This is a genomic window from Mesorhizobium sp. M0048 (assembly GCF_040323405.1).
In the GTDB taxonomy this organism is placed as follows: Bacteria; Pseudomonadota; Alphaproteobacteria; order Rhizobiales; family Rhizobiaceae; genus Mesorhizobium.
This window is the reverse complement of sequence record NZ_JAMYUV010000052.1, coordinates 1-41,207: the sequence shown is the minus strand read 5'-3', so window position 1 is coordinate 41,207 and position 41,207 is coordinate 1. Positions and strand designations below refer to the sequence as shown.

Sequence of the window (41,207 nt, the reverse complement as noted above, 5' to 3'; positions counted from 1 at the left end):
CGGGCCAGATGGTCGTCGAGGTCAGCGTCCACCGGCGATCTCGTGTTCGCGGCGGGTTTCGTTCGAGGCAAAGGCGGCCTCGATGATGGCGATCATCTTGCGCCCATAGGCACCGTCGACCGGCACCGGCGTGTCGTCGGCAATGGCATTGCGCATCGCGCGCCATTCGCGCACCAGCGCGTTATGCATCCAGTTCGGCTCAAAGGAACCGGGCAGCTCGGTCCAGACCGTCTCGCGGCCAAGCATGGTGCCGCGGTCCATGTCGATGCGCAGCGTTCCCCGCTCGCAGACCAGATCCATGGCATAGGTGGTGGCGCCGGTGCGATAGCCGACGCTCTGCACCTGGCCGATGCCGCCGCCGGCGAAGCGCAATCCGAGCAGAGCGCTATCGTCTGCTTCCTGGTCATGGAACTTGGCGCCGAGCATGCCGCTCACCGACACGACATCGTCATCCATCAGCCAGACCAGGCGATCGACCGCGTGGATGCCGGCCGTCAACAGCATGCCGCCGCCGGTCGCCTTGCGCAGATGCCAGTCGCGGCGATTGTGCTCCATCCACAGCTTGATGATCCAGCTCGATCCGGCGAGCGGCCGGCCGAGCTCGCCTTCCTCCAGAATTTGCCTGGCCGCCATGCAGGGCAGGGCGAAATGCATGAGGTGGGCGACCATCAGCTTGACGCCACCCTTGGCCACGGCGGCGTTGATCGCATCGCAGGCAGCCACCGTCGGCGCCATCGGTTTTTCGAGCAGGATATGCTTGCCGGCCTTTGCCGCGCCGATGGCCATTTCGGCATGGAGATGGTGCGGGCTGGCAATGAGGACCGCATCGACCTCCTTGTCGTCCAGCAGCCTTCGCCAGTCCGCGTAGCCGCGGCCGCCATGTTCAGCGGTGAATTGCTGCAGTGCGTCGACATTTCCTCGAGAGGCGGCGACGAGACGAATGCCGCCAACCTCACGGATTGCCCGCGCATGGCCTGCGCCGAAATCGCCGGCGCCGATAATTCCTATTCCAATCATGGTCCTGCCTTTTGATAAGCGGCGTCGATCAGCGACATCGCCGCAACATAATCTTCGATGGACACCGGCGGAGGCGCCTTTCTGGCCAGCCGGTCAAGCGTATCGCGCATGAACAGACGATAGCGCGTTGCCGGCAGTTCGACCGGCAGATCGACGATTGCCGCGTCGTCGAGCGTTGCGCAGATAACATGGTCGCCACGATCGATGAGGGTGGCATTGGCACTGACGATGCGCCACTCGAAGTCACCGCCGGGGCGCATCGAAGCAAAGGTGTAACCGGCCTCGACGATGAACAGCGCGCCGGCCTCGTCTTCCAGCACCAGAAGTGCGTGATCCTCGACCGGGCCGGGATGGATGCGGTTCGCGATCGAAACGGTCTTCAGGCCGAGCTTGCCGGTTGCGAGGCTGAGTGCCGCGTCGACGCCGTGTATGCCGAGATTCCTCAATGCACCCCCGCCACCAACCGCCGGGTCGAGCACCCAGGCGACACCGTCGGCGATGTAGCGTTGCGGCGGGCCGTTGACCAGCCGGAACTGGCAATGCGCCACGGGGCCGGCGCGACCTTGCCGGCGCAGCCGTTCAAGGCCGGCAACGGCCGGCCCGAAACGGTTGGGCAGGGGAACAGCGACGAAAGCCTGGTACTGCCTGGCAAGGTCGCGCAGCGCCATCAGTTCCCTCGTATCGCTGGCCGCCGGCTTCTCCAGGATCAGCGGTATCCTTGCCGCGATGATCGCACGTGCCCGCGCCGGCACCATCGAAGGGTGCCCCATCAACAGGATCGCATCCGGCGGGCTGGAGAGTATCTCCTTGAAATCTTCGATAAACGGCAGGTCGTGGTGCGCGGCGAACGCTTGCGCTTGGCCAGGATCCTCGTCCCAGATACCGGCGATCTCCGTGCCGTAAAAGCGTGCGGCGTCGAGGTGTATTTCGGCGTGCCAGTGGCTCGAGCCGGCGAGGGTAATCTTCATTCGGAGGCAGCAGGTTTGTTATGGGCTTGCAGGATATCCTACAAGTGGCTATACGACAAGCGGCGGGCAAGCTTCAGCGGATGATGAAGGCAGTGGGATGGCGGAACTGAAGTCGATCGAACCGTTGAGCAGACCGCCGCTGCTTCACGTCACCGTACAGGAAAGCCTCAGGGCCTATATCGAAAGCAACCAGCTCAAGGCAGGCGATCCCCTGCCGCCGGAGACGTTCCTGGCGCAGCGGCTCGGCGTCGGCCGCAACTCCGTGCGGGAAGCCATCAAGGCGCTGGAATCGATCGGCATCCTGGAGACGCGACGCGGCATCGGCGTGTTCGTCAAGGAGTTCTCGTTCAAGCCGCTGCTGGATAACCTGGCCTACGGTTTGCAGGATTCGCTGCGCGATGTCGAAGAGCTGCGCGAAATCCGTCGCGTGCTGGAAACCGGCCTCATCGCCAAGACGATCGAGATGATCAGTGCCGAGGACATCGAGGCGCTGCGCCAGTTGACCGAGCGCATGCGGCAACGTGCCGAGCGCCATGAGAGCTTCGCCGAAGAGGACCAGCAATTCCATCAGCTGCTGTTCCGCTGCCAGAACAATCACATGCTGAGCGCGCTGATCGACATCTTCTGGACGGCGTTCAACAAGGCCTCGAATTTCACCAATCTCGATAATCCGACGCCGCTGGCGACATGGCGCGACCATCACGAGATCGTCGAGGCTGTCGCCGCCAAGGACGTCGACCAGGCGCGTCGGCGGCTCGACGACCATTACCGAGGAATCCAGCAGGTTATCGCCAAGAACCGAACACCCTGAACATGCCAAGGGAGGAAACCATGCGCATCAGGACCACCGCATTCTCTATCGCAGGGCTGCTGCTCGCCAGCATTGCCCCAGTGACCAGCGTCCAGGCACAAAACGCCAAAACCATCGCCGGCGGCTTCGACGTCGGTCCCGGCGGCTTTCCCAAGAACTTCAACCCGCTGGTCGCGACCGGCGGCTACACCTGGCTCAGCACCTATTTTGAACCGCTGGTCATCTACAATGCCGGGCTGACCGAGATCGAAGGCGACCTCGCGAAGGACTACAAGATCAGCGACGACCAGCTGAGCTATACGTTCAACCTGGTCAACGAGACTTGGCACGACGGCAAGCCGTTCACCTCGAAGGACGTCAAGTTCACGCTCGAGCTTGCCACGAACAAGGCCTCCGGCAGCCTGTTTGCAGCCCGTCTCGCCGATATCGCCTCGGTCGATGCGCCGGATGACCACACCGCAGTGGTGAAGCTATCGAAACCGAACGGATCGTTTCTATCGATCCTCTCGCAGCTGATGATCCTGCCGGAGCATGCCCTGGCCACCCTGTCCCCGGAAGCGCTGGCGACCAGCACCTGGTGGTCGACCACTCCGGTCGGCACCGGCCCGTTCAAGTTCAAACGCTACGTGAGCGACCAATATGTCGAGCTGGCAGCCGATGACGATTATCGCGGCGGCAAGCCGAAGGTAGACGTGCTCATCAACCGCTATTTCGAGTCACCGGCGGCGGCCGTCGCCGCGCTCCGTGCCGGTGAAATCCAGTTCACCTATGTCGAGCCCGACGATGCGGCCTCGTTCAAAAGCGACAGCAATTTCAAGGTGATCGAAGGTGCCTCCTACGTGGTCAACTATATCGGCCTGAATCAGAAGGTCGACCTGTTCAGGGATATCCGTGTCCGCCAGGCGATCATGTACGCGATCGACCGCAACGCCATTATAGACAGCCTCTATGGCGGTGCCGCCAAGCCGGCCAATTGCGGCTATGTCGCGCCGCATCTCGTTCCCCAGGGTCTCGAACCATATGCCTACGATCCGGCCAAGGCCAAGGCGCTGCTGACCGAGGCGGGCTGGGACAAGATCAACGGCGACAAACCGATCACCCTGCTGACCTATTACGGCTCGCCGCAAGCGGCCAACGTGATGGCCGCCATCCAGTCGATGCTGGCCGAAGTCGGCATTAACGTGGTGCCGCGCGTCGTCGATACGCCGACCTATAACGGCATCGTCTACAAACAAGGCACGCCGGACTGGAATGCCTTTCCGATGGTCTATGCCGGCCTGCAGAACGGCCCCAATCCGGCCAGCCTCAACCCCGGCCTCAACAAGTCGCAGATCCCGCCGGCAGGCTTCAACACCATGCGCATCGATTTCGACGATCTGAGCGCTGCATTGGACGCCGCCCTCGGCCAGACCGATCCGGCCAAGATCGACCAATCCTGGCAGGAGGTCTGCAAGGTGATGAACAAGGACCTGCCCTGGGCAACGCTGTGGGTGGCCAACCGCTATGGCGTGGCCTCCAACAAGCTGCGTGACTTCGTCTGGACGCCGGCGCCGGGCGGCGGCCCCTACGCAGCTCACCCGGAGCGCTGGGATATTCAGTAAGAACCCCGCAACGAAGCGAGCAGGCGGACCACTTTGGCGCCGCCTGCCACCGCCACGGATAGCCCATGTTGAGCTTCATTGCCCGCCGCAGCGCTACAGGATTGCTGATGCTGGTCGCGCTCAGCGTCCTCATCTTCATCCTGTTGCGGCTGGCGCCGGGCGATCCGATCGACGCCTATATCAACCCGTCGGTGCCGATGTCCGCCTCCGATCTCGAGGGGCTGCGCGAACGGCTTGGGCTCGACCGGCCGCTTCCCGTGCAATATCTGGCCTGGCTGCGCGCGGCGCTGGGCGGCGACTTCGGCTTTTCGATCCAGCGCAGCGGCGTCGCCGTGCTGCCGCTGGTCATGGAGCGCATCGGCCCGACGGCGCTGCTGATGGGCACGGGCCTGGCGATCGCCATCGTGCTCGGCATTTCCGCCGGCATTTTCGCGGTGCGCCGTAACGAACCGTCCGACATCGCGCTGTCGGTGCTGTCGTTTATCGGGATCTCCAGCCCGGCTTTTCTGACGGCGCTGCTTGGCCTCTATTTCTTCTCGGTGCTGCTGCGCTGGGCGCCGTCCGGCGGCATGCAGACCGCGGGTGCGCCGTTCTCGATGACCGACGTGCTTGCGCACCTCATCCTGCCCGCTTGCCTGCTGTCCATCGGCCATGCCGCGCTGATCATGCGCTACATGCGCGCTTCGCTGCTGGAAGTGCTCAACCAGGATTACGTGCGGACGGCGCGTGCCAAGGGCGTGCGCGAGTTCTGGGTTATCATCAAGCATGCAACCCGCAACGCGCTCTTGCCGGTCATCACGCTGATCGGCTCGACCGTCGGCATCGCCATTGGCGGCGCCATCTTCCTGGAAAGCGTGTTCAATTGGCCGGGCATGGGACTGCTTCTGGTCAATGCCGTTGGCACCCGCGATTACCCGGTGATCATGGGCGCCACGCTGGTGATCGGCGTTTGCGTCATCCTGGTCAACCTGTTGACCGACGTCGTCTATGCCGTCGTCGACCCGCGCATTCAGGTGGCGTGATGGCAATCACTGCGCCGGACCCAATGGTCGACCCGACAGCCTTACCGCAGACCAAGGGGCCGCTTCGCCGCGCGTTCGACCGCTTTTTCGAAAACCGCGCGGCGCGTGCCGGGCTTTTGATCGTCATCCCGATCCTGCTGGCGGTTTCGACCTATTCTTTGTGGTGGCCGTTCGGCCCGAACGCCATCGACCTCAGGGCGATGAACAAGGCGCCGTCGGCCATTCATTGGCTGGGTAGCGACGGCGTCGGGCGCGACGTCATGGCCCGGTTGCTGCAAGGTGGGCGAATCTCATTGCTGGTCGCCGTCTGCTCGGTCGCCATATCGACCGTCATAGGCTTCCTGGTCGGCGCCGGCGCCAGCTTTGGCGGGCGCCTCGTCGACGGCACGGTGATGCGCTTGGTCGATCTGGCGATGACGCTGCCGCCGGTGATCTTCCTGCTGGTGCTGGCTTCGATTGCCGGCACCGGCATCGCGCCGACCATACTGGTGATCTCGCTGCTCTCCTGGCCGGTGCTGTCGCGCATGGTGCGCGCCCGGCTGCTCGAACTGCGCGAGCGCGATTTCGTCGTTGCCGCCCGCGGCATGGGCGCGGGGCTGCCGCATCTGCTGTTCCGGCACGGCCTGCCCAATTGCATCGATATCCTGGTCGTCTATGCCACCTTGCAGATCGCCAACGCCATCCTGCTCGAGGCCGGCCTGTCCTTCCTCGGCCTCGGCATCGCGCCGCCCGAAGCCAGCTGGGGCAACATGCTCAATCTCGCCCGCTCCACCGTCGTGCTTGAAAATTATCCGTGGCAATGGATGTTCCCAGGCGCCGCACTGGTGCTCACCGTGCTCGCCATCAACTTCATCGGCGACGGCCTGCGCGACGCATTCGATCCCCGCTCCGATCTCAACTGACCTCGAAGGTTCATCAAAATGCCTCTGTTTACCGGCGTCGTGCCACCTGTCGTCACCCCGCTCAATGCCGATTTCAGCGTCGATTTTCCGTCGTTCACGCGCACCATCGAGAACCTGCTCGACGGCGGCGTCCACGGGCTGTTCGTGCTGGGCTCGACCAGCGAGGTGGTCTTCCACGACGAGGCGGGCCGCAGGGCCGTCCTCGAGCACGCGGTCAAGGTCAATAACGGCCGGCTTCCGATCTTCGCCGGTGTTATCGACCCGACGACCGACCGCGTCATCAACCACGCCCGCATCGCCAGATCGGCCGGTGCCGACGCCATCGTCGTCACCGCGCCGTTTTATACCCGCACCAGCCAGCCCGAGATCGGCGATCACTTCCGCTACATCAAAGATGCGATCGACATTCCGGTCATCGCCTACGACATCCCGGTCTGCGTGCACGTCAAGCTGGAGCGCAAGACCACGGTCGGTCTCGCCAGGGAAGGAGCCATTGCGGGTATCAAGGATTCCAGCGGCGATGACGGCAATCTGCGTTACGTGCTCAAGGACATGGCCGACGATCCCAGTTTTTTCGGCATGACCGGTTCCGAGATCCTGGTCGACAGCGTGCTGGCGATGGGTGCGCATGGCGTCGTGCCGGGCCTCGCCAATGTCGACCCGCATGGTTATGTCAGGCTGTGGAAGCTGACGCAGGCGGGCCAGCTTGCCGAAGCCCGCCTGGAGCAGGAGCGGTTGTTGAAACTGTTCGAGATCGTCTGGATCTCGCTCGGCAGGACCAGCGCCGGCTCGGCCGGCGTCGGCGCCTTCAAGGCGGCGATGAAGAGCCTCGGCATCATCGCCTCGAACACCATGGCGCGGCCGCAGCGCAGCCTGAACGACGAGGAAACCGCAAAGATCGACATGATCCTTCGCGATGTGGGGCTGCTCCGCTGAGCGCCACGCCGATCCTGTCGATTTCCGGCCTGCGCGCGGTGTTCCGCATTGCGGGGCGCGACATCGCGGCGGTAAGGGATGTCAACCTGACGATCGGCTCCGGCGAGACCGTGGCGCTCGTTGGCGAATCCGGATCGGGCAAGTCCGTCACCAGCCTGTCGATCATGGGATTGCTGCCGAAAGGGGTCGGACATATCGCCGAGGGGTCGATCGCGCTGCGGCGCAAGAACGGCACGCTCACCGAACTGACCAGCCTCGATGCCGAGTCGCTGCGCAAGATACGCGGCAACGAGATCGGCATGGTGTTCCAGGAGCCGATGACCAGCCTCAACCCGGTCTACACGATCGGCGAGCAGATCGCCGAACCGATCCGCATTCATCTCGGCAAATCGCACCGCGAGGCAGAAGCAGACGCGGTGCGGCTGCTGGAACAGGTCGGCATTCCCGATCCGAAGCGGCGGGCGCGGCAGTATCCGCACGAACTTTCGGGCGGGATGCGCCAGCGCGCTACCATCGCCATGGCCCTGTCCTGCGATCCGGGCTTGCTGATCGCCGACGAGCCGACCACCGCGCTGGACGTCACCATCCAGGCCCAGATCCTCGATCTTTTGGCCGAGCTGCAGGCGCAGCGCGGCATGGGCATCCTGTTCGTCACCCACAATCTCAGCGTCGTCGCCGAAATCGCCGACCGGGTAGCGGTGATGTATGCCGGGCGTATCGTCGAAACAGGTCCGGTGAGCGAAGTGTTCACCCGTCCGCGTCATCCCTATACCGCCGGGTTGATGCGTTCGGTGCCGCGGCTCGGCCAGGCCACGGCACTGAAGCTGGCGGGCACGCCGCTGCCGACCATTGCCGGGAATGTTCCGTCGCTCACGTTGCTGCCCAAAGGCTGTTCCTTCGCGCCGCGCTGCCCGATGGCTATCGCTGCCTGCCGTGCCGCGGTCCCGCCCTTGTTTGCGGCGACGCCGACCCGGCAAAGCCGCTGCCTGCGTTGGGAGGAGCTCTGATGGCCGACGTTCCCTTCCTTTCGGTCAAAAACCTGACCAAGCATTTTGCGCCGACAGCGTTCTCGCGTGGCCCGCTGGTCAGGGCGCTGGAGGACATTTCCTTCGATGTCAGGCGTGGCGAGGTGGTTGGCCTGGTCGGCGAGTCCGGCTCCGGCAAGACCACGATCGGCCGCTCGGTGCTGCGTCTGATCGAGCCGACATCCGGCCAAATCACCTATGACGGCACCGATATCACCAGGCTGGGTGCCGCCCAGCTGCGCCGCCAGCGTCGCAAGATGCAGTATATTTTCCAGGATCCCTTCGCCAGCCTGTCGCCGCGCATGACGATAGGGCAGATCCTCACCGAAGGCCTTGACATTCAAGCCATTGGCAAGAGGTCCGAGCGGCGGGCGAAGGCCGCGAAGGCACTTGCCGCGGTTGAGTTGCCGTTCGACGCCTATGACCGCTACGCCCATGAATTCTCGGGCGGCCAGCGCCAGCGCATCGGCATCGCCCGGGCGCTGACGCTCGAGCCGGAATTCATCGTCGCCGACGAGCCGGTCTCGGCACTCGACGTCTCGATCCAGGCGCAAATCATCAATTTGTTGCGCGACCTGCAGCTCCGGCTCGGCCTGACCATGCTGTTCATTTCGCACGATCTGGCCGTCGTCGAGTACATCTGCGACACGGTCATCGTGCTCTATCTCGGGCGCATCATGGAGGTTGCGCCGGCGGCCGAGCTTTATGCCCGACCGCAGCATCCCTACACGCGTGCGCTGCTGTCAGCCATTCCATCGCTCGATCCGCTGGCGAGGCAAGGCCGGCAGGTGCTCAAAGGCGATATTCCCAGTCCGGCGAACCCGCCGTCGGGCTGTGTTTTCCGAACCCGTTGCCCGTTCGCGTTGGAGGCTTGCGCCGCGGCCGTGCCGCCACTGAGGGCGACAGCCGACGGCCATCTGAAGGCCTGCATTCGCGACGACATCGCTTAGGAATAATTGCCCAGACAACGGTCAAACAGGTCCCCAATCCCAGGCGTTCATCGACATCCACCGCCCGGTTTCACGAAGCTGTTATTGTCGTTCCCGTCATTGAAACGTCAGCGATGCCGACCCATATGCACGCTGCGCCGGATGTTTCCTCCCATTCGTCCGGCGCGTTCCCCTCTGAAGGTTTTCGACCTTCACATCTGGCCGGGCTTTGCAGCCCGGCCTTTTTTCTACGGGGTTGGTGAGCGAGCCGAGATCATGGCGCAGGCGTGCCCAGCGTATCGATGCGTTTCGCCAGCGCCGCGGGATCGCCAAGCACACGGACCGTCTTCAGCCGAGCGGTGCCGCCGGCGACGATCGAGACGGCCGAAGCGGCCACGCCAAGCGCCTTGGCGACCAGCCTTTCCAGCGCTCGATTGGCGGCCCCGTTTTCCGGCACGGCGCGAACGCGAGCCTTCAGATGGCTTCGCCCATCCGCGGTCGTTTCGGCCCCCTCGAGCCTGTCCATCGCTGATTTCGGCGTCAGCCGGACGAACAGGTCGATACCGTCGGCGCGCGTCCGGAACGGCGCGCGCATGGGACGCCTGCACTCAGACGACCAGCGAAAGCACGGTGGTGAGCAGGAACTGCCGGATGAAGAACAGGATCAGCAGCAGGATGATCGGCGAGATGTCGATGCCGCCGAGATCGGGCATGAAGCGGCGGATCGGCCGCAGCGCCGGTTCGGTCAGCCGATAGAGCATGTTGCTGATGGTATCGACGAACTGGTTGCGGGAGTTGACGACGTTGAAGGCGTAGAGCCAGGAAAATATCGCCGAGGCGATGATGATCCACCAGTAAAGGTCAAGCGCCATGACAATGGTCTGAATGAGGGCGATCATGCCGGTCTCCGATTGTTGCCGACATGTAGCCACTGTAGCTGAAAGCGGCAAGAGCCGCGTTCCGACGCGTGGGCGAGGCGCACGAACGGCCGAACGGCATTTCGGCAGCAAGGGCAGCCTTGACAGGAAACCGCAGCGGCCGATAAAAGCCCAATCCGCTGGACGGGGCTGTAGCTCAGCTGGGAGAGCGCGTCGTTCGCAATGACGAGGTCAGGAGTTCGATCCTCCTCAGCTCCACCAGCGGATTTTTCGAACCCCCCGTGAATGCTGAGGAACCTTTCTTGGATTCCATGGGTCCTCAGATCAAGCAACCGAATGCATCGCGAGCCTCTGCCGGCTTGGCACTGTCGTCGCCGGGTGGATTCACATCGGCGACGTAAAGGCCCTCTACACCAATAGCGTATGCGGCCTATTGCCACTGCGCCTCCTCCTTGCCAGACTTGGCCCGTCTTCAAAACCGAGGGGAATTCACCATGACCGGCACGACAAGACGTGATTTTGTAGGTCTTACAGGAGTGGCAGCGACTGCCCTGGCCGGTGCTGTTGCAACACGAGCTACCGCTGCCGAAAGTGACGTATCGCCATCGTTCGATGAGGTTCTTCAAGAGTACAATCTAAACAACACAGAAAGGACTAGATCAAAGCTGGCGATCTATGTCGTCCTTTCTCATCTGCACGCCAGCCTCGAGAAGGAATTTAGTGACCTTGGGCTAGAGCTGCCTCTAGGAAAAAAGGCGGTGCCATCGAATCTGCCGGCCAATTTCGAAGACGCGCAGGTTGCACCCCTTCCGTGGCTCTTCAAGCCCTCGGAAGTTACCGACCACGAACGAAACGGCTATGCGACGATTGCAATGCGAATGAACGCAGTGATGGCAAGACACACCGCTGACGTGAGTGTCGGGGTTTCGCATATCATGTCGCACAAGGGATAACCGCGACCTTGCCGGCGAGCACGGCACGTCAGGCGAGCACAACGCCGGCCGGCGATTTGTTGTTGCGGGCGAACCGATTACCTGTTTTCGCGAGGCGACTGCGCTGCGAGAGTCCTCACAATGGATAAATCCTTCCGGGACGCGCCGCGCGAGATAGCAAAGCTCTCGGCACCCCGGCCAGTGGGAATTGTCAGCCGTCCGCGCGTAGTGGCGCTGCTTTCGCAGGCCCTCGACAGCGGTGCATGCTGGCTGGCTGCGCCTGGTGGATACGGCAAGACCACCGCGGTGATCGACTTTCTGGAACACGGCGGGCTGGAACAAGGCGGGCCGGAGCAAAGCGAATCGGCATACAACTGGTATCGGGTCGACACCGAGGACCAGGACGTTGCGCGGCTTTTCCATTATCTGACGCTGTCGCTCGACGGCAGGCATGCCGGCATGCCGGTCTTTGGTCCGGAATATGCCGACAATTCCGACGATTTCGCGCGGCTGTTCTTCCGCACCTATTTCTCGCGGCTTGATCCGGGCACGATCCTAGTCCTCGACGATCTGCATCGTGCCGATGCACCAGGCTTTCGCCGGACGCTGGCGATCCTGTTGCGCGAACGCCCCAATACCGTCCGCTGCATCTGCACATCGCGGATGCTGCCCGAGGGCGATGTCGCCGACCTCGTGCTGTCGGGACAGTTGCCGGTCCTCAACCAAACGCTGCTGGAGTTTTCGCCTGCGGAGGCTCGCAACCTCGTCACCGCCCGCTCGCAATCGCCGTCCGAGGTCGGCGACATTTCGGAGGCGCGCGGCTGGGCGGTGGGCCTTCTCCTGCTGGCCAATGCTGGAATGTACTACCCGCTTTCGCAGACCGGCCTTGCCGGAGGCGCCGGCCTTCGGGAGATTGTCGGACGTTATTTCCTGCGCGACATCGCGCCGGAGGACCAGGATCTGCTGATCAGGCTCAACCTTCTGCCGGAGATCAGCACGGACCTTGCCGATGCGTTCCTGGGTTCGCCGCAGGCTGCCCGCCTGCTGGTGCGGCTGCAGCATCGCCAGCTGCTGATCACGCGCGACGGTCCGGGCGGCGCCGCCTTCCAGCTGCATGACTTGTTGCGCGAATACCTTGCCGGCCTACTGGACCGGCGCGTGACGGAAGCGGACCGTTCCAGGCTGCGCGAGCAGGCAGCAAAGGTCCTGCACGAGGCCGGCAAAACCGACGCGGCAATCGTGCTGGCGTTGCAGGCGGGCGCCTGGCCGCTGGCACGCCAGCTCATTCTGGAGTGCGCTAACGGCGTTCTCTCGCAAGGGCGCAGGGCCAGCTTCGTCGAATGGTGCAACAGGCTGCCCCCCGACGAGATGGACGGGTGGGTCCATTATTGGCTGGGCGTCGCCTTCGCGTCGGACGATGCGAAGGCCGAGCCGCACTTCTCCAAGGCATGGCAAGCATTCGAGAACACCGACATGCGCGGCCAATGCCTGACGGTCGCGCGGGCGGTCGTAGTCAAGACCGCCAGCTGGCGTACGCATGAGGGGCTGGCGGATTGGACGCGCCGAGCCTCACAGGTTCTTGCCAAGGGGTTGCCGGAATTGGATCCGGAGGAACTCATGATGGTCAGGCTCGGCATCCTGCGGGCCGTCGATTTCGCCGAACCTGGCGAATTCGACGCCCATGACGCGAAGCGCCTCGTGAATGATATCCAGCAGCGCCTGACACATCTGCCGATCGAGGATTCGGTCGAGTTGCGCCTGCTGGCAAGCGAAGCGCTCATCGACTACGCGACCTCGTCGGGGCAGCGCGACATTTTTGCCAATGCCGTGGACAGCGTTGCCGCCGATCTCGAACATCCGGATATCCCACCGCTTGTGCTCGGCATGTGGCTGGTGTCCTTTGGCTCGGCCAGCGGCCGTTACTTCCCCTATTCGCGGCGCGGTTTTGTCTATGCCTCGGCCGAGGATGCGTTGCGACGCGCAACGGCGATAGGCGAGCAGCACGCCTTACGGGGCGTCGAGTTCAGCGCCCTCTACCAGCTCCAATTGCTGATGAAGCTTCACAACAGGTTCTCGGAGTTCAATGCGCTGGTCTCCCGACTGGGCGAGATCGCGGACAGCAGGTTCACCACCCAGGTCGCGGTCGTCGCCGACTGCCATGCGGCGATGCACACGCGCAACGGCGACTTCGCCAAGGCCTATCTCGACTGCGATGTCTTCATGGATGCGATCGAGCGGGCGAACGAGCCGATGATCGAGCGCTGGCCGCATTACGTCACCAAATACCAGGTCCTGCTGGCCGACCGGCGTCCGGCGGAGGCGATTGCGCTACTTCAGGGGATCGCCGAAAGGCTGAGCGGCGGCCCTCGCCAGCGTGTCGAACTCAGCATTCTAGCCGCACGGGCCCTGGAGCAGAAGTGGAACGGCGGCGCGTCCTATGGCACTCGTCTGGCTGAATTCATGGCGGCATTGCGCGAGGTCAATCCCTCGGCGATCTTGCTCAACCTGCCGGACTTGCTAGCCGAGCTGATCGCCGATGCGCTGGAGCGAAAGATCGATGTCGATCTCTGCCGCCGCGTCGTTCGGGCGCGATATCTGGTCCCGCCCGCTGGTCGCCCCGCCCAGTGGCCTTGGCCGCTCAGGATACACTTGATGGGAGGCTTCCGCCTCGAGATCGATGGCGCCGAGGTCGCGCCCGGTGCCAAACCTACCCGCGCTCTCGACATATTGCGCATTATCTGCCTGTCGAGGGATCAGGTCTGTTCGGTGGAAACCCTGCAGGATTGGCTCTGGCCCGACCTCGACGGCGACCAGGCCAAAGCGGCCTTGGAGCAGGCGCTGCATCGTCTGCGCAAATTGCTCGGGCAAGGCGAACTCGTAACGCTGAGAGAAGGCCGTTTGCGGCTCGCTGCCGACAAGGTCTGGATCGATCTGCAGGATTGGGAAGACCGGCTGAAACCCGTTCTGTCGGGCCAAAGAGACAGCGCAATCGAGGAGCAGGAGATGCTGCTGGAAGGCTTTGTCGGCCCGCTTTTCTCGAATGGCCCGACGCCCGCCTGGTCGAACGCCGCGGCCGACCGGGTGCGGGACGGGTTGGTGGAGCTTGCCGTGCGGATCGCCAAACACTGGCAGAGCCGAGGCAACGCAGATCGGGCACGCCAAGCGTGCCGGCGTGCGCTCGATTTCTACCCGGAATCGGCCAAACTCCATGGCACGCTCATCCAGGAGAGCCTCTCCAGAAACGACCACGCCGGCGCCATCGAGGATTACCGGCGCTATGAACGCGCGCTCGCTTCGACCGGCGATGACGAGCCCTCGCCTTTGCTGCGTTCGCTCGTGCGCCCGTTTCTCTAGACCGGTTCATCGTTTCACGGAAACGCCGAACCGCTCTATCTCTTTATTTTTTCGCAGTTCCGGACGGAAAACCGTTCCACACTTTTCCTGGAATTGCTCTGGCGCAGCTCAGAACTCTGTAAGCCGTCCGTAAGTCGCGGTCTGGGAACCTCGGCCCGTCGATCAAAACCGATCGCCGGAGGCCTGAAGCCCCCGATACCAACACTCACAGGAAGGAAAAGGTCATGCCGTATACTGCCAGAGCAACTTCGAGAGTGCGTGCCGGCACCATCCGCGCTGGAGCCACAAGACTTTCCGACCAGCTCAGGATCGGGCCTTGGTCGCTCCTCTCGCCCGAAGCTGTCATACAGCAAAAGTACAACTCCCTTGGAGGCGCCGGCTTCGCCGAGATCGACAGGAAGGAGACTGGAAAAGCCTGGTATCTCAAGAACGGCTCATGCATTTGTTACAACGATGCCATGCACGACGCCTTTGAGATCCACGGCGACATCTACAGGAAATGGATTGCGCTTGGCGGTCTCGCGTGGGGCATTCCCTGCACCGACGAAACCGGAACTCCCGACGGCGTCGGGCGATACAATCACTTCAACAACAATATCGCTTCGATCTACTGGACACCGAATACCGGTGCTCAAGCGATTTGGGGGGCAATTCGCAGCAAATGGGCAGCAATGGGCTGGGAGCGCTCGGTTCTCGGCTATCCGGTCACCGACGAAACCGGAACTCCCGACGGCGTCGGGCGCTACAACCATTTTGCCAATGCCGGCTCGATCTACTGGACACCGAACACCGGAGCCAACGTGGTGTACGGTGACATCCGCAAGAAGTGGGAAAGCCTGGGCTGGGAACAGTCATATCTGGGGTACCCAACCACCGACGAGACCGAATTTGCCGACGGTGGCCGTGCCAATCTGTTTGAAAACGGCGGCATATACTGGTGGCCCGACACCGGCGCGATCGACCTTCGAGATGTCGTCGTCCACTATACCGGCCTCCATTGCTTCGGCGAGACCGACTGGGATCAGGGGTCGAGTGCGGACGAGCCCTATGTCATCGTCAGCGTGACAACGCCGCAGATCGCCGACACCAAGCGCAGCCAGGTCTATGGCGACGTCGATGCGGGAGATACGAGACCCGACCTGATGGAGGTCTATCGAGGCAAGCCCTACGGCATCAATATCGGTACGGTGCTGATGGAAAACGATTTCGGCGATCCAAACAAGTACAAGGACGAAGTGCAGAAGGTCGTGATGGGCGTCCATACGGCGGGTACGCTGGCTTTGGGCCTCATTCCGGTGGCAGGACCTATCATTGCCGCAATAGCCGGCCCGGCCCTGGGATCCTTGATGCCATCGATCGGCGGCGCCATCAGCGATCTCTTCGATTGGGGCGATGACAGGATCGGGAGCGCGACAGTGACCATCTCCGCAAAGCAGATGGTGTTGCTCGCGGCACGTACGAACAATACCACCTTCAGCGGGATTGGGTTCAAAGTGGAAACGCCCCTGATTTCCGGCGAAGGGGCGTCCTACAAAGCCTATTTCGGCTTTGTGCCTGCCTAGTCTAGGCCAATCGCCCCGGCAAAAAAGCTTGCCGGGACAATCAACTTACCAGCCCCGCCTTCCGTTGGCGGGGCTGACGTTCGCGACTGAGAGATTTATTTCCGTAGCGGTCGTCACAAGGCGGTCCGGATTCGCCAGCGGCCGATCAGCATAGCGGGCAGTCACCTCAACGACACTGCCGCAGCCAGCGAGGCCGAGCCGGGACCGACAGAACCGGATCAGGCGGCGCGCAACCCGACGCCATGACGGCCGACATCAATCAGGATAGAAGAGAACCGTGACAAGAGCGGGCACGCATCACACCAGTCCGCGCTTGGCCATCATTGCTTCCGGTGAAGGCATCTTGCCGCGGAAGGCGGTGTAGAGTTCTTCGGGATCCTTCGAGCCGCCGGCGGCGTAGATGTTCTTGCGCAGCCGCTCGGCCAGCGCCGGATTGAACGGATCGCCCGTCTCCTCGAAGGCGGCGAAGGCGTCGGCATCGAGCACTTCCGACCACATGTAGGAATAATAGCCGGCCGAATAGCCGTCGCCGGCAAAGATGTGGCCGAAATGCGGGGTGCGGTGACGCATGGCGATGGTATCGGGCATGTTAAGCCCTTCCAGCGTTTCGGCTTCGAAACGAAGCGGCTGGTCCGGTGCATCCGGCCGGGCGTGGTAAGCCATGTCGACCAACGCCGAGGCAGTGAACTCGACCGTGGCGAAGCCCGCGCCGAAGGTGCGCGCCGCCAGCATCTTGTCGACCAGCGCCTTTGGCATCGGCTTGCCGGTCTTGACATGCAGCGCATGTTTTTCCAGCACCGCCGGTACCGTCAGCCAGTGTTCGTAAAGCTGCGAAGGCAGTTCGACGAAATCGCGGCTGACCGAGGTGCCAGCGACCGACGGCCAAGTGACGTCGGTCAGCATGCCGTGCAGAGCATGACCGAATTCGTGGAACAGCGTCTTGGCTTCGTCGACCGACAGCAAGGCGGCCTCGCCGGCCGGCGGCTTGGCAAAATTCATGATGTTGTAGATGACCGGCTTGGAGCCATCGCCAAGCCTGTAACCGGATTTCAGCGCGCTCATCCAGGCGCCGGAGCGCTTCGAGAGTCGCGCGAAATAGTCGGCGAGGAACAGGCCGCGCTCGCTGCCGTCGACATTCTTCACCACGAAAACACGTGCGTCGGGATGCCAGGTGGCAATGCCCTTCTTTTCTTCGAAAGAAATGCCGAACAATCGTGTTGCCACATCGAAACAGGCGTCGATGATGCGGTCTAGCTGCAGGTACGGCTTCAGCTCGGCCTCGTCGAAGGCGAATTTCTCTGCGCGCAGCTTCTCCTGATAGAAGCGCCAGTCCCAGGCAGCGAATTTTTCGTTGCTGCCGGCCTCGGCCGCCAGCCGCTGCAATTCGGCTTGGTCGCTTGCGGCCTTTTCCACCGCCTTTTCCCAGACCGGATCGAGCAGCGCGTGCACCGCCTCCGGCGTCTTGGCCATGGTATCGTCGAGCTTCAATGCGGCGTAGGAAGCATAGCCGAGCAGCTTCGCCTTCTCGGCGCGCAGGCGCAGCATGTCGCGCACCACTTCCGTGTTGTCGGTAGCGCCGCCATTCTGACCACGCATGATGAAGGCGCGGAACGCTGTCTCGCGCAGATCGCGGCGTTCTGAGAAGGTCGAGAACGGCTCGTAGATCGAACGCGACAGAGTGACGGCGTAGCGGCCCTTCTGGCCGCGCATCTCGGCGGCTTCCGCCATCGAGCTTTTCAGGAATTCCGGCAGGCCGGCAAGGTCGGCCTCGTCGAGGAACAACGCCCAGTCGCGCTCGTCGGCAAGCACGTTCTGGCCGAAATTGGTGCCGAGCGACGACAATTCCTCGTTGATCGAGGCCAGCCGCTTCTTGCCTTCGGCGTCGAGCCTGGCGCCGGAGCGAACGAAGTTTTTCCAGGTCTTTTCCAAGACCCGCATCGTTTCGGCATCGAGCTTCAAAGCATCGCGGCGCTGATAGAGATGGTCGATGCGGGCGAACAGGCGTTCGTTCATCGAGATTGCCGAGAAATGCCGCGACATCTTTGGCGAGATGTCGCGCTCCAGTGCCTGGATCGTCTCATTGGTGTGGGCGCCGGCTCGGCACCAGAAGATCGACGAGACATGGTCGAGCGCCTCGCCGGCAAGCTCGAGCGCGGCAAGCGTGTTTTCGATGGTCGGCGTCCCGGCGTTGCCGGCAATCGCCTCGATCTCGGCCTCATGCGCCTTCAGGGCCGCGTCGAAGACCGGAGAAAAATCGCCATCGCCGATGCGCGTGAAATCGGGCAGGCCGAGCGGCCCTTGCCATGCGGTCAGCGGATGGGCAGCGAGGTCGACGGTGGACGGCATGGGCAAACTTTCGCTGAGTGGCGGGAGAAAATGAATCGTCACCGATGTAAGGCGCCGGCCGGTTGCGCGCAACAGCGGGTCCCGTTCATGGTTCCGTCAGTAACCGTCGCAATTTTCGGCGATCGCGGCTTGCGAACTGGCGCTGATCTGGTCGTTGGCGACCGCGAAAGTCTCCTGCATCAGCATGTCGTTGCTGGGAAAATCATAGCAGGCGATCACAGTGGTGACGCCGCCCTCCGTCTTCTCGATCCGGTGGCGGATTTCGGCCCCGGCGACGGCGCCCTGCCACTCGGCGATCGAGGCGATGAATTCCTGCTTGCTTTGCACGACGCCGAGGTCGTCGAGCTTGATGCGGACGTTGTCGGCGAGCAGGTCCGACAATTCGGTGCGGTCGGCGACCAGCAGTGCCGAATACCAGCGGTCTATGATCGCGCTATCGTCGGCGCTGGCAACATTTGCTGAGCACAGTAGTGCCGCCGCCGCGAACGCGAACCGAGCTCGCATCATGCCCCTCGTCTCCTACTCCGTCTCCGGCCGCTCGAAATCGCCTGTGTCCTTGTTCATCACCCAAAGCTCGCCGGTCGAAATATCGAACCAGGCACCGTGCAGCGACAGCCGCCCCTTGCCTTCGAGGATCGAAACACAAGGGAAGGTGCGCAGATTGGCTATGGAATAGCGGATCGAGATGCGCTCCAGCGCCGTCTGGCGCTCGGTCGCGGTCATGAAGGTGCTGGACGATACGGTCTCGGCCGCAGGCGCGATCAGGCTCATCCACTTGCCGATGAAATCGCCCGGCGACAAGGGTGCGGCCGCGGTGTCGAGTGCCGCGCGGATGCCGCCGCAGCGGCCGTGGCCCATCACCACGATGTTCTTGACCTTGAGGCTCTGCACGGCAAATTCGAGCGCTGCCGATGTCGAGTGGAACTGATCGTCGGGCGCATAGGGCGGCACCAGATTGCCGACATTGCGCAGCACGAACAGCTCGCCGGGCCCGGCGTCGAAGATCGCTTCGGGCGCGGCCCGCGAATCGCAGCAGGCGACGATCATCGTTTCGGGTGCCTGGCCCTCCCGCGCCAGCGAGCGATAACGGCCGCTTTCGGTGAGATAGCGGCCGCTCATGAAACTGCGGTAGCCGGTGAGAAGATGCTCGGGAAGATGGGGCATGGGCAGCGGTGGGAGCCTTTCCGGGTTGAAGGCAGCTCGGGTCAATCCCGAAAGGCTCTAGCGCATCGGCCCGAAAATCGGAACCGATTTTCGGAAAGCGTGGAGCGTAGGTCCAAAGCGTGGAGCTCACTCTGCCCCAAGTGGACGGCACCTCGCTCCAGCCACATCCCGACAGTCGAGGCAACTGAACCCGGCCGGCGTATTCCTAGACTATTCCGCGATCTCCAGCAGGGTCGATATCAGCAGCCGGCGCTCGTCGGCGGAAAGAATATCCGAACCGAACAGATTCATGCTGCGAAGTCCCTCGATGGCGAGATAGCAGACCAGCAGCGCCTTGAGGTTCGGCGTCTCCGCCTTCAGCCGTTCGAACACCTGCCGCCTGAACGATTTTATCGGCGTCAGGAAGTCGGGATCCTCGGCGATTGCCGAAAATATCCAGGATGCCGATGGCTTCGACTCCTCGGCATGCTCGGCCGAAAGCCTGATATAGGCGGCGAGCGGGCTCTCGCCGCTGCCGCTGTTCTTGCGGGCGGCCTCCAGCGCCTGTTGGAATGCGCTGAGATAATCCTCCACCAGCGCCTGCATCAATTTCGCCTTGGTCGGGAAATTGTAGAGAAGACCACCCTTCGACACGCCGGCACGGCTGGCAACAGCGTCCAGCGACAGGCTGCCAGGACCCGTCTCGCGCGCCACCGCGGCGGCGGCAGCGAGAATTTTTTCGCGCGAATTTGCTCTGCGGACCTTCATCAATCGTTCCCCATTCATTAGCTTAGGCGGAATTGACAAGACCGTCCAGACGGTACAGTAAGATCGCCGTCATTTGAAATTGGGACCAGTCACAGGTATGTGTTCCGGTCGTCCGACCGTTATGCTGGGCCATGGCCGAGGGGACTGTTCGTGATCAAGCGCTTCATCATCGCCTTCATTCTGCTCGTGCTGGTGTGCGGCGGCATCGTCGGCTTCAACCTGTTTCGCGACAATGCGATCAAACAGTTCTTCGCCACCATGAAGCCGCCGGCCACGACCGTGTCGACAGTCATTGTCAAACCGATGTCCTGGACGCCCGGCATCGAGGCGATCGGCACTGTCAGTGCCGTACGCGGCGTCGACCTGACGGTCGAAACTGCTGGCATCGTCAAGGACATCCTGTTCCATGCCAATCAGAAGGTCGCCGCCAACGCCGTCCTGCTGCAGCTTGACGATGCCGTCGAGCGAGCCGACCTCGTCGCGTCGAAGGCGCAAGCCACCTCCGACCAGACGACGCTGATGCGCGCTCTCGAGCTGCAGAAGCGCGGGGTCGGCACCGATGCTACGCTCGACACGGCGCAGGCAGCAGCATCGGTCTCCGCCGCGCAGGTAAACAAGCTGCAAGCGGTGCTCGACCAAAAGCAGTTGACCGCCCCCTTCAAGGGTACTGTCGGTATTCCGAAAATCGACCTTGGCCAGTATCTCACACCCGGCACCGCCGTAGTGACCTTGCAGGACATGGATACGATGCGTGTCGATTTCACCGTGCCGGAGCAGCAGCTTCCGCAGCTGAAGATCGGACAGAGGGTGCGGTTGGGCGTCGGCGGCGGCGACATGCCGTTCACCGGCAGCATCCGCGGCATCGATCCGAAGATCGACCCGACCAGCCGGCTGGTGACGGTAAGGGCGGAGGTCGGCAATCCCGAAGGCAAGCTGACGCCGGGCCAGTTCGTCCAGGTGCGCGTCGAACTGCCCGAGGAGAACGACGTGCTGGCGCTGCCGCAGACGGCGCTGACCTCCAGCCTGTACGGCGACTTCGTCTTCGTGGTGCGCCCGGCCAAATCCGCCGAAGCCAACGGCGCGGCTCCCGAGGCAAAGCCGGAAGAGAAGCCGGCTGCAGATGCTGCCAAGCCGGCGGCCGAAGCACCCGTGGCAAAACCCGACGAAAAGCCGGCTGCTACCCCAGCCAAACCGGCAGCGGAAGCCAAGCCGGCAGCGGAAGAACAGAAACCGCAGCTCGTGCTCGCCCAGGTGTTCGTCAAGCCAGGCCGCCACAACGCCGGCCTGGTCGAGATCCTGGAAGGCATCCAGCCCGGCGACGAAGTCGTTACGGCCGGCCAGAACCGGCTCTCCAACGGCATGTCCGTTGCCGTCGACAACACGATCGATCCGAGCAAGCCGGGGAACCAGCAGGCAGCCCAGCAATGAGCTTTTCCGATCTCTTCATCCGCCGCCCGGTTCTCTCGACCGTGCTTGCCTGCATGATCCTGCTTCTGGGTTTTCAGGGCATCTTCAACCTTTCGATTCGGCAGTATCCAGAGGTTGAAGAAACGGCCATCACCATCACCACGGCCTATCCCGGCGCCAGCGCCGACCTGATCCAGGGGTTCATTTCCGCGCCGATCGCGCGTGCCGTCGCTTCGACCGAAAACATCGATTATGTCACGTCGTCGAGCCGGCCGTCCTCCAGCACCGTGACGGTGCAGATGAAGCTCGGCTCCGACCCCGACGTCGCGCTGAACGAAGTCTTGTCGAAGGTTCAGAGTGTTCGCGGCGATCTGCCGGACGAAACCAAAGACCCGGTGATCGTCAAGGGCACCGGCCAGCAGTTCGCGATGATGTACATCTCGATGCAGAATCCGAACATGACACCGGAACAGCTCACCGAATATATCGAGCGTGTCGTGCGGCCGCGTATCTCGACGGTCGAAGGTGTCGCCGACGTGCAGATTTTCGGCGCCGCCGAATATTCGATGCGTGTCTGGATCGACCCGATCAAACTGGCGGCGCGCGGCGTGACGGCGGCGGAAGTGCTGACCGCCATCAACGAATCGAATTTCCTCTCGGCGCCCGGCGATACCGAAAACGAATATGTGGCTTCCTCGATCACGGTTCGCTCGACCCTGCAGACGCCGGAGGCTTTCGCTGCCCTTCCGCTCCGCTCGAAAGACGGCAATGTGGTGAGGCTGCGCGATGTGGCCCGCGTCGAGCTCGCCGCGGCGAGCACCGACACCAGGGTCACGTTCAACGGCAAGCCCGGCATCTTTCTCGCCATCTTTCCGACGCCGGCCGCCAATCCACTGACCACCGCGGCGGCGATCCACAAGATTGTGCCGACGATCCAGGAGACGCTGCCGCTCGGCATGACGATCGAGATCGTCTACGACTCGACCGAGCAGATCAGCGCGTCGATCGAGGAGGTGTTCAAGACCATCGGCGAGGCGGTCGCCATCGTCATCGTCGTCATCCTGCTCTTCCTCGGCTCGTTCCGCTCGGTGCTGATGCCGATCGTGACCATTCCGCTGTCGCTGATCGGCGTCTGTTTCCTGCTGTTTTCTTTGGGTTATTCGATCAACCTTTTATCGTTGCTGGCCATGGTGCTGGCGATCGGACTGGTTGTTGACGATGCCATCGTGGTGGTGGAAAACATCCACCGCCACATGGAGGAAGACGGCTTGTCGCCGATGCAGGCGGCCTTCAACGGCATGCGGGAGATCTCGTCCGCCGTCGTCGCCATGACGATAACGCTGGCCGCGGTGTTCGCGCCGCTGGCCTTCACCGGCGGCCTGACAGGCGCACTGTTTCGCGAATTCGCGGTGACGCTTGCCGGCTCGGTGGTGCTTTCGGGTGTCGTCGCCCTAACCGTCACGCCGATGATGTCGGCACGCATCCTGAGGGCCGGGTCGCACAGCCGCTTCCAGCGCATTGTCGACAACACGTTCGGGCGCGTCGAACACGTCTACGAGCGGCTGGTCAGCGGCTCGCTGAAATATCGCCCGGTGACGCTGATGATCGTCATCGCACTGGTCGCCACGACCGGCTTCATGTTCACAAAGACCGCGAGCGAACTGGCGCCGGAAGAAGACCAGGGCTTCTTGCTGTCTATTGTGAACGCGCCGCGTTACGCGACGTCGGACTACACCGAGACCTATGTGAACCAGATTCTCGGGCTGGTGAATGATATCCCCGAAACCAGGGCACGGTTCTCCGCCGTCGCGTTCCAAGGCCCGACCAACAGCGCTTTCGTCGGCTTTGCGTTCAAGGACTGGGCCGAGCGCGCGCGCAGCTCGAAGGAACTTCAGGAAGACATCACTGCCCGCCTTGCCAAGGTGGCAGGCGTCGAGGCTTTCGTCTTCGCACCACCGACGCTGCCCGGCTCCGGCGGCGGCCTGCCAATCACGATGGTGGTGCGCTCGACCGGGGAGGCCTCCCAGGTGTACGAGGCCGCCGAGAATATCAAGAACAAGGCGCAGGCCTCCGGCCGCTTCCTCGCCGTGCAGAATTCCATGTCCTACGATGCGCCGCAAGTGACAGTGACGATCGACCGCGACCGCGCCGCGGCACTCAACCTGCCGATCGCCGAAATCGGCCGGACGCTGACCCTCTTGGTCGGTGGCGCCGAGGTGGCGCAATTCGACCGCGAATCCAACAGCTACGACATCATCCCGCAGGTGCCGCAGCAATTCCGCGACAATCCCGAAAAACTTGGGGAGTATTTCGTGCGCAGCGTCTCGGGTGAGATGGTGCCGCTCTCTGCGGTGGTGAAGATCTCGACCAACGCGTCGCCGGCGGCGATCGAGCAATTCAACCAGTTGAATTCCGCAACGATTTCCGCCTTGCCGCTGCCTGGCGTCACCACCGGCGACGGTTTGAAAGCTATCGAGGATATCGCCAAGGAGAGCCTGCCGGACACTTTCTTCATCGACTATACCGGTCAATCGCGGCAGGAGAAGGAACAGGGCTACACGATCATCATCGCCTTCGCGGCGGCAGTGCTCGTCATCTACCTGGTGCTGGCGGCGCAGTTCGAAAGCTTCCGCGATCCGTTGATCATCATGATGGCGGTGCCACTCTCGATCTTCGGCGCGATCGTGCCGCTTAATATCGGGCTCGGCACGCTCAATATCTACACCCAGGTTGGCCTCATCACGCTGATCGGCCTCATCACCAAGCACGGCATCCTCCTGGTCGAGTTCGCCAACCAGCAGCGTGAAATGCACGGCATGCGGCGGCGCGATGCGATCATCGCGTCGGCCAGGGTGCGGCTGCGGCCGATCCTGATGACGACGGCGGCGATGGCGCTCGGCGTGGTGCCGCTGATCATCTCCAGCGGCGCGGGTGCCGCGGCACGCTATTCGATGGGCTTGGTGATCTTCACCGGCATCCTGGTCGGAACCATGTTCACGCTGTTTGTGGTGCCGATGTTCTACACCTTTATCGCCAGCAAGGACCTGCCGCATCACGCTGAAAAGCCGGATCCGAAGCTGATGCCGGTGATGCCGGATTAGATTGTACTAACCCAGATTAGATTGTACTAACATTGTACAATAAAAAGGCCGGATTTCCGACCTTTTTGAGCGACACAAGAGCAGCATCGCTCACTTGACGATGACGATGCTGGTGTTGGCCGGGCCGAAGACCTCGACGAGCTGGTAGAAATCGGCGGCGTTGTCCGGATGCAGACGCACGCAGCCATGCGAGGCCGGCTGGCCGAGGCGCTTGATGGCGCTTGTCGCATGTACGGCGTAGCCGCCGTTGAAGAACACCGAATGCGGCATCGGGGCGTTGTCGTATTTCTTCGAATACCAAATTTCATGCATGCGGGTCGGCTTGAACGAACCGGTCGGTGTGACGTGCGTCCTGTCGCCCGTCGAAACCTTCCAGGCGAATGTCGGCCGGCCGTCGACCAGAATTTCCATGGTCTGCTGAGATAGCGACACACGCGCGACGATCTTGTTGGCGGCGGCGTGGGCTGCGCCGTTGCCGGCACTGACAAGCAAGGCAGTACCGGTGATGACGGCGGCGGCGATGTTGATGAGCTTGGCGGAAATGGCAGTGTACATGATGTCTCCCCTATTCTGCCGGTCGGGACCGGCCCAATTGATGACCGGCTTATCGGGGCGTCATGTTTCAAGCCGATTTCGCAAGATGCTCGTTTGTGTTTCGATTCTGTTTCCCCTGGTTAACAGAAAAGGTCCGTGCAAAGCAGCTTGCAGTTGCATGACGTCGTCATGACGGGTGGCGTGTTTGCCTAGGCGGATCGGCCAAACCGCGGCGCCAATACGCGATTGCCTTTCGTTTGATGGGAATTCACCTGACTCCGAAACCGAGCTGCAACAAAGCGCAGCGTCGGCGGCATGATCCGGATACAGCGAACAGGCAAAGTTGACCTAACGAAAACAGCGGGCAACGAACGATCGGAAGCCAACACTGTTTTCGCTACGGCCTGGATTGATCTGGACACTTTCCAGCCTGCGCGTCGACCGGCTCAAGCCCCTCTGGCGGGGGCGGCTTAGGGCCGTTGAGGATGCGCGGCGCCTCCGGCAACTTGCAGCCGAGAGGACCGAAGGCCCGCGCCGCAACGGGGGGCTCCGCTGGCGGCGCGGGCGCTTCGGGGTTCCCCTGAAGTGCCCGTAAATTCCAATTTTGAGGAACGAACAGGATGAAAACGAAATTCGCCGCTTCCGTGCTTTCCGCCCTGCTTTACGTCCAGGGCCTGCTCGGCATTGCCGGCCTCGCCACCGTGCTGCTGAAGGAACGTGCCCATGCCGGCGAGGTCAGTACGACCGGTGACATGCCGTCCGGCCCGTCGCTTCTCGTGGTGCGCTGAAGAGCATCGGACCCTAAAGTGGAAACCGGTTTTGGGAAAACCCGATGCTCAAGACAAAGGGTGGCTGTCCTGCCTTCAATCGGCGAATTGCGTCGGCGGATCGAACCGGTAACCGGCACCCCGTATGGTGGTGATGGTTTCGGTATCGAGCTTGCGGCGCAGCCGCACGATGCGCGAATCGATCGACCGATCGAACGCTTCGGCATTTTCGGCGGGCGCGGCGGCGATGATGTCGTCCCGCGTCAGCACCTTGCGCGGGCTGGCCAGGAACAGCCTGAGCAGCGCCACCTGCCCGGGGGACAGCTGTTCTTCGGTTCCCGAGCGGTGCATGACAATGGCCGATCGGAGATCGACGGTCGCGTTCTCCAGCACGATCAGTTCCCCGGCGCTCCTGCCGCGCCGAGCCAGAAGGCCGCCGACGCGAGCCGCAAGCTCCCTGACATTGAGCGGGGTTTCGACGACGTCGGCGGCGCCGAGTTCGAGCGCCAGAACCTTGTCGACCAGATCGGCCGGGCGGCAGATCAGGATGAAATCCGGGCCACCTTCGCCGCCATGTCGCCTGAGCAGGTCTCGCCCCTCCGCCTGGCTGACGCTGTCGCCGACAACCACGACATCGATACCCTTTTCCGAAAGCAGCGATTCGGCTTCCCACGGCTGTCGCGCCGCACGGACGTCATGACCGCGCCGCTCGAGATGATCGGCGAGATCGGTGGCAATTACTTCAGCGACGGAAACAAGCGCGATAACGGATCGTGCAGCCATGTTTTTCTACCCCGCATACGGCAACCCAAGAAGAGTGCTGGACATCATGTTTATACCCAATCTACTTTCCACTGAAAGCGGGAGCGAAAGCATCGTGCGTGCACGAATTGTCATTGTCGAGGACGAGCCCGACCTGAGGGACGCGGTCGCCGAGTATCTGGGCGCCAGCGGCTATGATGTGGCCACGGCCGAAAGTGCGGCGGCGGCGCGCGACCTCTTGGAAGTGCAGTCCTTCCATCTGGCCATTCTCGACATCGCCATGCCGGGCGAGGACGGCCTGTCGCTCGGGCGCTGGATGCGGTCGAAAATGCCGATCGGCATCATCTATGCGACGGCCGCCGGCACTGCGCTCGACCGCATCGTCGGACTGGAGCTCGGCGCTGACGACTACATCGTAAAGCCTTACGAATTGCGCGAAGTGCTGGCCAGGGTGCGCAGCGTGCTGCGTCGCGTTCCGGAGCCGACCGAGCCACAAAAGGCCAAGGCTGAAACATCCGGCGGCCGCCGGTCCGTGAGCTTCGGACCCTTTCACGCCGATCTCGACGGCAGGCTCGTCACCGGCGCCAACGGCGCGGTCATTGACATGGCCAAGAGCGAGTTCGACGTGCTGGAGGTGTTCCTGACGCGCGCCAACCGGCTGTTGACGCGGGCGGCGATCTCCGAGGCGATCGGTTTCGTCGAGGATCCGGAATCGTCCCGCGCCGTCGACATCCGCATCATGCGGCTGAGAAAGAAGATCGAGGCGGATCCGGCCAATCCGAAATTCCTGCGCACGGTGCGCGGCGAAGGCTATATCTTCTCGCTGCCAGTCGGTGAAAATAACTAAGGCGGCGGCTTGAGGAAGCCGCGGCCAGGAAATGACGGCTGATCATGACGGCTGATACAACACGCGTGGACGTGCAGGGCGCCAGGCAGGGCGCGGCGATGGTGGCCGTGCATGTGGTTCGCCGGCTGCGCGAAGCCGGTGACTGGCAGCGCGAGATGGAGGGTATCCTCCAAACGCTTTGCGAAGCCATGGATTGTCACCGCGGCATCCTGTTTCGCCTGCGCGAACTGCCCGGCCAGGGCTTCGCCCAGTCGGTCGCCGCTTATTGGATCGCCCCCCGGTTTGGCGGCGAGCTGGCGTCACCGACCGTCATCATGCAGTCGGTCGTCGATTCGGACCCATTGCTGGAACGGCTGGCGGAGGACGAGCGTCAAGGCAAGATTTTCGCCGGGCACACACGCGATCTCGAAGGCTTTCTGCGGACCGATTTCGAAAAGCAGAACATCAAGTCGTTCCTGTCGGTGTCGGTCTTTTCGCACGGCAATTTGTGGGGCACGCTGGCGGTCAACGACTGCATCCACGAACGCGAATGGACCGACCAGGAAGAGGCGGCGCTGCACATGGTGGCACTCGCCATCGGCGATGCCATCGAACGGTCGCCCTCCGACGCGCATGCCAGCGACGTCATTCGCCGCACCATGCTGCAGGCCTCGCTCGACGCTATCATCGTCATCGACGAGACCGGCTCGATCATCGAATTCAATCCGGCCGCCGAGAAGATGTTCGGCTATCGGCGCAGCGATATCCTCGGCAAGGACCTGCTCGACACGGTCGTGCCGGAATATTATCGCAAGGGCTATGCGTCGGGCGCCGAATACATGTCGGGCCGCGGCGCGCCCATGGTCGGCCAACGGCTCGAAACGGTCACCCAGAATGCCGCCGGCGAGGTTTTTCCGATCGAGCTGACGGCAACCGAGATGCGGGTCGCCGATCGCCAGCTGATCTTCGGCTCGATCCGCGACCTGCGCGACAAGTTGCGGGCTGAGGAGGAAATCAACCGCCAGCGCGAAAAACTGCACCAGAACGAGAAGATGGCGGCAATGGGGTCGCTGCTCGCCGGCGTTTCGCACGAGCTCAACAATCCGCTGGCCGTGGTTGTCGCCCAGTCGACGCTGCTGCACGAATTCGCCGCCGATCCGCAGACCAAGGTGCGCGCCGAAAAGGTGCGCGCCGCTGCCGAGCGCTGCGGCCGTATCGTCAAGAGCTTCCTGTCGATGGTCCGCCTGCACCCGGCTGCACAGGCAGAAACCGACCTCAACCAGGTGATCCGCGCCGCACTCGAAGTGACCGCCTATGGCGCACGGTCGAGCGGCATCATCATCGACACCGATTTCGCCAGCGGCCCGCTGCTGGCCATGGCAGATGCCGACCACGTGACGCAGGTAGCCGCCAACTTCCTCATCAACAGCCAGCATGCCTTGGCCGGCGTTGCCGGCGACCGCCGGATCAAGGTCCGGACGTTTCGCAGCGACCGCGGCAATCCCGGATTCTCGGTCGAGGACAACGGACCAGGCGTGCCGGAAGCGATACGTTCACGCATATTCGAATCCTATTTCACCACCAAGCCGGTCGGTGTCGGTACCGGCATCGGTCTGTCAATCTCGAAATCGATCATCGAGCGGCACAATGGCAATATCTGGTTCGAGGAGGTTTCGCCGAGAGGTGTGCGTTTTGTCGTGCAGCTGCCGGCGATCGCGGCCGGCGCGGCCGCCGCCGGCGAAGCTCCGTCGCGGTCGAGCGGCTTGCGTCACGCGCTGATCATAGACGATGAGCCGGATGTCGCCGCGTCGCTGTCCGACATTCTGGAGTTGATGGGTATCAAGTCGCGGATCGTGCCGGCCTGGGTCTCGGCCGCCGCGACGCTGAGTGGCCATGTCCCGCCGGACATCGTGTTTTCCGATTTGCGCATGCCCGGCACCAGCGGCATAGCCGCCTATCGCGAGCTACTCGGCGAATTGCCGGGTCTGGCGCGGCGCTTCGTGCTTGTCACCGGCGATCTGATCGGCGCGAAAGGCGAGATCGAGGCGCTGCCGGCGCCGCAACGGCCGCCAATCCTCGAAAAACCGTTCAGCACGCTGGATGTGCGCGGCGTGCTCTCGGCCATTGCCGAGCAGGCCGCTCTGGGCGGCTAGACTCCGCCATCTCTCCCGGAAGAAAAAGGCTCCCGGCCGACATTGCGGCGGGAGCCTGACTGGAGTGCTGGAGGGCGCTCGCAAAAATCAAAAAACGTTCGGCGTATCGGCCAGCGGGGCGGCGTTGGCGATCATGCGGACCGGCCGTGCCTTGCCCGACTGGGCGGCGATGACGCGCAGGCAGTCCAGGCTCTCGGCGCCCCAGGCCTGCCCCTTGCAGGCGAAATCGATCTCCGAAATCGGCAGGCGCGCCGTCTTGGTGGTGGTCGTCGCGCCATCGATGAGGTTGGCCGGCGGGTTCAGTGAGGCGAAGGCCGGACCGACGGTCGGCGTCAACGCCATGCCGGCAAATGCGGCGGACGCCAGCAGCATGAACATCGCCATTGGATGATCACTGGCGCGCTGGCGCAGCGCCAGCTTCGGGCGCCGGTCGTTACGTTGGGGACCCTGCTGGCGAAGGTCGGTATTGGTGACCTGGATTTTCGTACGCATCGTCGTTTCCTTCGGTCTTCTTCTTTTCTCTGTTGAAACGAACCTAATCGCACCTTGTAACCGGCCAACGATGATGGATTAACGATTGTGTAACCGGCATGAAACCAAGCCCGCGGCCATTCCTGGGCAAACCGATCAGGCGTAGCTGGCAGCACCGGTGGCATTCTCGTTTTCAGCTACCCACGGCACCAGATCCACGTCGCCTTTCCAGGCTCACGGAGCGTCGGGGTTCAACAAGTGTAAGGGGATTAACGTCCGGAATTCCCGGGATTTTCCTGGCTTCGATCGTTCGGACTCGGCTCTCAAATCCCGCTCGATTTCCCGTCAAAAATTCGCCCCATTTTCGCAAGCCATTGCATTTCAACGGGAAATATGCTTTTATTGAACGAGCATTCAATAAATAAAGAGCCTTTATGAACCCCCATCTGCGTGACGTGGCAATTCCCAACGATTGGGATCGGCGGGGGCTGCCGGGCTGGAGCTATCATTCCGACGCCTTGCTCGAACTCGAGAAAGAGCACGTCTTCCGCAATCATTGGCAGATCGCCGGCCATGTCTGCGACGTGCCGAACGCCGGCGACTATATGACGATGGATGTGGTCGGCGAGCGGGCGCTGATCGTGCGCGGCAAGGATGGCGTTGTACGCGCCTTCAACAATATGTGCCGCCACCGCGGCAGTCGCGTTGTCGCCGACAGCCAGGGCACTTGCAAGAACGCGCTGGTCTGCCCTTTCCATGGCTGGGTCTACAATCTCGACGGCACACTGCGCGGTGCTGCCCGCCCGCGTTCCTTCCCCGACCTCAACAAGACCGAATTCGGCCTGATGCCGCTCGAGCTCGAAATCTGGATGGGCTTCATCTTCATCCGCTTCCGCAAGGGTGGGCCGCAGCCATCCGTGGCCGAGCTGTTGAAGCCGATCGAAGCCGAGATTGCTCATTACGGCGTGGTCGAGATGGTGCCGTCCCGGGGCATCTGGACCCAAAACACGCCGGTCAACTGGAAGTCGGTGCGCGACGTCGACAATGAAGGCTACCACGTCGCCATGGCACATCCGGCGCTGCAGGATCTTTACGGTGCAACCTATTTCGACGAGCCGTTCGTCAACGGCGTGTCGCGCTCGTTCGCCACTTACAATCCGCATGCCGGACGGCGCTGGAGCGTCGCGCAATATATCAAGCTCGCACCCGAGGCGAAGCACCTGCCGGAGCACCTGCGCAAGGCCTGGATCTACTACGGCATCTTCCCGAACAACGTGCTGTCGATCATGCCGGAATCGGTGCAGTTCTATCAGGAATTCCCGCTGTCGACGGGTGAGACGCTGCTGCGCGGCGCCATCTACCGCTATCGCGACGAGACCAGGCAACAGGCGGCTGCGCGCTACCTATCCCACCGCATCGATCGCGACACGCTGGCCGAGGACGTGCAGCTTTCGATATGGTCCAACGAATCCATGCTGTCCGAAGCCTTCGGAGGTTTTTACCTCTCCGATCTCGAATATGGCGTGCGCACCCACCACGACCATTTGCGTAAGCAAATTCCCGTGCTCGGATTGGAGACCGCGCCCGAGGAGAAGGATATGTGGGCACTCAACGAGGCGCTCAGATCACGCTCCTGACGCCCTGGTCCTCAGGCCCAAATGGCGACCGGAATGCCTAAACGATCGGCGAGCGGCGGATCCGGAAACGGCATTGCCTCGCCTCTGACGATGCGTCCGGCAACCACCATCATTGCCGCGGCGTCGAGGAAATCGTCGGCAGCCGCGCCGCGCGGCGGCGTCTGGTCGAGAAAATCCTGGCTATAACCATGCTGGGCAAGCAGCGCCTGGCGTTCGGCCATGCCGGCCGGATTGATGTTGCCCCTGATTTTCTTGGGCAGGCGCATAGCGCGGTCGCCGTTCAGTTTGCAGAACGCCACTTCCGGATGCGATTCGAAGACGCGGCTGCGCAGTTCGGGCCGCGCGATCAGCAGCGAATCGATCTCGCGGATCTTGGCGAAGATGCCGAAGGCCTGGATCGAGACGCCGCGCGGCGGATCGGATGTCGTCCTGGCCACCTCGCTTGCCTTGCGATGTGCGGCGTACCAGGCATCGACCGTGGTGAAGGCTTCGATCTCGGCGTAGAGCGCGGCGCGGGAGGGGATGGCAAAGACACTGGACTGCCGGGCCCCGAGCAGCGGCCGCACCAGCGCCTCCGGGCCGCGACCGCCTCTTTGCGAGAAATCGGGCAGGCCGATCGGCATGTCGACCGCCACGATCGCCTTGACGGGCAGTCGGTCGAGCAACGCCGCGAAGCTTGAGAAAACGGCTGTAGACGGTGCCGCACCGGGATCGCGGCGGACGGCTATCCAACCAGCCTTGCAACCGTCGACGCCGACAAGCACAACGTCCTCGGGCACAACGTCCTCGGGCACAACGTCCTCGGGCGCAACGTTCTCGGGCGCAACATGGTCGGGCGCAACATCCTCGAGCGCATCGTCCTGCGGCACGGCGTTTTCGGCCTGCGTCACGCCCGGCGGTCCCGTTCCGGATGCAGGAGATGGCGAAGCTGCACCATCGCCATTGGGTGCGACAGGGTCTGGGCATCGGTCTCGAGCTGCAACTCGTCGCCGCCGCGCTTGGCGGTGCGCGCCAGGATCTCGTAGACCGCCGCGGTGGTCGATTGCAGAGCCTTGGCGGCCGGCTGGCCGGACAGGATCCGCGCCAGGTAGACGGCAGCCGTCAGGTCGCCGAGCCCATTCGGCGGCTTTTCGATGAGCCGGTGTTCGGCAAGCAGCGCCTCCCTGCCTGTGAGCAGCAAATTGCCGGTGCCGCCGGCCATCATCGCCGGCGCCGATGTGACCAGCATGGCCGGTGGGCCGGCTTGCAGGGCCGCAGCCATTGCCGATTTCAGGTCTGGCAGCGGCGCTCCGGCCATCCATTCCAGCTCATAGCGGTTGGGCGTGGCGATATCGGCGATCGGCATCAGCCGGTCGCGCATGGCGATAGCGGTCGGCTCAGGTACGTAGAGGCCGCCCGAATCGCCCATCACCGGGTCGCAGATATAGAGGGCTTCCGGTGTCTTCGCCTTGACCGCGCCGACCAGCGAAGCAACGGCGTCGGCCTGGCCAGCCTCGCCGAGATAGCCGGACAGCACGGCGCCGACCTCGCCCAGCCACGGCGCGCGCTCGAGGTCGGTCATCAGCGCCTTGAACTGGTCCATCGGCGGCACGATGCGGGTGGCCCGGCCATGGCCCGGATGCCAGGGCAGGATGACGGTCGGCACCGCCCAAACCGGAAAGCCGAGCGTCTCCAGCGCAAAGACGGCGGCACGGTTGCCGACCGAGCCACGTGCGACATGGCTGGAGACGACGATGACCGCGCGCGGCGCGTCGGTTTTTTCGGCACTCATTGATTTTTCCTAACTGCCCCTGGTGACGAAAAGCACGAGCCAGATCAACAGGCCGATGGCAATAAGCAAGCCCGCTGCCCGACCGATGCGGGTGCCCCAATATTCGATCGGATCCGACCGGTCGGCATCGGCCGCGGTGACGCGGTCGCGCGCACCTCTGGCTGTTCGCGCGAGGAACGAGGTGCCGCCCGGGTCGGTCTCGCGCGCCACCCGCTCCATGATGCGGCGCGATTCCGCGTCGCTGCCGTGGCGTTTCGCCATGGTGATACCCCGTTTCATGCCGAGCTTAACCCGTTCGCCTTGTCTGTCACAGGGCCTGACGGTGAATGGCAGAAACCAGTAACACTTCTCGGCCGAAGTCATTTTCTTACGCAAGGATTGTGCTAATGCTTCGCCTGCCAATGCTATCGAGGGGACCTTATCATGCTTGCCCAGCGCCTTTGTTCACCGCCAATCTTCCGTAATTTAGCTGCGTTCCTGGTCATGGCCGTCATGCTGCCGCTGCTTGCGGGCTGCGGCTACAACACCATCCCGACAGCTGAGGAAAACGCCAAGGCAGCATGGAGCGAGGTGTTAAATCAATACCAGCGCCGCGCCGATCTCATCCCCAATCTTGTCAACACGGTCAAGGGATACGCCGCGCACGAGAAGGATACGCTCGACGCCGTGGTCGAAGCGCGCGCCAAGGCGACGCAGGTGACCGTGACGCCGGAAACGCTGAACAATCCGGAAGCCTTCAAGAAATTCCAGGACAGCCAGGCCGGCTTGACCAGCGCGCTGTCGCGCCTGCTGGCGGTGGTGGAGAACTACCCCGATCTCAAGGCCAACCAGAACTTTCTGGCGCTGCAAGCACAACTCGAAGGCACCGAGAACCGCATCACGGTCGCTCGCCGCGACTATATCCAGGCAGTGAGAGAGTACAATCTGACGCTGAGGACCTTCCCGTCGGTGATCTGGGCGACCTTGTGGTTTCGCGGCAACCAGCCGTTTGCGAATTTCACCATCGAGGAGGATAAGATGCAGCCGCCGAAGGTCGATTTCGGCACCAACACCACGCAAGGCGGGTGAACGGCGCCTGTTGAGCCTGGGCCTGTTGGCCTTGTATTCCTTCGCGCCCCCCTCTGTCCTGCCGGACATCTCCCCACAGCGGGGGGTGGGAAGAAACGCCGCCCTGATTTTTCTTGGCTTCGTTCTAACCTTTCTCCTGCTCCCTCTCATCGTTCTCGCCGCCGAATTGCCGGCGCTGACCGGACGGGTCGTCGACAATGCCGGCATCATCGATGCCGCAACCGAGGCGGCGCTGACGCAGAAGCTTGCCGATTTCGAGACCAAGGGTTCGGACCAGATCGTGGTCGCGACCATCCCCAGCCTCGACGGTGAGGAGATCGAGCCTTACGCCAACCGGCTGTTCCGCGCCTGGAAACTCGGCCAGGCGAAGGAGAACAACGGCGTCCTGCTTCTGGTGGCGCCGAACGACCGCAAGATGCGCATCGAGGTCGGCTATGGGCTGGAAGGCACGCTGACCGACCTGCACACCAAGCTGATCATCGAAAACGACATGGTGCCGGCCTTCCGTGCCGGCGATTTCTCTGGCGGCATCAGCAAGGCCGTCGACGACATGATCATGGTGCTGGAGGGCAATCCCGAAGAGCTGGAAGCGCGCGGTAAACGCAACCAGCAGGCGCCGTTCAACAGCGACGATCTGTTCTTCACGATCTTCATAGCCATCTGGGCAATCATCTTTTTCGGTGGCCTCGCAGCCTCCATCCTGCCGCCGATCTTCGGCCAGAAGATCGGTCCCGGCCGCTATCGCTGGCTGGGCATGACCTTCGAGCCAAACCGGCGGTCATCCGGCGGCTGGTCGGGAGGTTCCGGCGGGGGATGGTCGTCGGGTTCAAGCGGTGGCGGGTTTTCCGGCGGCGGCGGTTCGTCCGGTGGCGGCGGCTCCTCGGGAAGTTGGTGACGAGATGACAAGACACGCCATCAGCCCGGTGGAATTCGGCCGTTTCATCAAAACGATCGGCACCGCGCTTATGGGCATGGCGGTGCTGCTGGTCGGCTTCGCGGCCATTGCCGCCGAATTGCCGGCGCTGACCGGACGAGTCGTCGACAATGCCGGCATCATCGATGCCGCAACCGAGGCGGCGCTGACGCAGAAGCTTGCCGATTTCGAGACCAAAGGTTCGGACCAGATCGTCGTCGCGACCATCCCCAGCCTCGACGGCGAGGAGATCGAGCCTTACGCCAACCGGCTGTTCCGCGCCTGGAAACTGGGCCAGGCGAAGGAGAACAACGGCGTCCTGCTTCTGGTGGCGCCGAACGACCGCAAGATGCGCATCGAGGTCGGCTATGGGCTGGAAGGCACGCTGACCGACCTGCACACCAAGCTGATCATCGAAAACGACATGGTGCCGGCCTTCCGTGCCGGCGATTTCTCTGGCGGCATCAGCAAGGCCGTCAATGACATGATCATGGTGCTGGAAGGCAATCCCGAAGAGCTGGAAGCGCGCGGCAAGCGCAATCCGGCGAATGACAATCCTGTCGATCCCATCTTCGTTCTGTTCATCGTCCTGTGGGCGACGATGTTCTTCGGCGGCCTGGCAATGGCATTCCTGCCGCCGATCTTCGGCACGAAGCTGTCGCCGGGCGTGTACAAGTGGCTGGGCATGACGTTCCGCTACGGCCGTGGGCCAGCTTCGTCATCCTCCGGTGGCGCTGGCTGGACGTCGGGGACCTCGTCCGGCAGTGGCTGGTCGTCTGGAAGTTCCGGCAGCGGTTGGTCGTCCGGAAGTTCGGGTGGTGGGTTTTCAGGTGGCGGCGGTTCGTCCGGCGGCGGCGGTTCTTCAGGAAGCTGGTGAGACATCAATCATGGCAACACGACCGATCAGCCCCGAAGATCATGAGCGGATCGCCGATGCGATCCGCGCTGCCGAAGCAAAGACCGACGGCGAGATCTACTGCGTCGTGGCGCATGCCAGCGACGGCTATTTTTTCCCGGCCGCTTTCATGGCGATGCTAGGCATGCTCATCGTCAGCCTCGCCGTCGGTTACGGGCTGGAAGCCTGGTGGCTGTCGATCCGCTTGCCGCATTTCGTCATCGCCGAGCTGCTGGCGCTTGCCAGTGTGCTCATTCTGTTGTGGGCATTGCCCGCATTGCGCATCCATTTGGTGCCGAGGCGTCTGCGCTACCAAGCCGCCCACGCCAATGCGATGAAGCAGTTTCTCGCCCGCAACGTCCACCGCACCACGGCGCGCACGGGCGTGCTGGTGTTCGTCTCGATCGCCGAGCGCTATGCCGAGGTGGTCGCCGACAGCGGCATCGATTCTCGTGTCGGCCAGCATGTCTGGGACGGTGTCGTCCGCGACCTTACGGCGCATGCCGGCGACGATCGGCTTGCCGACGGGTTCGTCAAGGCGATCGAAGCGGTCGGTGCGGTACTGGCCGAGCATTTTCCGGTCTCGACCGGCGACAGCAACGAACTGGACGACCATCTGGTCGAGATTTGATCTCGCTAAAAGCGGTTTTCCAGCGTCTCAAGGACGCACTGTTCGGCTGTGTGAAAGCATCGCGGCGGCCGACCGGACTCTTGCAATCGGGCGCGGCGGGTTTATGGTTAACCAATCATGAATACGCTGAGCATCGACATCAGGAAAGCCGAACCACGCGATGCAGCCGCCATTGCCGACGTGCATCTCGAGGCCTGGCGCGGCGCCTATTCGGGCATCATCCCGCACCGTACACTGACATCGATGATCAACCGCCGCGGTGCCGATTGGTGGGCAAATGCCATTCGCCGGGCCGCCACCGTCTTGGTCGTCGAAATCGGCGGCAAAATTGCCGGATACGCGACGATCGGCAAGAACCGAGCACGTGAGCTCAGGCAGCAGGGCGAGATCTACGAGCTTTACTTGCGGCCGGAGTATCAAGGCATCGGGCTCGGCAGCCGGCTGTTCGCAGCCGCACGGGCACGGCTGGCCGACCATGGCCTGAAAGGCATGGTGGTTTGGGCGCTGGAAGACAATCAGAACGCACTTGCCTTCTATGCCGGCGCCGGCGGCCGCGATGTGGCCGAGGGCGTCGAGATCTTCGAGCAGAAGGCGCTGAAGAAGGTCGCTTTCGTCTGGGAATGACGGCCAGCGCATGATCCGGCCGGTTTCGGTTCGGACGATCCCCCCCAGTACCATTCGCCGCATTGCACCATTCGCCATCGGCCGCTATCGATCTTCAATCGAGAGAGGGATAAAGCGATGCGGATCGAAGCGATTGCCAGCGGAAAGAACCCGCCCGAGGACGTCAACGTCATTATCGAGGTGCCGATCGGCGGCGAGCCGATCAAATACGAGATGGACAAAGAGGCCGGCACGCTGTTCGTCGACCGCTTCCTTCACACTTCGATGCGCTATCCCGGCAATTACGGTTTCGTACCACACACGCTATCGGGCGACGGCGACCCGATCGACGTGCTGGTCTGCAACACGCGCGCGCTGGTGCCAGGCTGCGTCATCAATGTGCGGCCGATCGGCGTGCTGGTGATGGAGGACAATGCCGGCCAGGACGAGAAGGTCATCGCGGTGCCTTCGCCCAAGCTGACCTTACGCTACGAGGACGTCCACGAATACACGCAATTGCCTGACATTACCCGCCAGCAAGTGCAGCATTTCTTCGAGCACTACAAGGATCTCGAACCCGGCAAATGGGTTAAGATCGAAGGCTGGTACGATGCGGCCTATGCCAAGAAGATGATCGTCGAGGCAATCGAGCGGGCCAAGCGCAAATAATTATCGGGCGCAAATAATCAGTTGTCGACGCGGCCGAAAGCGGGCGCGTCGCCGATCACTACGCGCTTGTCCTTGCCGCAGGCGAAGGTGCGTGCCTTCTCGTCGGCAAGCTTGCGCGCCTGATCGTTGGCGGCGGGATTGCCGGTGGCGAGCACAAGGCCGATCGTGCAGCCTTCGTGGGCGTCAGGCTGGGCAACCTTGGCGACGATCAACACTTCCGTCGACTTGTTCTCGCCCTCGGTATCGCTGATCGAGCGACGATGAATGACGGCGAACGGAATGGTAGTTTTGCCGTTGGTTTCGATCCGCCACTCGACTTTAGGTCCAGCCGAGTTGAGGCCGGAAAAGCTTTCCCAGACCGTGGTCATATCGCCGGGTGGAAAGCCGTAGAACAGCGATTCCCGCGCGTCGTCGTAGGAAACCATCACCGGGTAGCCGCCATAACCCGAACAGGCGAGGTCGGCCCAGTCGCCGTCGCCTTCCTCCGCCTGGGCATAAGTCACGCAGTCCTTCTCCCAGACGAGATCGGTATAGACGCTGGATATGTCGCCAGCCCGGGCGGCGTTGCAGAAGCCGGCGAAGGCAAGCGGGATCAAAAGAGCGCGCATGGCGGACAACTCCGTTCGGGCTGCCGCAGCGTACCGTCAAATCTAGCAGCAGCCTAGACGAACTCAGGCTGCTCACAGTGATCTGGTAAACGGAACGCTATTTCTTCAAGCTTGCCTCGATCAGAAGGTCGGCGTTGCGGGCGACCGACTGCGCCGGCCCGCCGACACCGAACAGCTGGCCGCTGATATAGGCGCCCTCGATCAGGAGCAGCAGCCCGTCGCCTAGCGTGTCGGCGTCGCCGGCGCCCATCTCTGCCGCCATGGCACGCAGGCGCCGGCGCAATTCCCGCTTGTTGGCTTCGCTCACGACGCGGGCTGGATGGCCATGTTCGGGATATTCGACCGCGGCATTGGTCATGCCGCAGCCGCGATAATCGGGCCTTTGCGTACGCTTGCCGACACGCGTCAGGAAGGCGAGGATCTGCGCGCGCGGATCGCCGGGATGGGCATTCACCGCCTCGTCGAAGCGCTCCCAAAATTCGAGGTCATAGTGCCGGAGATAGGATGCGGCCAACTCATCCTTGGACGGAAAGCTGCGGTAGAGGCTGGGCTTGGTGACGCCGGCACGCCGCACGATCTCGTCGACGCCGATCGCCCTGATGCCTTGCCGGTAAAACAGGTCGCGCGCCACCTGGAGAATCCGTTCGGCGGCGCGAGGCGGCGGTGCGTCATTCGCCTTGATCGTTGGTTCAATGCTTTTCATGTCTGGTGTACCGATTAGCTGGTTGACAATGTTACCGGTCGGTACGTATGTTTCGCGCTCCTGCAACGTACCGGTCAGTAACATGATAGCTCAATCCCGCCCGTTTGGCCAGCGCTACGCTTTCGTCGTGGTCGCCGTCATCTTCCTTTGCCTGCTGATCGCAGCGGGCCTGCGTTCGGCGCCGGCAGTCATGATGCTGCCGCTGGAGAACAGTTTCGGCTGGCGGCGCGACGTCGTCTCACTGGCCGCTGCCACTGGCATCTTCCTCTATGGCCTGACCGGGCCGTTTGCCGCGGCGCTGATGGAGCGGATCGGGCTGCGCCGCACCTTGCTTGCCGCGCTGCTTTTGATGTCGGGATCGACCGCGCTCAGCCTGTTGATGACCAAGCCGTGGCATCTGCTCCTCACCTGGGGCGTGTTTTCCGGCGTCAGCTCGGGCGCCGTCGCCACCGTGCTCGGCGCAACCATCGTCAACCGCTGGTTCAAGACCAATCGCGGCCTGGTGATGGGACTGATGTCGGCGTCCAGCGCCACCGGGCTGCTGGTCTTCCTGCCGTTGCTCGCCTCGCTCGCCCAGTCAGGCGGCTGGAAGCCGGTCGCCATCGCCATTGCCGTGGCCACCGCCTGCCTGGTGCCGCTGGTCTATATGCTGGTGCCGGAGCGCCCGGCCTCGATCGGCATGGTCCGCTATGGCGCCGATGCCAACGACGTGCCGCCGGCGCCGCCGGCCGCGCAAGGCAATTTCCTTTCGCATACGCTGAGCACGCTGCGCCGCGCCGCCGGTACACGTGTGTTCTGGTACCTGTTCGCCACTTTCTTCGTCTGCGGCTTCACCACCAACGGGCTGGTCGGCACGCACCTGATCGCCTTTTGCGGCGACATGGGCATAGGCGAAGTGCAAGCCGCCGGCCTGCTGTCGATGATGGGCATTTTCGACCTGATCGGCACGACGCTATCGGGCTGGCTCACCGACCGTTTCGATCCGCGCAAGCTGCTCGGCGTCTATTACGGCATCCGCGGCCTGTCGTTGATCTATCTGCCCTATTCCGGCTTTTCGGCAACCAGCCTGATCATCTTCGCCGTGTTTTACGGACTGGACTGGATCGCCACGGTGCCGCCGACGCTGAGGCTTTCCAACGAGGCGTTCGGCGACCGCAGCGGACCGATCGTCTTCGGTTGGATCGTCGCCGGCCATCAGGTTGGCGCCGCGACAGCGGCCTTCTTCGGCGGCACCATGCGCGAGCTGCAAGGCAATTACGAGCTTGCCTTCCTGATCGCCGGTATGACGGCAATAGCCGCCGCCTGCATCTCGCTGCTGATCAACACCAGCCGCCCGGCCTTCGAGCCGGAACCGCAGGCGGCTTGAGTTGCAACGGCTGAGCGCTAATCTTCCCCCTGTTTGGACCGGGGACATCGCGAACAGGTGTGCGAGGACATCGCGAACAGTTTGGCGCGCTTTGCGCTGGGGGGTTCGGGATGCCATTCGAGGACACG

39 protein-coding genes and 1 tRNA gene are annotated in these 41,207 nt (G+C 62.8%); 24 read left to right on the top strand and 16 right to left on the bottom strand.

The window, feature by feature from the left end:
• Positions 1-21 precede the first annotated feature (21 nt).
• Positions 22-1,017 carry a Gfo/Idh/MocA family protein gene (locus NKJ84_RS27900; protein ID WP_352509092.1) on the bottom strand — a complete coding sequence of 332 codons (996 nt, stop codon included), beginning with the start codon at positions 1,015-1,017 and terminating at the stop codon, positions 22-24.
• A complete protein-coding gene (locus NKJ84_RS27895) occupies positions 1,014-1,985 on the bottom strand; it encodes a Gfo/Idh/MocA family protein (protein ID WP_352509091.1) in 972 nt (323 codons plus the stop codon). Before NKJ84_RS27895 ends, NKJ84_RS27900 begins: the two co-directional genes overlap by 4 nt.
• Before the next feature lie 97 nt (positions 1,986-2,082).
• Between NKJ84_RS27895 and NKJ84_RS27890 the strand changes: the two genes are divergently transcribed.
• The 7 genes from NKJ84_RS27890 to NKJ84_RS27860 all read left to right on the top strand — a co-directional run bounded on the left by NKJ84_RS27890 (position 2,083) and on the right by NKJ84_RS27860 (position 9,232).
• A complete protein-coding gene (locus tag NKJ84_RS27890) occupies positions 2,083-2,796 on the top strand; it encodes a FadR/GntR family transcriptional regulator (protein WP_352509090.1) in 714 nt (237 codons plus the stop codon).
• Between the two features lie 20 nt (positions 2,797-2,816).
• Complete coding sequence (locus NKJ84_RS27885) at positions 2,817-4,397, top strand: ABC transporter substrate-binding protein (RefSeq protein WP_352509089.1); 1,581 nt, start codon at positions 2,817-2,819, stop codon at positions 4,395-4,397.
• A 65-nt stretch (positions 4,398-4,462) separates the two neighbouring features.
• Positions 4,463-5,419, top strand: coding sequence for an ABC transporter permease (locus NKJ84_RS27880; RefSeq protein ID WP_352509088.1), 957 nt, complete (start codon positions 4,463-4,465; stop codon positions 5,417-5,419).
• Positions 5,420-5,442: 23 nt separating this feature from the next.
• Positions 5,443-6,321 (top strand): ABC transporter permease, encoded by an 879-nt coding sequence (locus tag NKJ84_RS27875; protein ID WP_352509098.1) that lies wholly within the window; start codon positions 5,443-5,445, stop codon positions 6,319-6,321.
• A gap of 18 nt (positions 6,322-6,339) precedes the next feature.
• A complete protein-coding gene (locus NKJ84_RS27870) occupies positions 6,340-7,257 on the top strand; it encodes a dihydrodipicolinate synthase family protein (protein ID WP_352509087.1) in 918 nt (305 codons plus the stop codon).
• A complete protein-coding gene (locus tag NKJ84_RS27865) occupies positions 7,254-8,264 on the top strand; it encodes an ABC transporter ATP-binding protein (protein WP_352509097.1) in 1,011 nt (336 codons plus the stop codon). The genes NKJ84_RS27870 and NKJ84_RS27865 overlap by 4 nt, the downstream gene beginning before the upstream one ends.
• A complete protein-coding gene (locus NKJ84_RS27860) occupies positions 8,264-9,232 on the top strand; it encodes an ABC transporter ATP-binding protein (RefSeq protein WP_352509086.1) in 969 nt (322 codons plus the stop codon). The genes NKJ84_RS27865 and NKJ84_RS27860 overlap by 1 nt, the downstream gene beginning before the upstream one ends.
• Before the next feature lie 253 nt (positions 9,233-9,485).
• Here NKJ84_RS27860 and NKJ84_RS27855 read toward each other — a convergent pair whose 3' ends face one another.
• On the bottom strand, positions 9,486-9,806 hold the full coding sequence (locus NKJ84_RS27855) for a DUF167 family protein (RefSeq protein ID WP_352509085.1): 321 nt from the start codon (positions 9,804-9,806) through the stop codon (positions 9,486-9,488).
• A 13-nt stretch (positions 9,807-9,819) separates the two neighbouring features.
• Positions 9,820-10,110 carry a YggT family protein gene (locus NKJ84_RS27850; RefSeq protein WP_023678162.1) on the bottom strand — a complete coding sequence of 97 codons (291 nt, stop codon included), beginning with the start codon at positions 10,108-10,110 and terminating at the stop codon, positions 9,820-9,822.
• Between the two features lie 164 nt (positions 10,111-10,274).
• Here NKJ84_RS27850 and NKJ84_RS27845 point away from each other — a divergent pair.
• The 4 genes from NKJ84_RS27845 (at position 10,275) to NKJ84_RS27830 (ending at position 15,937) form a co-directional block, all read left to right on the top strand.
• Positions 10,275-10,350, top strand: a tRNA-Ala gene (locus tag NKJ84_RS27845).
• Positions 10,351-10,583: 233 nt separating this feature from the next.
• Positions 10,584-11,042 (top strand): hypothetical protein, encoded by a 459-nt coding sequence (locus NKJ84_RS27840; protein ID WP_352480022.1) that lies wholly within the window; start codon positions 10,584-10,586, stop codon positions 11,040-11,042.
• A 120-nt stretch (positions 11,043-11,162) separates the two neighbouring features.
• Entirely contained in the window at positions 11,163-14,375 is a 3,213-nt protein-coding gene (locus NKJ84_RS27835; RefSeq protein WP_352509084.1) for an AfsR/SARP family transcriptional regulator, read from the top strand.
• A 224-nt stretch (positions 14,376-14,599) separates the two neighbouring features.
• A complete protein-coding gene (locus NKJ84_RS27830; RefSeq protein WP_352509083.1) occupies positions 14,600-15,937 on the top strand; it encodes an LGFP repeat-containing protein in 1,338 nt (445 codons plus the stop codon).
• Positions 15,938-16,234: 297 nt separating this feature from the next.
• Here NKJ84_RS27830 and NKJ84_RS27825 read toward each other — a convergent pair whose 3' ends face one another.
• From NKJ84_RS27825 to NKJ84_RS27810, 4 genes are all read right to left on the bottom strand, one after another.
• Positions 16,235-18,289, bottom strand: a complete 2,055-nt coding sequence (locus tag NKJ84_RS27825) for a M3 family metallopeptidase (RefSeq protein WP_352509096.1) — start codon at positions 18,287-18,289, stop codon at positions 16,235-16,237.
• 90 nt (positions 18,290-18,379) lie between these two features.
• Positions 18,380-18,787 (bottom strand): nuclear transport factor 2 family protein, encoded by a 408-nt coding sequence (locus NKJ84_RS27820; protein ID WP_352509095.1) that lies wholly within the window; start codon positions 18,785-18,787, stop codon positions 18,380-18,382.
• Positions 18,788-18,802: 15 nt separating this feature from the next.
• Complete coding sequence (locus NKJ84_RS27815) at positions 18,803-19,447, bottom strand: carbonic anhydrase (RefSeq protein ID WP_352509082.1); 645 nt, start codon at positions 19,445-19,447, stop codon at positions 18,803-18,805.
• A 210-nt stretch (positions 19,448-19,657) separates the two neighbouring features.
• Positions 19,658-20,194, bottom strand: a complete 537-nt coding sequence (locus NKJ84_RS27810) for a TetR/AcrR family transcriptional regulator (protein ID WP_352509081.1) — start codon at positions 20,192-20,194, stop codon at positions 19,658-19,660.
• A 150-nt stretch (positions 20,195-20,344) separates the two neighbouring features.
• Between NKJ84_RS27810 and NKJ84_RS27805 the strand changes: the two genes are divergently transcribed.
• Together NKJ84_RS27805 and NKJ84_RS27800 are read left to right on the top strand one after the other, a co-directional pair.
• Positions 20,345-21,622 carry an efflux RND transporter periplasmic adaptor subunit gene (locus NKJ84_RS27805; RefSeq protein WP_502900986.1) on the top strand — a complete coding sequence of 426 codons (1,278 nt, stop codon included), beginning with the start codon at positions 20,345-20,347 and terminating at the stop codon, positions 21,620-21,622.
• A complete protein-coding gene (locus tag NKJ84_RS27800) occupies positions 21,619-24,702 on the top strand; it encodes an efflux RND transporter permease subunit (protein WP_352509080.1) in 3,084 nt (1,027 codons plus the stop codon). The genes NKJ84_RS27805 and NKJ84_RS27800 overlap by 4 nt, the downstream gene beginning before the upstream one ends.
• Before the next feature lie 90 nt (positions 24,703-24,792).
• On the opposite strand, the gene NKJ84_RS27795 is transcribed toward NKJ84_RS27800, so the two are convergent.
• Positions 24,793-25,257, bottom strand: a complete 465-nt coding sequence (locus NKJ84_RS27795) for a L,D-transpeptidase (RefSeq protein WP_254817760.1) — start codon at positions 25,255-25,257, stop codon at positions 24,793-24,795.
• Between the two features lie 599 nt (positions 25,258-25,856).
• Between NKJ84_RS27795 and NKJ84_RS27790 the strand changes: the two genes are divergently transcribed.
• Entirely contained in the window at positions 25,857-26,024 is a 168-nt protein-coding gene (locus NKJ84_RS27790; RefSeq protein ID WP_254817759.1) for a hypothetical protein, read from the top strand.
• Between the two features lie 75 nt (positions 26,025-26,099).
• Here NKJ84_RS27790 and NKJ84_RS27785 read toward each other — a convergent pair whose 3' ends face one another.
• Positions 26,100-26,786 (bottom strand): winged helix-turn-helix domain-containing protein, encoded by a 687-nt coding sequence (locus tag NKJ84_RS27785; protein ID WP_352509079.1) that lies wholly within the window; start codon positions 26,784-26,786, stop codon positions 26,100-26,102.
• 46 nt (positions 26,787-26,832) lie between these two features.
• On the opposite strand from NKJ84_RS27785, the gene NKJ84_RS27780 reads away from it, so the two are divergent.
• On the top strand, positions 26,833-27,612 hold the full coding sequence (locus NKJ84_RS27780; protein ID WP_254817757.1) for a response regulator: 780 nt from the start codon (positions 26,833-26,835) through the stop codon (positions 27,610-27,612).
• A 44-nt stretch (positions 27,613-27,656) separates the two neighbouring features.
• The gene (locus NKJ84_RS27775) at positions 27,657-29,744 is read left to right on the top strand and encodes a PAS domain S-box protein (protein WP_352509078.1); all 2,088 of its coding nucleotides are present in this window, start codon (positions 27,657-27,659) and stop codon (positions 29,742-29,744) included.
• A gap of 87 nt (positions 29,745-29,831) precedes the next feature.
• Here the strand turns inward: NKJ84_RS27775 and NKJ84_RS27770 are convergent, their stop codons facing one another.
• A complete protein-coding gene (locus NKJ84_RS27770) occupies positions 29,832-30,236 on the bottom strand; it encodes a hypothetical protein (RefSeq protein ID WP_254817755.1) in 405 nt (134 codons plus the stop codon).
• 413 nt (positions 30,237-30,649) lie between these two features.
• Here NKJ84_RS27770 and NKJ84_RS27765 point away from each other — a divergent pair, with 413 nt between their 5' ends.
• Positions 30,650-31,852 (top strand): aromatic ring-hydroxylating oxygenase subunit alpha, encoded by a 1,203-nt coding sequence (locus tag NKJ84_RS27765; RefSeq protein ID WP_352509077.1) that lies wholly within the window; start codon positions 30,650-30,652, stop codon positions 31,850-31,852.
• A gap of 11 nt (positions 31,853-31,863) precedes the next feature.
• Here the strand turns inward: NKJ84_RS27765 and NKJ84_RS27760 are convergent, their stop codons facing one another.
• The 3 genes from NKJ84_RS27760 to NKJ84_RS27750 all read right to left on the bottom strand — a co-directional run bounded on the left by NKJ84_RS27760 (position 31,864) and on the right by NKJ84_RS27750 (position 33,884).
• Positions 31,864-32,631 carry a DUF429 domain-containing protein gene (locus NKJ84_RS27760; RefSeq protein WP_352509093.1) on the bottom strand — a complete coding sequence of 256 codons (768 nt, stop codon included), beginning with the start codon at positions 32,629-32,631 and terminating at the stop codon, positions 31,864-31,866.
• 107 nt (positions 32,632-32,738) lie between these two features.
• The gene (pdxY, locus tag NKJ84_RS27755; protein WP_352509076.1) at positions 32,739-33,623 is read right to left on the bottom strand and encodes a pyridoxal kinase PdxY; all 885 of its coding nucleotides are present in this window, start codon (positions 33,621-33,623) and stop codon (positions 32,739-32,741) included.
• 9 nt (positions 33,624-33,632) lie between these two features.
• Positions 33,633-33,884, bottom strand: a complete 252-nt coding sequence (locus NKJ84_RS27750) for a hypothetical protein (RefSeq protein ID WP_352509075.1) — start codon at positions 33,882-33,884, stop codon at positions 33,633-33,635.
• A gap of 162 nt (positions 33,885-34,046) precedes the next feature.
• On the opposite strand from NKJ84_RS27750, the gene NKJ84_RS27745 reads away from it, so the two are divergent.
• The 6 genes from NKJ84_RS27745 (at position 34,047) to ppa (ending at position 38,402) form a co-directional block, all read left to right on the top strand.
• On the top strand, positions 34,047-34,691 hold the full coding sequence (locus tag NKJ84_RS27745; RefSeq protein ID WP_352509074.1) for a LemA family protein: 645 nt from the start codon (positions 34,047-34,049) through the stop codon (positions 34,689-34,691).
• An 85-nt stretch (positions 34,692-34,776) separates the two neighbouring features.
• Positions 34,777-35,586 (top strand): TPM domain-containing protein, encoded by an 810-nt coding sequence (locus NKJ84_RS27740; RefSeq protein ID WP_352509073.1) that lies wholly within the window; start codon positions 34,777-34,779, stop codon positions 35,584-35,586.
• A 70-nt stretch (positions 35,587-35,656) separates the two neighbouring features.
• The gene (locus NKJ84_RS27735) at positions 35,657-36,481 is read left to right on the top strand and encodes a TPM domain-containing protein (protein ID WP_502896210.1); all 825 of its coding nucleotides are present in this window, start codon (positions 35,657-35,659) and stop codon (positions 36,479-36,481) included.
• Between the two features lie 10 nt (positions 36,482-36,491).
• A complete protein-coding gene (locus NKJ84_RS27730; RefSeq protein ID WP_352509071.1) occupies positions 36,492-37,130 on the top strand; it encodes a TPM domain-containing protein in 639 nt (212 codons plus the stop codon).
• A gap of 117 nt (positions 37,131-37,247) precedes the next feature.
• Positions 37,248-37,754 (top strand): GNAT family N-acetyltransferase, encoded by a 507-nt coding sequence (locus NKJ84_RS27725; RefSeq protein ID WP_254817749.1) that lies wholly within the window; start codon positions 37,248-37,250, stop codon positions 37,752-37,754.
• Between the two features lie 117 nt (positions 37,755-37,871).
• The gene (gene ppa, locus NKJ84_RS27720) at positions 37,872-38,402 is read left to right on the top strand and encodes an inorganic diphosphatase (RefSeq protein ID WP_023721304.1); all 531 of its coding nucleotides are present in this window, start codon (positions 37,872-37,874) and stop codon (positions 38,400-38,402) included.
• 17 nt (positions 38,403-38,419) lie between these two features.
• Here the strand turns inward: ppa and NKJ84_RS27715 are convergent, their stop codons facing one another.
• Positions 38,420-39,010 carry a hypothetical protein gene (locus NKJ84_RS27715; protein WP_352509070.1) on the bottom strand — a complete coding sequence of 197 codons (591 nt, stop codon included), beginning with the start codon at positions 39,008-39,010 and terminating at the stop codon, positions 38,420-38,422.
• A gap of 97 nt (positions 39,011-39,107) precedes the next feature.
• Entirely contained in the window at positions 39,108-39,713 is a 606-nt protein-coding gene (locus NKJ84_RS27710; RefSeq protein ID WP_352509069.1) for a TetR/AcrR family transcriptional regulator, read from the bottom strand.
• An 82-nt stretch (positions 39,714-39,795) separates the two neighbouring features.
• Here NKJ84_RS27710 and NKJ84_RS27705 point away from each other — a divergent pair, with 82 nt between their 5' ends.
• A complete protein-coding gene (locus tag NKJ84_RS27705) occupies positions 39,796-41,079 on the top strand; it encodes an MFS transporter (RefSeq protein ID WP_352509068.1) in 1,284 nt (427 codons plus the stop codon).
• Positions 41,080-41,207: the final 128 nt, after the last annotated feature.

Coding starts and splice junctions, on each gene's coding strand:
- NKJ84_RS27900 (WP_352509092.1), bottom strand. CDS start 1,017: ATGATTGGAATAGGAATTATCGGCGCCGGCGATTTCGGCGCAGGCCAT.
- NKJ84_RS27895 (WP_352509091.1), bottom strand. CDS start 1,985: ATGAAGATTACCCTCGCCGGCTCGAGCCACTGGCACGCCGAAATACAC.
- NKJ84_RS27890 (WP_352509090.1), top strand. CDS start 2,083: ATGGCGGAACTGAAGTCGATCGAACCGTTGAGCAGACCGCCGCTGCTT.
- NKJ84_RS27885 (WP_352509089.1), top strand. CDS start 2,817: ATGCGCATCAGGACCACCGCATTCTCTATCGCAGGGCTGCTGCTCGCC.
- NKJ84_RS27880 (WP_352509088.1), top strand. CDS start 4,463: ATGTTGAGCTTCATTGCCCGCCGCAGCGCTACAGGATTGCTGATGCTG.
- NKJ84_RS27875 (WP_352509098.1), top strand. CDS start 5,443: ATGGTCGACCCGACAGCCTTACCGCAGACCAAGGGGCCGCTTCGCCGC.
- NKJ84_RS27870 (WP_352509087.1), top strand. CDS start 6,340: ATGCCTCTGTTTACCGGCGTCGTGCCACCTGTCGTCACCCCGCTCAAT.
- NKJ84_RS27860 (WP_352509086.1), top strand. CDS start 8,264: ATGGCCGACGTTCCCTTCCTTTCGGTCAAAAACCTGACCAAGCATTTT.
- NKJ84_RS27855 (WP_352509085.1), bottom strand. CDS start 9,806: ATGCGCGCGCCGTTCCGGACGCGCGCCGACGGTATCGACCTGTTCGTC.
- NKJ84_RS27850 (WP_023678162.1), bottom strand. CDS start 10,110: ATGATCGCCCTCATTCAGACCATTGTCATGGCGCTTGACCTTTACTGG.
- NKJ84_RS27840 (WP_352480022.1), top strand. CDS start 10,584: ATGACCGGCACGACAAGACGTGATTTTGTAGGTCTTACAGGAGTGGCA.
- NKJ84_RS27835 (WP_352509084.1), top strand. CDS start 11,163: ATGGATAAATCCTTCCGGGACGCGCCGCGCGAGATAGCAAAGCTCTCG.
- NKJ84_RS27830 (WP_352509083.1), top strand. CDS start 14,600: ATGCCGTATACTGCCAGAGCAACTTCGAGAGTGCGTGCCGGCACCATC.
- NKJ84_RS27820 (WP_352509095.1), bottom strand. CDS start 18,787: ATGCGAGCTCGGTTCGCGTTCGCGGCGGCGGCACTACTGTGCTCAGCA.
- NKJ84_RS27815 (WP_352509082.1), bottom strand. CDS start 19,447: ATGCCCCATCTTCCCGAGCATCTTCTCACCGGCTACCGCAGTTTCATG.
- NKJ84_RS27810 (WP_352509081.1), bottom strand. CDS start 20,194: ATGAAGGTCCGCAGAGCAAATTCGCGCGAAAAAATTCTCGCTGCCGCC.
- NKJ84_RS27800 (WP_352509080.1), top strand. CDS start 21,619: ATGAGCTTTTCCGATCTCTTCATCCGCCGCCCGGTTCTCTCGACCGTG.
- NKJ84_RS27795 (WP_254817760.1), bottom strand. CDS start 25,257: ATGTACACTGCCATTTCCGCCAAGCTCATCAACATCGCCGCCGCCGTC.
- NKJ84_RS27790 (WP_254817759.1), top strand. CDS start 25,857: ATGAAAACGAAATTCGCCGCTTCCGTGCTTTCCGCCCTGCTTTACGTC.
- NKJ84_RS27785 (WP_352509079.1), bottom strand. CDS start 26,786: ATGGCTGCACGATCCGTTATCGCGCTTGTTTCCGTCGCTGAAGTAATT.
- NKJ84_RS27780 (WP_254817757.1), top strand. CDS start 26,833: ATGTTTATACCCAATCTACTTTCCACTGAAAGCGGGAGCGAAAGCATC.
- NKJ84_RS27775 (WP_352509078.1), top strand. CDS start 27,657: ATGACGGCTGATACAACACGCGTGGACGTGCAGGGCGCCAGGCAGGGC.
- NKJ84_RS27770 (WP_254817755.1), bottom strand. CDS start 30,236: ATGCGTACGAAAATCCAGGTCACCAATACCGACCTTCGCCAGCAGGGT.
- NKJ84_RS27765 (WP_352509077.1), top strand. CDS start 30,650: ATGAACCCCCATCTGCGTGACGTGGCAATTCCCAACGATTGGGATCGG.
- pdxY (WP_352509076.1), bottom strand. CDS start 33,623: ATGAGTGCCGAAAAAACCGACGCGCCGCGCGCGGTCATCGTCGTCTCC.
- NKJ84_RS27750 (WP_352509075.1), bottom strand. CDS start 33,884: ATGGCGAAACGCCACGGCAGCGACGCGGAATCGCGCCGCATCATGGAG.
- NKJ84_RS27745 (WP_352509074.1), top strand. CDS start 34,047: ATGCTTGCCCAGCGCCTTTGTTCACCGCCAATCTTCCGTAATTTAGCT.
- NKJ84_RS27735 (WP_502896210.1), top strand. CDS start 35,657: ATGGGCATGGCGGTGCTGCTGGTCGGCTTCGCGGCCATTGCCGCCGAA.
- NKJ84_RS27730 (WP_352509071.1), top strand. CDS start 36,492: ATGGCAACACGACCGATCAGCCCCGAAGATCATGAGCGGATCGCCGAT.
- NKJ84_RS27725 (WP_254817749.1), top strand. CDS start 37,248: ATGAATACGCTGAGCATCGACATCAGGAAAGCCGAACCACGCGATGCA.
- ppa (WP_023721304.1), top strand. CDS start 37,872: ATGCGGATCGAAGCGATTGCCAGCGGAAAGAACCCGCCCGAGGACGTC.
- NKJ84_RS27715 (WP_352509070.1), bottom strand. CDS start 39,010: ATGCGCGCTCTTTTGATCCCGCTTGCCTTCGCCGGCTTCTGCAACGCC.
- NKJ84_RS27710 (WP_352509069.1), bottom strand. CDS start 39,713: ATGAAAAGCATTGAACCAACGATCAAGGCGAATGACGCACCGCCGCCT.
- NKJ84_RS27705 (WP_352509068.1), top strand. CDS start 39,796: ATGATAGCTCAATCCCGCCCGTTTGGCCAGCGCTACGCTTTCGTCGTG.